Origin of the sequence: Thermoactinospora rubra (genome assembly GCF_002093975.1) — a bacterium.
In the GTDB taxonomy this organism is placed as follows: Bacteria; Actinomycetota; Actinomycetes; order Streptosporangiales; family Streptosporangiaceae; genus Nonomuraea; species Nonomuraea rubra_A.
In genome coordinates this window covers 1-55,169 of record NZ_MSZZ01000062.1, presented here as the reverse complement: position 1 = coordinate 55,169, position 55,169 = coordinate 1, and the positions used below count along the sequence as shown (strand labels likewise).

55 protein-coding genes and 1 riboswitch (1 of these 56 running past the window's edge) are annotated in these 55,169 nt (G+C 71.1%); of the genes, 30 read left to right on the top strand and 25 right to left on the bottom strand.

Annotated features, from left to right (window positions below):
• Positions 1-771 carry the 3' portion of an L-glyceraldehyde 3-phosphate reductase gene (gene mgrA / locus BSB02_RS34405; protein WP_084965177.1) on the top strand. Its footprint begins 228 nt before the window's first position, so 771 of the gene's 999 nt are visible here — the last part of the coding sequence; its start codon lies beyond the left edge, outside the window; the stop codon is at positions 769-771.
• On the opposite strand, the gene BSB02_RS34400 is transcribed toward mgrA, so the two are convergent.
• Entirely contained in the window at positions 740-3,121 is a 2,382-nt protein-coding gene (locus BSB02_RS34400; RefSeq protein WP_143591541.1) for a lysylphosphatidylglycerol synthase transmembrane domain-containing protein, read from the bottom strand. The two genes, mgrA and BSB02_RS34400, sit on opposite strands and share 32 nt — an antisense overlap.
• Before the next feature lie 238 nt (positions 3,122-3,359).
• On the opposite strand from BSB02_RS34400, the gene BSB02_RS34395 reads away from it, so the two are divergent.
• The 3 genes from BSB02_RS34395 (at position 3,360) to BSB02_RS34385 (ending at position 8,403) form a co-directional block, all read left to right on the top strand.
• Positions 3,360-4,685: a M28 family metallopeptidase gene (locus BSB02_RS34395; RefSeq protein WP_084965175.1), complete on the top strand. Its 1,326-nt coding sequence runs from the start codon at positions 3,360-3,362 to the stop codon at positions 4,683-4,685.
• 108 nt (positions 4,686-4,793) lie between these two features.
• Complete coding sequence (locus BSB02_RS34390) at positions 4,794-6,350, top strand: M28 family metallopeptidase (protein ID WP_206185039.1); 1,557 nt, start codon at positions 4,794-4,796, stop codon at positions 6,348-6,350.
• 52 nt (positions 6,351-6,402) lie between these two features.
• A complete protein-coding gene (locus BSB02_RS34385) occupies positions 6,403-8,403 on the top strand; it encodes a molybdopterin-containing oxidoreductase family protein (RefSeq protein WP_084965173.1) in 2,001 nt (666 codons plus the stop codon).
• Here BSB02_RS34385 and BSB02_RS43340 read toward each other — a convergent pair.
• Positions 8,384-9,283, bottom strand: a complete 900-nt coding sequence (locus tag BSB02_RS43340) for a GNAT family N-acetyltransferase (RefSeq protein ID WP_084965172.1) — start codon at positions 9,281-9,283, stop codon at positions 8,384-8,386. The genes BSB02_RS34385 and BSB02_RS43340 overlap by 20 nt on opposite strands.
• Positions 9,284-9,358: 75 nt before the next feature.
• Between BSB02_RS43340 and BSB02_RS34375 the strand changes: the two genes are divergently transcribed.
• Positions 9,359-9,811 (top strand): hypothetical protein, encoded by a 453-nt coding sequence (locus BSB02_RS34375; protein ID WP_169729465.1) that lies wholly within the window; start codon positions 9,359-9,361, stop codon positions 9,809-9,811.
• A gap of 54 nt (positions 9,812-9,865) precedes the next feature.
• Here the strand turns inward: BSB02_RS34375 and BSB02_RS34370 are convergent, their stop codons facing one another.
• The 3 genes from BSB02_RS34370 to BSB02_RS34360 all read right to left on the bottom strand — a co-directional run bounded on the left by BSB02_RS34370 (position 9,866) and on the right by BSB02_RS34360 (position 11,542).
• On the bottom strand, positions 9,866-10,249 hold the full coding sequence (locus BSB02_RS34370; RefSeq protein ID WP_084965171.1) for a VOC family protein: 384 nt from the start codon (positions 10,247-10,249) through the stop codon (positions 9,866-9,868).
• 73 nt (positions 10,250-10,322) lie between these two features.
• Entirely contained in the window at positions 10,323-10,643 is a 321-nt protein-coding gene (locus BSB02_RS34365; protein ID WP_084965170.1) for a DMT family transporter, read from the bottom strand.
• A gap of 16 nt (positions 10,644-10,659) precedes the next feature.
• Positions 10,660-10,730, bottom strand: a riboswitch (guanidine-III (ykkC-III) riboswitch).
• Positions 10,731-10,744: 14 nt separating this feature from the next.
• Positions 10,745-11,542: a class I SAM-dependent methyltransferase gene (locus BSB02_RS34360; RefSeq protein ID WP_240506920.1), complete on the bottom strand. Its 798-nt coding sequence runs from the start codon at positions 11,540-11,542 to the stop codon at positions 10,745-10,747.
• 105 nt (positions 11,543-11,647) lie between these two features.
• Between BSB02_RS34360 and BSB02_RS34355 the strand changes: the two genes are divergently transcribed.
• The 3 genes from BSB02_RS34355 (at position 11,648) to BSB02_RS34345 (ending at position 14,772) form a co-directional block, all read left to right on the top strand.
• A complete protein-coding gene (locus BSB02_RS34355) occupies positions 11,648-13,453 on the top strand; it encodes an acyl-CoA dehydrogenase (RefSeq protein ID WP_084965168.1) in 1,806 nt (601 codons plus the stop codon).
• Between the two features lie 177 nt (positions 13,454-13,630).
• A complete protein-coding gene (locus BSB02_RS34350; protein ID WP_084965167.1) occupies positions 13,631-13,855 on the top strand; it encodes a hypothetical protein in 225 nt (74 codons plus the stop codon).
• Positions 13,856-13,857: 2 nt separating this feature from the next.
• Positions 13,858-14,772 (top strand): MBL fold metallo-hydrolase, encoded by a 915-nt coding sequence (locus tag BSB02_RS34345; protein ID WP_240506918.1) that lies wholly within the window; start codon positions 13,858-13,860, stop codon positions 14,770-14,772.
• On the opposite strand, the gene BSB02_RS34340 is transcribed toward BSB02_RS34345, so the two are convergent.
• The 4 genes from BSB02_RS34340 to pdhA form a co-directional block, all read right to left on the bottom strand.
• Complete coding sequence (locus BSB02_RS34340; RefSeq protein WP_084965165.1) at positions 14,756-15,064, bottom strand: Dabb family protein; 309 nt, start codon at positions 15,062-15,064, stop codon at positions 14,756-14,758. The two genes, BSB02_RS34345 and BSB02_RS34340, sit on opposite strands and share 17 nt — an antisense overlap.
• A 70-nt stretch (positions 15,065-15,134) precedes the next feature.
• Positions 15,135-16,499 (bottom strand): dihydrolipoamide acetyltransferase family protein, encoded by a 1,365-nt coding sequence (locus tag BSB02_RS34335; RefSeq protein ID WP_084965164.1) that lies wholly within the window; start codon positions 16,497-16,499, stop codon positions 15,135-15,137.
• Between the two features lie 10 nt (positions 16,500-16,509).
• Positions 16,510-17,490 (bottom strand): alpha-ketoacid dehydrogenase subunit beta, encoded by a 981-nt coding sequence (locus BSB02_RS34330; protein WP_084965163.1) that lies wholly within the window; start codon positions 17,488-17,490, stop codon positions 16,510-16,512.
• Positions 17,487-18,575 (bottom strand): pyruvate dehydrogenase (acetyl-transferring) E1 component subunit alpha, encoded by a 1,089-nt coding sequence (pdhA, locus tag BSB02_RS34325; protein ID WP_206185038.1) that lies wholly within the window; start codon positions 18,573-18,575, stop codon positions 17,487-17,489. Before pdhA ends, BSB02_RS34330 begins: the two co-directional genes overlap by 4 nt.
• A 1,531-nt stretch (positions 18,576-20,106) precedes the next feature.
• On the opposite strand from pdhA, the gene purS reads away from it, so the two are divergent.
• The 8 genes from purS (at position 20,107) to BSB02_RS34285 (ending at position 28,662) form a co-directional block, all read left to right on the top strand.
• Positions 20,107-20,349: a phosphoribosylformylglycinamidine synthase subunit PurS gene (gene purS, locus BSB02_RS34320; RefSeq protein ID WP_084965161.1), complete on the top strand. Its 243-nt coding sequence runs from the start codon at positions 20,107-20,109 to the stop codon at positions 20,347-20,349.
• Positions 20,350-20,554: 205 nt separating this feature from the next.
• A complete protein-coding gene (locus tag BSB02_RS34315) occupies positions 20,555-20,971 on the top strand; it encodes an ATP-binding protein (protein ID WP_240506916.1) in 417 nt (138 codons plus the stop codon).
• A 117-nt stretch (positions 20,972-21,088) separates the two neighbouring features.
• Complete coding sequence (gene purQ, locus BSB02_RS34310) at positions 21,089-21,772, top strand: phosphoribosylformylglycinamidine synthase subunit PurQ (protein ID WP_084965160.1); 684 nt, start codon at positions 21,089-21,091, stop codon at positions 21,770-21,772.
• A complete protein-coding gene (purL, locus tag BSB02_RS34305) occupies positions 21,769-24,015 on the top strand; it encodes a phosphoribosylformylglycinamidine synthase subunit PurL (protein WP_084965159.1) in 2,247 nt (748 codons plus the stop codon). Before purQ ends, purL begins: the two co-directional genes overlap by 4 nt.
• A gap of 100 nt (positions 24,016-24,115) precedes the next feature.
• Entirely contained in the window at positions 24,116-26,137 is a 2,022-nt protein-coding gene (locus BSB02_RS34300) for an adenylate/guanylate cyclase domain-containing protein (RefSeq protein WP_206185037.1), read from the top strand.
• Positions 26,134-26,796 carry a Crp/Fnr family transcriptional regulator gene (locus BSB02_RS34295; RefSeq protein WP_084965158.1) on the top strand — a complete coding sequence of 221 codons (663 nt, stop codon included), beginning with the start codon at positions 26,134-26,136 and terminating at the stop codon, positions 26,794-26,796. The genes BSB02_RS34300 and BSB02_RS34295 overlap by 4 nt, the downstream gene beginning before the upstream one ends.
• 20 nt (positions 26,797-26,816) lie before the next feature.
• Positions 26,817-28,271, top strand: coding sequence for an MFS transporter (locus BSB02_RS34290; RefSeq protein ID WP_084965157.1), 1,455 nt, complete (start codon positions 26,817-26,819; stop codon positions 28,269-28,271).
• 7 nt (positions 28,272-28,278) lie between these two features.
• On the top strand, positions 28,279-28,662 hold the full coding sequence (locus tag BSB02_RS34285; RefSeq protein ID WP_084965156.1) for a VOC family protein: 384 nt from the start codon (positions 28,279-28,281) through the stop codon (positions 28,660-28,662).
• Here BSB02_RS34285 and BSB02_RS34280 read toward each other — a convergent pair.
• Together BSB02_RS34280 and BSB02_RS34275 are read right to left on the bottom strand one after the other, a co-directional pair.
• On the bottom strand, positions 28,659-29,405 hold the full coding sequence (locus BSB02_RS34280) for a methylenetetrahydrofolate reductase (RefSeq protein ID WP_084965155.1): 747 nt from the start codon (positions 29,403-29,405) through the stop codon (positions 28,659-28,661). The two genes, BSB02_RS34285 and BSB02_RS34280, sit on opposite strands and share 4 nt — an antisense overlap.
• Positions 29,402-30,058, bottom strand: coding sequence for a TetR/AcrR family transcriptional regulator (locus BSB02_RS34275; RefSeq protein WP_084965154.1), 657 nt, complete (start codon positions 30,056-30,058; stop codon positions 29,402-29,404). Before BSB02_RS34275 ends, BSB02_RS34280 begins: the two co-directional genes overlap by 4 nt.
• 71 nt (positions 30,059-30,129) lie before the next feature.
• On the opposite strand from BSB02_RS34275, the gene BSB02_RS34270 reads away from it, so the two are divergent.
• Positions 30,130-31,551 carry an MFS transporter gene (locus BSB02_RS34270; protein WP_084965153.1) on the top strand — a complete coding sequence of 474 codons (1,422 nt, stop codon included), beginning with the start codon at positions 30,130-30,132 and terminating at the stop codon, positions 31,549-31,551.
• On the opposite strand, the gene BSB02_RS34265 is transcribed toward BSB02_RS34270, so the two are convergent.
• Both BSB02_RS34265 and BSB02_RS34260 read right to left on the bottom strand, forming a co-directional pair.
• Positions 31,506-33,392: an ABC transporter ATP-binding protein gene (locus BSB02_RS34265; RefSeq protein ID WP_084965152.1), complete on the bottom strand. Its 1,887-nt coding sequence runs from the start codon at positions 33,390-33,392 to the stop codon at positions 31,506-31,508. The two genes, BSB02_RS34270 and BSB02_RS34265, sit on opposite strands and share 46 nt — an antisense overlap.
• Before the next feature lie 34 nt (positions 33,393-33,426).
• The gene (locus BSB02_RS34260) at positions 33,427-35,466 is read right to left on the bottom strand and encodes a PhoX family protein (RefSeq protein ID WP_084965151.1); all 2,040 of its coding nucleotides are present in this window, start codon (positions 35,464-35,466) and stop codon (positions 33,427-33,429) included.
• A gap of 83 nt (positions 35,467-35,549) precedes the next feature.
• Between BSB02_RS34260 and BSB02_RS34255 the strand changes: the two genes are divergently transcribed.
• A complete protein-coding gene (locus BSB02_RS34255) occupies positions 35,550-36,020 on the top strand; it encodes a sterol carrier family protein (protein WP_143591535.1) in 471 nt (156 codons plus the stop codon).
• A gap of 33 nt (positions 36,021-36,053) precedes the next feature.
• Here the strand turns inward: BSB02_RS34255 and BSB02_RS34250 are convergent, their stop codons facing one another.
• Positions 36,054-36,959 carry a DUF4190 domain-containing protein gene (locus BSB02_RS34250; RefSeq protein WP_084965149.1) on the bottom strand — a complete coding sequence of 302 codons (906 nt, stop codon included), beginning with the start codon at positions 36,957-36,959 and terminating at the stop codon, positions 36,054-36,056.
• A 141-nt stretch (positions 36,960-37,100) separates the two neighbouring features.
• On the opposite strand from BSB02_RS34250, the gene BSB02_RS34245 reads away from it, so the two are divergent.
• Genes BSB02_RS34245 through purM form a run of 4 tightly spaced genes read left to right on the top strand, consistent with a single transcriptional unit; the run spans position 37,101 to position 40,849 of the window.
• Complete coding sequence (locus tag BSB02_RS34245; RefSeq protein WP_084965148.1) at positions 37,101-37,553, top strand: MarR family winged helix-turn-helix transcriptional regulator; 453 nt, start codon at positions 37,101-37,103, stop codon at positions 37,551-37,553.
• 43 nt (positions 37,554-37,596) lie between these two features.
• Positions 37,597-38,340, top strand: coding sequence for an SDR family NAD(P)-dependent oxidoreductase (locus tag BSB02_RS34240; protein WP_084965147.1), 744 nt, complete (start codon positions 37,597-37,599; stop codon positions 38,338-38,340).
• A gap of 50 nt (positions 38,341-38,390) precedes the next feature.
• Positions 38,391-39,827 carry an amidophosphoribosyltransferase gene (purF, locus tag BSB02_RS34235; protein ID WP_084965146.1) on the top strand — a complete coding sequence of 479 codons (1,437 nt, stop codon included), beginning with the start codon at positions 38,391-38,393 and terminating at the stop codon, positions 39,825-39,827.
• Positions 39,824-40,849 (top strand): phosphoribosylformylglycinamidine cyclo-ligase, encoded by a 1,026-nt coding sequence (gene purM / locus BSB02_RS34230; RefSeq protein WP_084965145.1) that lies wholly within the window; start codon positions 39,824-39,826, stop codon positions 40,847-40,849. Before purF ends, purM begins: the two co-directional genes overlap by 4 nt.
• 185 nt (positions 40,850-41,034) lie before the next feature.
• Here the strand turns inward: purM and BSB02_RS34225 are convergent, their stop codons facing one another.
• Positions 41,035-41,259, bottom strand: coding sequence for a DUF3073 domain-containing protein (locus BSB02_RS34225; protein WP_084965144.1), 225 nt, complete (start codon positions 41,257-41,259; stop codon positions 41,035-41,037).
• 150 nt (positions 41,260-41,409) lie between these two features.
• Positions 41,410-42,471: a Glu/Leu/Phe/Val family dehydrogenase gene (locus BSB02_RS34220; protein WP_084965143.1), complete on the bottom strand. Its 1,062-nt coding sequence runs from the start codon at positions 42,469-42,471 to the stop codon at positions 41,410-41,412.
• 84 nt (positions 42,472-42,555) lie between these two features.
• Here BSB02_RS34220 and BSB02_RS34215 point away from each other — a divergent pair, with 84 nt between their 5' ends.
• Positions 42,556-43,413 carry a DUF8083 family protein gene (locus BSB02_RS34215; RefSeq protein WP_084965142.1) on the top strand — a complete coding sequence of 286 codons (858 nt, stop codon included), beginning with the start codon at positions 42,556-42,558 and terminating at the stop codon, positions 43,411-43,413.
• Positions 43,414-43,723: 310 nt separating this feature from the next.
• The gene (gene bldC, locus BSB02_RS34210) at positions 43,724-43,927 is read left to right on the top strand and encodes a developmental transcriptional regulator BldC (protein ID WP_013133571.1); all 204 of its coding nucleotides are present in this window, start codon (positions 43,724-43,726) and stop codon (positions 43,925-43,927) included.
• A 158-nt stretch (positions 43,928-44,085) separates the two neighbouring features.
• Here the strand turns inward: bldC and BSB02_RS34205 are convergent, their stop codons facing one another.
• Positions 44,086-44,751 (bottom strand): TetR/AcrR family transcriptional regulator, encoded by a 666-nt coding sequence (locus BSB02_RS34205; protein WP_240506915.1) that lies wholly within the window; start codon positions 44,749-44,751, stop codon positions 44,086-44,088.
• Between the two features lie 161 nt (positions 44,752-44,912).
• On the opposite strand from BSB02_RS34205, the gene BSB02_RS34200 reads away from it, so the two are divergent.
• From BSB02_RS34200 to BSB02_RS34185, 4 genes are all read left to right on the top strand, one after another.
• A complete protein-coding gene (locus tag BSB02_RS34200; RefSeq protein WP_084965140.1) occupies positions 44,913-45,938 on the top strand; it encodes a LacI family DNA-binding transcriptional regulator in 1,026 nt (341 codons plus the stop codon).
• 126 nt (positions 45,939-46,064) lie between these two features.
• Entirely contained in the window at positions 46,065-46,334 is a 270-nt protein-coding gene (locus tag BSB02_RS34195; protein WP_084965139.1) for a hypothetical protein, read from the top strand.
• Between the two features lie 31 nt (positions 46,335-46,365).
• Positions 46,366-47,163: an N-acetylmuramoyl-L-alanine amidase gene (locus BSB02_RS34190; protein ID WP_084965138.1), complete on the top strand. Its 798-nt coding sequence runs from the start codon at positions 46,366-46,368 to the stop codon at positions 47,161-47,163.
• Between the two features lie 12 nt (positions 47,164-47,175).
• Positions 47,176-48,783: a beta-N-acetylhexosaminidase gene (locus tag BSB02_RS34185; RefSeq protein ID WP_084965137.1), complete on the top strand. Its 1,608-nt coding sequence runs from the start codon at positions 47,176-47,178 to the stop codon at positions 48,781-48,783.
• A gap of 24 nt (positions 48,784-48,807) precedes the next feature.
• Here the strand turns inward: BSB02_RS34185 and BSB02_RS34180 are convergent, their stop codons facing one another.
• Complete coding sequence (locus tag BSB02_RS34180; RefSeq protein WP_084965136.1) at positions 48,808-49,863, bottom strand: quinone-dependent dihydroorotate dehydrogenase; 1,056 nt, start codon at positions 49,861-49,863, stop codon at positions 48,808-48,810.
• Positions 49,864-49,952: 89 nt separating this feature from the next.
• Here BSB02_RS34180 and BSB02_RS34175 point away from each other — a divergent pair, with 89 nt between their 5' ends.
• Both BSB02_RS34175 and lpdA read left to right on the top strand, forming a co-directional pair.
• Complete coding sequence (locus BSB02_RS34175; protein ID WP_084965135.1) at positions 49,953-50,315, top strand: tautomerase family protein; 363 nt, start codon at positions 49,953-49,955, stop codon at positions 50,313-50,315.
• Positions 50,316-50,334: 19 nt separating this feature from the next.
• A complete protein-coding gene (gene lpdA / locus BSB02_RS34170; RefSeq protein ID WP_084965134.1) occupies positions 50,335-51,714 on the top strand; it encodes a dihydrolipoyl dehydrogenase in 1,380 nt (459 codons plus the stop codon).
• Positions 51,715-51,900: 186 nt separating this feature from the next.
• On the opposite strand, the gene BSB02_RS34165 is transcribed toward lpdA, so the two are convergent.
• The 7 genes from BSB02_RS34165 to BSB02_RS34135 all read right to left on the bottom strand — a co-directional run bounded on the left by BSB02_RS34165 (position 51,901) and on the right by BSB02_RS34135 (position 54,926).
• A complete protein-coding gene (locus BSB02_RS34165) occupies positions 51,901-52,290 on the bottom strand; it encodes a hypothetical protein (RefSeq protein ID WP_084965133.1) in 390 nt (129 codons plus the stop codon).
• Between the two features lie 41 nt (positions 52,291-52,331).
• Positions 52,332-52,544, bottom strand: coding sequence for a DUF397 domain-containing protein (locus BSB02_RS34160; protein WP_084965132.1), 213 nt, complete (start codon positions 52,542-52,544; stop codon positions 52,332-52,334).
• A 111-nt stretch (positions 52,545-52,655) separates the two neighbouring features.
• Positions 52,656-52,850: a hypothetical protein gene (locus tag BSB02_RS34155; RefSeq protein WP_084965131.1), complete on the bottom strand. Its 195-nt coding sequence runs from the start codon at positions 52,848-52,850 to the stop codon at positions 52,656-52,658.
• The gene (locus tag BSB02_RS34150; RefSeq protein ID WP_084965130.1) at positions 52,847-53,230 is read right to left on the bottom strand and encodes a hypothetical protein; all 384 of its coding nucleotides are present in this window, start codon (positions 53,228-53,230) and stop codon (positions 52,847-52,849) included. The genes BSB02_RS34155 and BSB02_RS34150 overlap by 4 nt, the downstream gene beginning before the upstream one ends.
• A gap of 100 nt (positions 53,231-53,330) precedes the next feature.
• Positions 53,331-54,167: a helix-turn-helix domain-containing protein gene (locus BSB02_RS34145; protein ID WP_206185035.1), complete on the bottom strand. Its 837-nt coding sequence runs from the start codon at positions 54,165-54,167 to the stop codon at positions 53,331-53,333.
• Complete coding sequence (locus tag BSB02_RS34140) at positions 54,160-54,687, bottom strand: DUF6879 family protein (protein WP_338064369.1); 528 nt, start codon at positions 54,685-54,687, stop codon at positions 54,160-54,162. The genes BSB02_RS34145 and BSB02_RS34140 overlap by 8 nt, the downstream gene beginning before the upstream one ends.
• A 5-nt stretch (positions 54,688-54,692) precedes the next feature.
• Positions 54,693-54,926 carry a hypothetical protein gene (locus tag BSB02_RS34135; protein WP_240506914.1) on the bottom strand — a complete coding sequence of 78 codons (234 nt, stop codon included), beginning with the start codon at positions 54,924-54,926 and terminating at the stop codon, positions 54,693-54,695.
• Positions 54,927-55,169: the final 243 nt, after the last annotated feature.

Sequence of the window (55,169 nt, the reverse complement as noted above, 5' to 3'; positions counted from 1 at the left end):
TTCGGTCGCATCTTCAGCGAAGATTTCGCGAAATACCGGGACGAGATCATCGTCAGCACCAAGGCCGGCTACGACATGTGGCCGGGGCCGTACGGCGAGTGGGGCAGCCGCAAGTACCTGCTGGCCAGCCTCGACCAGTCGCTCAGGCGGATGCGGCTGGACTACGTCGACATCTTCTACAGCCACCGCCCCGACCCCGACACGCCGCTCGAGGAGACGATGGGCGCGCTGGACCACGCGGTGCGCTCAGGGAAGGCGCTGTACGCGGGCATCTCCAACTACGGCGCCGAGCAGACGGCCCAGGCGGCGCGGATCATGCGGGAGCTGGGCACGCCGCTGCTGATCCACCAGCCGTCCTACTCGATGATCAACCGGTGGATCGAGGACGGCCTGCTCGACACGCTGGAGCGGGAGGGCATGGGCTGCATCGTCTACTCGCCGCTGGCGCAGGGGCTGCTGACCGACCGCTACCTCAGGGGCGTCCCGGCCGACTCCCGGGCGGCCACCAGCAGGTTCCTGAGCGAGAAGGACGTGGACGCGGAGCTGGCCGCGAGCCTGAACGAGATCGCCCGGCAGCGTGGCCAGTCGCTCGCCCAGATGGCGCTGAGCTGGGCGCTGCGCGACCCGCGGGTGACCAGCGTGCTGATCGGCGCCAGCAGCGTGGCCCAGCTGGAGGCCAACGTGGCGTGCGTGGACGGCCCGCCGTTCACCGACGACGAGCTGGCCGAGATCGACCGGCTCACAGAGCGGCGTGCCGCTGCAGGTAGGTGAAGGACGCCCAGCCGGGCAGCACCGGCAGCCAGAACGTGAGCAGCCGGTAGAGCAGCACCGCCGACGTGGCCAGCTCGGGCCGCAGCCCCGCGACGGTCAGGCCGACGGTGAGCGCGCCCTCGACCGCGCCCAGGCCGCCAGGTGTGGGCGCGGCCGAGCCGATGGCGTTGGCGGCCAGGAACACCACGGCCACGGCGGCGAAGCTCATCTCGCCGCCGAAGGCCCGCACGCATGCGTCCAGGCAGGTCACGAACGCCAGGGTGAGCATCAGCGTGCCGCCGAAGCCCTCCAGCATCTTGCGCGGCGACTGGATCACGTCCAGCAGGCGCGGCAGCACGTTGGTGAACAGCGAGCGCGTGCGCTTGGTCACCAGGCGGCGCAGCGGCGGCACGCCCAGCGCGAGGACGATGAGGACCGCGACGGCGAGCAGCGCCACGACGAGCCCGCGCGACGGGGTGAAGGACGTGGCCGTGGTGGAGCCGGTCACGTAGGCGAACACCAACAGCAGCAGCACGTGGAAGCCCAGCCCGATGAGCTGGGAGGCGCTGACGCTGGCCAGCGCGAGCGCCGGGGGTACGCCCGACTTCTGCAGGTAGCGCGTGTTGATCGCCACGCCGCCCACGGCCGCGGGCGCGACCAGCTTGACGAACGACGCGGCGAACTGGGCCAGCACGGTCCGCCACAGCGGCAGCCGGGCGGGCACGAAGCCGCGGATCATGAACGCGGCGGCCACGTAGGAGGCGAAGGCGCCGCCCAGTGCGACGATCGACCAGGCCCAGTTCGCCTGCGTGACCACGGCGACGAGGTTGACCTGGCTGAGCTGGTAGAGCAGGAAGTAGGCGGCCAGCGCGCTGGCGATGATCGTGACGAGGGTGCGCGGGCGGAACCGCTCCAGCCGCACCTCCTCGGACTCCGCCTGCGGCCGCAGCGCGACGATCTGCTCGCGCAGGTTGGCCAGCAACTGCTTGTTCCGCGACAGGGCGGCCCTGGTCTCCCTCGGCAGCGCGATCTTCTGCAGCAGCGGGAGCGCGGCGGCCAGGCTGGAGGCGCCCATGACGGCCGCCGCGGCCGTGACCGAGCGTTCGGGCCCCACGCGCAGCGCGAGGTAGGTCAGCAGCTGGGCCACGTCGATGCGCAGCAGCAGGTCACCGGCGGCGATCTCGCCGCTGCGGGCGTCGACGAGCACGACCCTGCCGTCCTTGGCCACCTGGATGCTGTCGCCGGTGAGCCTGCGGTGCGCCAGGCGGCGCAGCTGCAGCAGCAGGACCTGCTCCCAGATCTGGGCGAGCAGGTCGTCGGTGATCTCCTCGTCGCGCAGGTCCGCCAGCGGCCTGGTCTCGACGTGCTCGTAGGCCAGCAGCGCCGCCTCGGTGCCGATCTCGCTGGTGCCCAGCAGCCGCGGCGTCGAGACGCCGGCGGCCTGCGCCGCGTAGGCCATGAGCGCCTCGCGTTCCAGCTCGGCCCGCAGCGACCGGATGGCGCGGCGGCGCGTCTCGGTGCTGAGCCAGATCCTCCGCCACAGCCGGTACGGCAGGCCGACGACCTGCTGGTCGCGGTCGAGCACGGTGACGTCGAGGCTGGTGCCGTCCTTCAGCCCGACGGCGTAGCGGCGGCTGCCCTGGTGGTCGTCCTCGATGCGGCGGGCGGAGACGGGCGAGAACGACAGCCGGCGCAGGGCGGCGACCACGGCGTTGCCGGGCGGGCGGGTGTTGGGGCTGCCGATGCTGTACAGGGTGGCGTAGCCGATGGCCATGCCGAACAGGACCGTCGCGAGGGCGCTGGGGATGGTGATCTGGCCGCCGCTGAACAGCGACAGCAGGAACAGCGCGATCACGGTCCACATGACGGCCCGCCACGTGGGCCGCCGGGACATGCGCACGGCGGTGGTGTAGGCGATCACCGAGGTCAGCAGCGAGTTCAGCGGGTCCAGGCCGCGCCCGCCGGTCAGCAGGACGGCCAGGTCCTCCGGCCCGTGCGGCGCCACCACCCACTCGCTGACCAGGTAGGACCCGGCCATGCCGATGATGGCGGCGATCAGCCCCTCGGCCACGCGCAGCCCGTCGCGGTGGAAGACCCGCTCGACGGCGAACGCGGCCGGCACGGCCAGCACCGCGGCGCCGCCCAGGAACGTCGCGATCCTGTTGAGCAGCGCGGGCAGGAACCGCGTGCCGGTCGTGACGTCGGCCTCCAGGCCGTAGAAGGTCTGCTTGGCCACCAGCGACAGCAGGATGACCGCGGTCAGCGCGACGACCGTGGCGAGGAAGCGCAGCGCGTCGGACGGCCGGCGCAGGCGCTGCGGGAACAGCGGCTCGACGACGAACACGGCCGATTCGTCGCGTGCTTCAGCCACGGCGGGACCCTCCCTGTCGAGACCCTCCGTGTCGTCACGTTCCCTGATTTTCGCCACCGACGCGATTCTGCACCTTCGCTGCCCGACCGTGCGATCTTTCTTCTCCAGTGTCCCGAATCGCCACCTCAGCGGCGGGACCGGGTGCCTCTGGGACGAGTTTGGCCGAGATTGGTAAAGACTGAGCCAGGCCGCACGTGCCGCCCGTCCGCCCGGGATCTCTTCTGGCCAAGCTCTTGGCATGATCACTCATGCGATGCTGGCTCTGGCGCTCGCCGCACCCGCACCCGCCCCCTCCCCGCTGGAGGTGTCGCTCGACGACATCCTGGGCCATCTCCAGGCGTTCCAGGCGATCGCGCAGGCGCACGGCGGCAACAGAGCGGCCGGGGAGCCCGGCTACGACGCCTCGGCCGACTACGTCGCCGCCCGGCTCCAGGAGGCCGGCTACGAGGTGGAGCGGCAACCGTTCACCTTTCCGTTCTACCGGGAACTGGCCCCTGCCCAGGTGGTGGGGGACCAACCGTTCGCCGGCGTCACCACGCTGCGCATGTCCGGCTCCGGGCAGGTGACCGCCCGTCCGCAGCGGGTGGGCCAGGGGTGCACGCCGCGCGCCTACGCGGGATTCGAGCGCGGGCGGGTCGCGGTGGCCGACAGGGGCGGCTGCACCTTCCAGGTGAAGGCCGTCAACGCGGCCCGGTCGGGCGCGGCGGCGCTCGTGGTGGTGAACCAGAAGGACGAGCCCTTCAGCGGCGGCATGACGACGCCGCAGTCCATCCCGGTGGTGGGGGTCGGCTCGGGCGTGGGCGCCGCAATCGCGGACCTGACGCGGGTCACGGTGTCGACCACGACGCTGAGCGAGGAGCGCGTGACGCACAACGTGATCGCCCAGACCCGGACCGGCGACCCGGACCAGGTCATCATGGTGGGCGCGCACCTGGACTCGGTCGAGGACGGGCCGGGCATGAACGACAACGCCTCGGGCGCGGCGACGGTGCTGGAGCTCGCGCTCAACCTGGCCCGCAGCAAGCCGATCCCCCTCGTCCGCTTCGCCTGGTGGGGAGCCGAGGAGGAGGGCCTGGTGGGGTCCACCCGCTACGTGGCGCAGCTCACGAAGGAGGAGCGGGGCAAGATCAAGGCGTACCTCAACCTCGACATGATCGCCTCGCCGAACGGCATCTACGGGATCTTCGACGGCGACGACTCCGAGAAGCTCGGCGGAGGGCCGGGGCCGGTGGGATCGGCCGCCATCGAGCGTGCCTTCGAGGCGTTCTTCAAGCGGCACCGCCTGCCGTACCTGGAGACGGACCTGTCCGGACGGTCGGACTACGCCCCGTTCGTCGCGATCGGCGTCCCGTCGGGCGGGCTGTTCACCGGCGCCGAGGCGACCAAGACGGCCCGGCAGGCGGAGCTGTTCGGCGGTACGGCCGGCAGCCCGTTCGACCCCTGCTACCACAAGGCGTGCGACACGCTGGACAACATCAACCAGGAGGCGCTGAAGGTGACCTCGGGCGCGGTGGGCTTCGTCCTGCGGAAACTCGCCTTCGAGCTGGGCGATGCCGCTTCGTGATCCAACGGAGACGGCCGACGGGCTTCCTCAACGGGGGATTCCTCAATAGTTTCCGCCATAAGTGAGCGGAAACGACCCGGGTTTCCCCCACCGGCCCGAGGAGTGCCCTTGAACATCCGCTGGAAGCTCGGCGCGGTGTTAGCAGCGGCGGCGGTCATCGCCCCCCTGGCCGCCACCGGCACGGCCCACGCCGACCGCGGTGGCGCCGGCGACGTACGCAAGCTCGTCAAGGAGGTGCGGGGTCACAACGTCAAGCTGCACCTGCACGCGCTCAACCTGATCGCCAGGCTGAACGGCAACACGCGGGTCGACGGCTCCCGAGGCTTCGAGCTCTCCCGCGACTACGTCGCCAAGCTGCTGCGCCTGGCCGGATACCGGGTCACCGTCCAGCCCTTCGAGTTCGAGAGCGAGGACTACAAGGTCAAGCCGACCTTCGAGCGCGTCTCGCCCGATCCCAAGCAGTACGTCCTGCCGCTGGACTTCTACCCCGCCTTCGGCTCGGCGGAGGGCACCTTCACCGGTAAGCTCCAGCCGGTCGACCTGGTGATCCCGCCGGGCGCCGCTCCCAACACCTCCACCTCCGGCTGCGAGCCGGCCGACTTCGCGGGCTTCACCGCCGGCAACTGGGCGCTGCTCCAGCGCGGCAGCTGCAACTTCAGCGTGAAGGTCGCCAACGCCGTGGCCGCCGGCGCCGCCGGCGCGGTGATCTTCAACGAGGGCCAGCCCGGGCGCGACGGCATCGTCATCCCCGACCTCGGCGGCCCGGCGAGCATCCCCGTGGTCGGCGCGGAGTACCTGGTGGGCGAGGAGCTCGCCAAGGCGCCCGGCGGGGCGACCGTCAGGTTCTCCTTCGACAGCGAGACCGAGGTCAAGCAGTACAAGTCCGTCAACGTCCTGGCCGAGACCAGGGGCGGGCGCAAGGACAACGTGGTCATGGTCGGCGGCCACCTGGACTCGGTCGCGGACGGGCCCGGCATCAACGACAACGGCTCCGGCGTGGGCGCCGTGCTGGAGACCGCGCTGCGGCTGGCCAAGTACAAGCCGGCCAACGCGGTGCGGTTCGCCTTCTGGGGCGGCGAGGAGTTCGGCCTGCTCGGCGCCGAGCACTACGTCGCCTCGCTGAGCGAGCAGGAGAAGGCCGGCATCGGCCTGTACCTCAACTTCGACATGGTCGCCTCGCCGAACTACATCTACGCCGTCTACGACGGCGACGACTCCGACGGCGTGGGCGCCGGGCCGGGGCCGACGGGCTCGGCGCAGATCGAGAAGGACTTCGAGGCCTTCTACCGCTCGCGCGGCCTGCCCTTCCGCGGCACCGACTTCGACGGGCGCTCCGACTACGGGCCGTTCATCGCCAGCGGCATCGCCTCGGGCGGGCTGTTCACCGGCGCGGAGGGCCGCAAGACCGCGCAGGAGGCGGCGCTGTTCGGCGGCACGGCCGGCGGGCGCTACGACCCGTGCTACCACCAGGCCTGCGACGACATCCGCAACGTCAACGACACGGCGCTCGACGTCAACGCCGACGCCATCGCCACGCTGACCGGGACCTACGCCTTCGACGCGGCCAAGCTCGACGCGATCCACGAGCCGGGCAAGCCGCACGAGGCGCCGGTCACGCTCATGACCCGGGCCTCCCTCCACCGGCCGCAGCCCGTGATGAGCTGATCGCCCGATCCGGCGGTACGGCGTGCCGTACCGCCGGATTAGCCTGGTTCCCATGCTGAAGGTCCTTGGCGCCTGCCCGCTCGACTGCCCCGACACCTGCTCGTGGATCGTCACCGTCGAGGACGGCAGGGCCGTCAAGATGCGGGGCAACCCCGAGCACCCCTACACGCGCGGCGCCCTGTGCGTGAAGGTCAACCGCTACCTGGAGCACGCCGCCGCGCCGGACCGCATCCTGTATCCGCTGCGCCGTACCGGGCCCAAGGGCTCGGGGCGGTTCGAGCGCATCACCTGGGACGAGGCGCTGGAGGAGATCTCGGTACGGCTGCGCCGCATCGTCGAGGAGCACGGCGGCGAGGCCATCTGGCCCTACCAGGGCACCGGCTCGCTGGGCTACCTCCAAGGGTGCGAGGGGCAGGCCGGGCGCCGGTTCTGGAACGCGCTGGGCGCCTCCAAGCACTGGCTGAACATCTGCTCCTCGGCCGGCAACGCGGGGCTGACGCTGACCAACGGCTCGCCGGGCGGCATGGACCCGGAGGACTTCGCCCACGCCAGGCTGATCCTGCTGTGGGGCACCAACACGCTGACCTCGGGCCACCACCTGTGGAAGTTCGTCCAGGACGCCAAGGCCGAGGGCGCCCACGTGGTGGCCATCGACCCGATCAGGACCAGGACCGCCGACCAGGCCGACGAGCACCTGGCGATCCGGCCGGGCACCGACGCGGCGCTGGCGCTGGGGCTGCTCAACGTCGTGCTGGAGGAGGGCGCGCAGGACGAGGAGTTCCTGGCCGCGCACACCGAGGGCTGGGAGGACTTTTCCGAGGAAATCCGGAAATATCCGGTGGCCAGGGTCGCGGAGATCACCGGGATCCCGGCCGAGGCCGTCCACAGGCTGGGGATGAGGCTGGCCCGCACCCGGCCCACGGCCATCCGGGCCACGATGGGCATCCAGCGCCACGCGGGAGGAGGCACCGCGCTGCGGACGATCGCCGCCATCCCCGGCGTCACGGGCGACTGGCGCTACCAGGGCGGCGGCGTGTCCTACTCCACCAGCGGCCACGTCCACCTCAACATCGACACGCGCGAGGACCTGCTGCCCGGGCCGGTGCGCACGCTGGCCATGACGCGGCTGGCCTCCGAGCTGGAGAACGGCGAGTCGGTGAAGTGCCTGTGGGTCTACGGCGCCAACCCGCTCGGCTCGACCTCCGACACCACCAGGATCCGCGCCGGGCTGGCGCGCGAGGACCTGTTCACCGTGGTCATGGAGCACTTCCCCACCGACACCGTCGACTACGCCGACATCGTGCTCCCGGCCACCATGCAGATCGAGCACATGGACCTGCACGCCGGCTACGGCCACATGTACCTGCTGTGGAACGAGCCCGCCGTCGCCCCGCCGGGCGAGTGCCTGTCCACCACCGAGACCTTCCGCCGCCTGGCCAGGCACATGGGGCTCACCGAGCCGTCTCTGTACGACTCCGACCTGGAGCTGGCCGAGCAGCTGCTGGACAGCGGGCACCCCTCGCTGGAGGGCGTCACGCTCGACCGGCTGCGCAAGGAGGGCTGGGTGCGGATGAACTACCCCAGGCCCTTCCTCCCGTACGCCGAGGGCTTCCCCACGCCGTCCGGGCGGCTGCGCTTCCCGCCGAAGGGCAAGGCGTACGTGCCGCCGGGGTCGGCCTCGCCGAGCCGGTATCCGCTGGTGCTCATCACGCCGGCGGCGCACACCTTCCTCAACACGACCTTCGCCAACAACCCCGAGCTGCTGCGCCGGGCCAAGGAGCCGAGGGTGCTGGTCAACGCGGCCGACGCCGCCGCGCGGGGCATCGCCGACGGCGACCGGGTGCGGGTGCACAACGACCACGGCTCGTTCGAGGCCGTCGCGGATGTCGGCGACCGCGTGGCGCCCGGGGTGGTGGCCTCGCCGAAGGGCCGCTGGCCCAAGCTCAGCGGCGGCGCGAACCCCAACGCGGTCGTCGAGGAGCGCGACGCCGACTTCGGCCGGGGCGCGGTCTACCACGACAACCGCGTCGAGCTCACACCAGCGGGAGCTTGAAGCCCTCGTGGGACTGGGCGAAGCCCATCGAGCGGTAGAAGCGGTGGGCGTCGGCGCGCGACTTGTCGGAGGTGAGCTGAACCATCACGCAGCCGCGCGCCCGGCCCCTGGCGATGCACCAGTCCATCATCTTGCGGCCCAGACCGCGGCCCCGCAGGTGCGCCGCGACGCGCACGGCCTCGATCTGCAGCCGGGTGGCGCCGTTGCGTGAGATGCCGGGGATGTAGGTCAGCTGGGCGGTGCCGACGACCTCGCCGCCGATCTCGGCGACGATCAGCTCGTTGTTGGGGTCGGCGGCGATCGCCTCGAAGGCGGCCTGGTGGCGCGGGCCGTACTCGCCGGTGCGGGCGGCGGCGACGGCGTCGTCGGCGATCAGCGCGACGATGGCCGGGACGTCCTCGGCGCGGGCGTCGCGGAAGATCAGGGACAGCACGTAGTGGGACTCCATGAGGGCCGGGTTGGAGGGCAGGGCCATCACCTTGCCGCTGGGCAGGAAGCCCTTGCGCCGGTAGAGGGCGCGTGCGGCCTCGTTGGCGTCGACCGCCCACAGCTCCACGTGCTCGGCCCCGCGGTCGCGAGCCCAGCCGATCACGCGGTCCATCAGCTCGGAGGCCACGCCCCTGCCCCGGGCCTCGGGGGCGACCCACAGGGACTGGAGGTGGACGCCGTCGCCCTCCTGGCGGCCCCGGACGAGGCCCACGTCCTGGCCGTCCCGGGTCGCCACAAACCACACCTGGTCCTGATTTTTCAGTCTTTCCGACCATACTTCCGGCGCAAGGGCTACTTCCTCGGCATAGGTGGAACCGAAAGCGTCGGGGGCGTCCTGCAGCGCGCGCAGCCGAAGCGCCCGCAACCGGCCGGTCTCGTGGGGCTGAAGCATGCCAGCATCATGTCAGGGACGGTTCAGGGTCCGTCCCCGATGCCCTTGGGGTGGCCGGAAAGGCACTCTGGGGACATGAACGAAATCTCGCGTAGCGAGGAATTCTCGCTCTCCGGCGCCGCCCTGCGCGGCGCTCCCTGGAAGACCGCCGCGATCGCCGGCGGCGCGACCGCGGCCGCGGCCTGGGCCATCGGCTTGGTCCCCTTCCTGCCGGGCTTCGGCCTGACCGGGGCGCTCGGCGTGGGCATCAGCCTGTTCGCGCTCATCGCCGCCATCGGCGCGGTGAGCAAGCCGGAGGCGGGCGACCGCACGACCCGGCAGGCGCGGCTGTGGGCGCTGCAGCATCCGTGGAAGTTCTCGCTGCTGCCCGCCGGCATCACCGCGGTGCTGGAGTACCCGGTCCAGCTCATCGTCGACCAGGAGGGCATCTTCCACTCCGCCTGGGACTCGATGTGGCGGGGCGCCCTGGTCTACCTCATCGCGGGCATCCTGACGATGTCGATGCGGGGCCGCGCGCACTCCCGGTGAGGGGCGGCGCGGCTCCGCCGTACGTGATCGAAAGGCCCGGCCGCGGCGGGACGATCACTTCGACGAGGCCCGCTCGGCCTCGCTGCGGCACACGCAGAACTCGTTGCCCGCCGGGTCCAGCATCGTGACCCAGCCGGTGCCGTCCGGCTTGCGATGGTCCTCGTGGATCGTCGCGCCCAGCTCCAGCAGCCGCTCGACCTCCTCATCCCGCGTGCGGCCGTCGCGGCTGACGACGTCGAGGTGCAGGCGGTTCTTGACGGACTTGCCCTCGGGGACGCGGATGAACAGCAGGTACGGCTCGCGCTCGGTCTGCACGGCGACCTCCTCGTCCTCCGGCCCTGCGCCCTCCTCCACCGGGTAGCCGGTGGCCTTGCTCCACCAGGAGGCCAGCTCGTACGGCTGGGCGCAGTCGATCGTCACCGAGTAGAGGTCAATCATGCCGGTAGCCAATCGCGACACCACCTATCGCGTCAAACCGGTTATTCCGGACAGGCCCGTCAGTGCCGCCCTCTCAGTGGCCGCCGGCCAGGTTGAGGCCGACGACGCCGGCGAGGATGAGCACGATCGAGGCGATCTTGACGAGGGAGACGTCGTCGCCGAGCACCAGCATGCCGACCGCGGCCGTGCCCACGGCGCCGATGCCGGTCCACACGGCGTAGGCCGTACCGACCTCCAGCGACTTCAGCGACACGGCGAGCAGGCCGAAGCTCAGGACGGCGCAGGCGAGGAAGGACACGGTCCACCACAGGTGCGACAGGCCCGCGCTCTGCTTGAGCGACAGGGCCATGGCGACCTCGGACAGACCGGCGAGAACGAGCAGGATCCAGGCCATGAGACGACTCCTTCGCGAGGCGTCGTCTTTTCCTGCCGGGTACGGCGCGTCTCGTCCGGGAGCCCCTGTGCTCACCGGAGGCAACGGGGGGACCGCGGCGCCTATTCCACGTCCCACCAGATGGTGACCCACCGGTCGCGGGGCACCGGCCACATGCCCAGTTGCTGGGCCGTCTCGGCGATCTCGGCCGCCCGGGAGGGGTCCAGGCAGAGCCGGTGGCACGCGGAGGCGGCCAGCTCCTCGATGGTCCCGAAGCGCTCCAGAGGCGCCTCGCGCTCCTCGACCCGCACGTCGAAGCCGAGCGCGTCGGCGAGCGAGACCGCGTCCTCGGCGATCGGCCGGACGGGTCGCCTGACGCCGTGCACCTGCTCCCAGAGCGGGTTGAGCCAGCTCATCGGATGGCGGTGGGTGAGCTCGATCACCACGCGCCGGCGGGCGTGCCCGTTCAGCGCGCGCAGGAACGCCGCCAGGTCGGGGACGTTGTAGACGACGTGCGCCGCGACGGCCGCGTCCGCCCGGCCGACCGAGCCGGCGACGTCCGGCCAGCGGCCCTCGACCACGGTCGTGGGGATGCCGAGCTTGTCGGCCCGCACCAGCAGCTCGGCCAGCATCGCGGGCGAGCTGTCCACGGCGGTCAGCGAGGTGACGCGGTCGCGGAGCGGCAGCGACGCCGCGCCGGTCCCCGCCCCGACGTCCAGGACGGAGCCCGGCAGGACCTCGGCGAGACGGGCCGTCGTCGGGCCGGAGTCGGCCTCGACCATGGCGCGGTCGGTTCGCGCGCCGAAACGGGCGGGACTGTGGCCCCAGGGATCGGCGGGCGCCTTGGCCAGGATCTCCGGCGGGATGGCCCACGACTCGAGGTACGCACGCCAGCGGGCGTCCAGTTCGTCGGCGTTCATGGAGTCGAGCATGCCACGCATACCGGTGGTTACCCGCGGGTAGCATTGAGAGTAAGGTTACTGGCCAGTACGACTCAGCCCCCTCGGGTTCCAAGGAGCACAGCCATGGGCCACTACAAGAGCAACGTGCGAGACCTGGAGTTCAACCTCTTCGAGGTGTTCGGCCGGCGTGAGATCCTCGGCACCGGCCCGTTCGCGGACGTGGACGAGGACACCGCCCGCAGCATCCTCGAGGAGGTCGCACGCCTCTCCGAGGATGTGCTCGCCGCCTCGTTCGAGGAGGGCGACAGGAACCCGCCCGTCTTCGACCCCGCCACGAGCACGGTGAAGGTGCCCGAGGGCGTCAAGAAGTCCTTCAAGGCATTGGTGGACGGCGGGTGGGCGCACCTGGACCTGCCCGTCGAGCTGGGCGGCCCCGGCATCCCGCGCAGCCTGGCCTGGGCCGCGGCCGAGATGGTGCTCGGCTCCAACCCGGCCCTCTACATGTACGCCGCGGGCCCCAACTTCGCCTACACGCTGTGGAAGCTGGGCACCCCCGAGCAGAAGCGCTTCGCCGAGCTGGCCATCGAGCGCAACTGGGGCGCCACCATGGTGCTCACCGAGCCCGACGCGGGCTCCGACGTCGGCGCCGGTCGCGCCAAGGCCGTCCAGCAGCCCGACGGCAGCTGGCACATCACGGGCGTCAAGCGCTTCATCACCAGCGCCGAGCACGACATGGCCGAGAACATCTTCCACCTCGTGCTGGCCCGCCCCGAGGGCCACGGCCCCGGCACCAAGGGCCTGTCGATGTTCCTGGTGCCCAAGTACCACGTGAACCTCGAGACCGGCGAGCTGGGCGAGCGCAACGGCGTCTACGTCACCAACGTCGAGAAGAAGATGGGCCTGAAGGTCTCCACGACCTGCGAGCTCACCTTCGGCGACAAGCACCCGGCCGTCGGCTGGCTGGTGGGCGGCGTCCACGAGGGCATCAAGCAGATGTTCATGGTCATCGAGCACGCCCGCATGATGGTCGGCACCAAGGCCATCGCCACGCTGTCGACCGGCTACCTGAACGCCCTGGAGTACGCCAAGTCCCGCGTGCAGGGCGCCGACATGACCCGGATGGCCGACAAGACCGCCCCGCGCGTCACCATCACGCACCACCCGGACGTGCGGCGCGAGCTCATGCTCCAGAAGGCGTACGCCGAAGGCATGCGGGCGCTGGTGCTCTACACGGCGACCTTCCAGGACGCCATCATGATCAACCCCGGCGACGAGGACGCCGAGGCCATGAACGACCTGCTGCTGCCGGTCGTCAAGGGCGTCGGCTCCGAGCGCTCCTACGAGCTGCTCGCCCGCTCGCTCCAGACGCTCGGCGGCTCCGGCTACCTGCAGGACTACCCGATCGAGCAGTACATCCGCGACTCCAAGATCGACTCCCTCTACGAGGGCACCACCGCGATCCAGGGCCTGGACCTGTTCTTCCGCAAGATCCTGCGCAACCAGGGCAAGGCCATCGGCACTCTGCTGGCGGAGATCAACGCCTTCGCCTCCTCCGAGGCCGGCAACGGCCGCCTGAAGGAGGAGCGCAAGCTGCTCGCCGACGCCGCCGCCCACGTCAAGGCCATGGGCGACACGATGGCCGGGTGGGCGCTGGCCTCGCTGGAGGCGCCGAAGGAGGTCTACAAGGTCGGCCTCAACACCACCCGGCTCCTCATGGCGCTGGGCGACCTGGTCATCGGCTGGCTGCTGCTGCGCCAGGCCGAGATCGCGCTGGCCCGGCTGGCCGAGGGCGAGGACCCCTTCTACCAGGGCAAGGTGGCCGCGGCTTCGTTCTTCGCGCACACCGTGCTGCCGCGCCTGGCCGCCGAGCGCCGGACGCTGGAGGCGACCGACCTGAGCCTCATGGAGCTGCCCGAGGCGGCTTTCTAAGCGGTTTCCGGCTGGTTCCAGCCGGACAGGCCACCTGCACCCGCGGCAGGTCGGCGGAGGACCGGCGCCCCGCCCGGGGGCCGGTCCTTCCGTCTTTCCGGCTCCCGTTCCGATGGTGTGATCAACCACAGCCGGGTATGACGGTGTGCGTACCGGTTCTTTACCTCGGAGGCTGTCATGGGTGTCGGGGTCAGCATCTTCTTCGCAACGCTCGGCGCCATCCTCTACTTCGCGATCGAGCCCGACGTCTTCGGCGAGGCCGTCCACATGGACAGGATCGGGCTGATCTTCATGATCGTCGGTGGGGTGGGCATCGTGCTGAGCGTCCTGCTGGCCCCCAGGCGCGGCCGTACCTCCGACGACCGGCTGATGCGCCGAGAGAACAACCCGCCCGAGGTGTGACCGTGAACCTGGAGCCGCGCGTCGAGGAGGTCTCCCCCGGCGTGTTCGCCTACGTCCAGCCCGACGGCAGCTGGTGGATCAACAACACCGGCTTCCTGGCCGGGCGGCGCGGCGTGATCGGCATCGACGCCTGCGCCACCGAGCGCAGGACGCGCGCCTACCGCGAGGCCATCGCGAGCGTCACCGACCGGCCGGTCACCACGCTGATCAACACCCACCAGCACGGCGACCACACCTTCGGCAACTACCTGTTCCCCGAGGCCACGATCGTCGGCCACCAGGGCGTGCGCGACCACATCCTCGCCGAGGGCATCCCCGGCTACCTCGGGGTGTGGTCGGCCGACGTGGAGTGGGGCGACCTGGAGGCCGTCCCGCCCTTCCTGACCTACACCGACCAGATCACCGTCTACTCCGACGACCTGCGCTGCGAGGTGCGCCACTTCGGCAGGCCCGCCCACACGGCCTACGACTCCGTCGTGTGGATCCCCTCGCGCGAGGTGCTCTTCTCCGGCGACCTGGTGTTCAACGGCGGCACGCCGTTCGTGCTCATGGGGTCGGTCTCCGGCGCTCTCGAGACGCTGGAGACGCTCAAGGAGCTGGGGGCGCGGACCATCGTGCCCGGCCACGGCGACGTGTGCGGGCCCGAGGTGATCGACCGGGTCCAGGACTACCTGCGCTTCGTGCTGGCCGCCGCCGAGCGGGGCAGGGCCGCCGGCCTGGCGCCGCTGGAGCTGGCGCGCGAGCTGGATCTCGGCGAGTACGGCGAGCTGACCGACCCCGAGCGGATCGTCGGCAACCTCCACCGCGCCTACGCCGACCTCAGCGGCGGCTCCGACGGTGGCGAGGTGGATCTGGCGGCGGCCGTGCTGGACATGGTCGCCTACAACGGCGGGCGGCCGCTCAGGTGCCTGGCGTGAGCTCGTGCTGGACCGCCGCCCTGGCGGCCAGGATCGGCTTGATGTGCCGCGCGATGACGTCCTGGTGCGTGGGGTGGTCGCGGTAGACCAGGTAGTCGTCGACGGAGTCGAAGTCGGCCACGATGGCCAGGTCGTGGTTGCCCTGGTTCACCCCGGCGTCGGCGCCGATGTCGTAGCGGCGGATCTGGGGGATGACGGCGGGCAGCTTGGCCAGCTCCTCCCGCACGGTGGCCTTCTGCTCCTCGGTGGCCTCGTCGGTCCACTTCAGCAGCACGATGTGACGCAAGCTCATGCGTCCCAGGGTGGCAGATCGGCCCGGGAGCCGGGTGTGGAGGGCGTGCCGGACGCCCTCCACACCCGGGTCACGCCCAGGCGAGCATGCGGAGCGGGTCCTCCAGCATGGCGCCGACGTCCCGCAGGAACAGGGAGCCGAGCTCGCCATCGATGAGGCGGTGGTCGAACGACAGCGCCAGCGTGGTGACCTTGCGGACGGCCAGCTCGCCGTCGACCACCCACGGCATGTCGCGCACCTGGCCGAAGGCCAGGATGGCGGACTCGCCGGGGTTGATGATCGGGGTGCCGGTGTCGACGCCGAAGACGCCGACGTTGGTAATGGTGAACGTGCCGCCGGACATCTCGGCCGGCTGCGTCTTGCCCGCCCTGGCGGTCTCCGTGAGCTCGTTGAGCGCCCTCGCCAGCTCCGGGAGGGACAGGGCGTGGGCGTCCTTGATGTTCGGGACGATCAGCCCTCTGGGGGTCGCGGCGGCGATGCCCAGGTTCACGTAGTGCTTGACGACGATCTCCTGGGCCTGCTCGTCCCACACCGAGTTGATCATCGGGTGGCGGCGGGCGGCCACCAGCACGGCCTTGGCGACCAGGAGCAGCGGGGAGACCTTCAGGCCGGCGAAGTCGGGCATCTCCCTCAGGCGCCTGACCGCGTCCATCGTGGCCGTCGCATCGACCTGCAGGAACTCGGTCACGTGGGGCGCGGTGAAGGCGCTGGCCACCATCGCCTGGGCGGTCATCTTGCGCACGCCCTTGACGGGGATGCGCTCCTCCCGCACGCCGGGCGCCGCCTGCCGTACCGCTTCCACAGGCTCGGGTACGGCTTGCGCGGCCCGTACGGCCCCCGCGGCGGCGTGGACGTCGTCGCGGGTGATGGAGCCCTGGGGGCCCGTGCCCTTGATCATGGTGAGGTCGACGCCCAGGTCCTTGGCCAGCTTGCGCACCGGGGGCTTGGCCAGGACCGCGAGACGCGCCGGGCCGGCCGCCGTGCCTGGGGAGGTCGGCGGGTGCTTGCGCGGGCGGCGCTTGGCCGCGCCGGTCTTGACGCCGTAGCCCACCAGCACCGCCTGGCGTTCCTCCTTGGGCGCCGGGCTGCCGTGGACGCCCGGCTCGACGGCGCCCTCGGCCGGTGGCGCGGGCACCATGTCGTCCGCCAGCGCCGCACCGCGGGGCGCGCTCGCCGTACCGCCGGAAGGGGCCGCCTCGTCGGTGTCCACGGCGATGATCGGGACGCCGACGTCGACCGTCTGCCCCTCCTCGGCCATCAGGTCGGCCACGACGCCGGTCCACGGGATGGGCAGCTCGACGATCGACTTGGCCGTCTCGATCTCCACGACGATCTGGTTGACCTTGACGGCGTCGCCCGGCTTCACGTGCCAGCGGACGATCTCCGCCTCGGTCAGCCCCTCGCCAACGTCGGGCAGCTTGAATTCACGTCGCATGCCTGGCCTCTCAGTACGCGAAGGTGCGGTCGACTGCGTCGAGGATCCTGTCCAGGTCGGGCAGGTAGTGCTCTTCGAGCTTCGACGGCGGGTAGGGGGTGGAGAACCCGCCGACCCGCAGCACCGGCGATTCGAGGTGGTAGAAGCAGTTCTCGGTGATGCGCGCGGCCAGCTCGGCGCCGTAGCCGCCGAAGACGGGCGCCTCGTGGACGATCACCACGCGCCCGGTCCTGCGCACCGAGTCGAACAGCCGCCCGGTGTCGAGCGGGTTGAGCGAGCGCAGGTCGACGACCTCCAGCGATCGGCCGTCCTCCTCCGCGGCGGTGGCCGCCTCCAGGCACGTCTTGACCATGGGCCCGTAGGCGACGAGCGTCGCGTCGGCGCCCGGCCGGACGACCCTGGCCTCGTGCAGCGGCGTCCACCAGTCGGTGGAGGAGGTGTCGACGTCGGCCTTCTCCCAGTAGCGCCGCTTGGGCTCGAAGAAGATGACCGGGTCGTCGGACTGGATGGCCTGCTGGATCATGCTGTAGGCGTCGGCCGGGTTGGAGCAGGCCACCACGCGCAGGCCGGCGGTGTGGGTGAAGTACGCCTCGGGCGACTCGCTGTGGTGCTCGACCGCGCCGATGCCGCCGCCGCAGGGGATGCGCACGACGACGGGCAGCTTGATGGCGCCCAGCGACCGCATGTGCATCTTGGCCAGCTGGGAGATGATCTGGTCGGCCGCGGGGAAGACGAAGCCGTCGAACTGGATCTCGCAGACGGGCCGGTAGCCGCGCAGCGCCAGGCCGATCGCGGTGCCGACGATCCCGGACTCGGCCAGCGGCGTGTCGATGACCCGGTCCTCGCCGAAGTCCTTCTGCAGCCCGTCGGTCACGCGGAAGACGCCGCCGAGCTTGCCGACGTCCTCGCCCATGATGAGGACCTTGGGGTCGGCCTCCATGGCCTTGCGCATGCCCTCGTTCAGCGCCTTCGAGAGGGTCAGGATTGTCATGACTGGAACCCCTCCAGGTAGGCGGCGAAAGCCTTGCGCTCCTCCTCGATCAGCGAGTGCGGCAGCGCGTAGACGTGCTCGAAGATCTCCATCGGGTCGGGGTCGGGCATCTCGGTGCAGCGCTTGCGCAGGTCGGCGCCCAGGTCCTCGGCCTCGGCGTCGATGGAGTCGAAGAACGCCTGGTCGGCCAGCTCGTTCTTGAACAGGTAGGACTTGACGCGCTCGATCGGGTCCTTGAGCTTCCACGCCTCCAGCTCGCTGGCCACGCGGTAGCGGGTGGGGTCGTCGGTGGTGGTGTGGGCGCCCATGCGGTAGGTGAACGCCTCGATCAGCGTCGGCCCCTGGCCGCTGCGCGCGTCCTCCAGCGCCTTCCTCGTCACCGCGAGGCAGGCGAAGACGTCGTTGCCGTCGACGCGGATGCCGGGGAAGCCGAAGCCGGCGGCCCTGCGGTACAGCGGGATGCGGCTCTGCTTCTCGATGGGCTCGGAGATGGCCCACTGGTTGTTCTGGCAGAAGAACACGATGGGGGCGTTGAACACGCTGGCCCAGACGAAGGACTCGTTGACGTCGCCCTGGGAGGAGGCGCCGTCGCCGAAGTAGACGATCGCCGCCGAGTTGGTCCCGTCGCGCTGGATGCCCATGGCGTATCCGACGGCGTGCAGGTTCTGGCTGCCGATGACGATCGTGTAGAGGTGGAAGTTGTGCTCGGCCGGGTCCCAGCCGCCGTGGTTCACACCGCGGAAGAGCCCCAGCAGCTTCACCGGGTCGACGCCGCGGCACCAGGCCACGCCGTGCTCACGGTAGGTGGGGAAGGCCATGTCCGCGTCGGTCAGGGCGCGCCCTGAGCCGATCTGCGCGGCCTCCTGGCCCAGCAGGGAGGCCCAGATGCCCAGCTCGCCGTGGCGCTGGAGGGCGACGGCCTCCAGGTCGACGCGGCGCACGAGGACCAGGTCGCGGTAGAGCGACCGGACCTCCTCCGGCGTCAGGTCGATGTCGTAGTCGGGGTGCTCGACCCGCTCCCCCTCGGGGGTCAGCAACTGGACGAGCTCAGGAGGTGCGTCAGCACCACGAGAGGCGTCGGTCACGTGCCACTCCTGTGCGGTCGGGGCCGGTTTGGATGGGGTCGCCACCTTAGTCCGGCACGCGGGGGCGTCGTCCCCCTGGTGTGGGTTTCGACGCTTTTGAGGACATCGTGGCAGAGCTCACACGCAGGCGCGCAAGCCCCTTCTTTCCCCCGTTCCCTCTGCGGCGGCGGTGAACCCTGGGACGGGTCCGGTGCCGGGGCGCACTACCCTGAACGCCACACGCGCGAGGAAGGGAGCGCCATCCCCATGCGGGCCGTCACCGCCCACCGCGCGCTGATCGTCGCCATGGTCCCGGCGGTCGCGCTGCGCCTGCTGGCCGTCCTCGGTTTCCCCCCGGCGCTGCTGTTCTACGGGGACTCCTTCGCCTTCCTGCGCGAGGAGCTGGCCCCGGGGACGACCCGGCCGTCCGGCTACTCCCTGCTGCTGGCGCTGCTCCGCCCGGCGCACAGCCTCATGCTGGTCACGGTCCTGCAGCACCTGCTGGGCCTGGCGCTGGCCGTGGCGGTCTACGCGCTGCTGCGGCGCCGCGGCCTGCCCGGCTGGGGCGCCACGCTCCTGGTCACGCCGCTGCTGCTGGACGAGTTCGTCGTCCTGCTGGAGCACATGATCATGGCCGACGCCGTGTTCATCGTGCTGACCAGCGGCGCCGTCGTGGCGCTGCTGTGGCGCGTCCACCCGGCGGTGGCCGGGGCCATGCTGGGCCTGGCCGGGATCACCCGCACCATCGGCCTGCCCCTGCTGCTGCTCGCGGCGGCCTACCTGGTCCTCAAGAGGTACGGCTGGCGCACGATCGCGGCCTTCCTGCTCGCGGGGGCGATCCCGCTGGCCGCCTACGCCACGTGGATGAAGGTCGAGAAGGGCAGGTTCGGCCTGACCCAGGCCGACGGCACCTTCCTGTGGTCCAGGACCATGAGCTTCGCCGACTGCTCGGTGATCAAGCCGCCCGAGCGGCTGAGGGTGCTGTGCCCCACCATGCCGGTCGAGCAGCGCCCGTATCCGCCGCACTGGCTGTGGGAGGACTTCTCCCCGCTGCTGAAGATCAAGGGCGCGGCCACGCGCAACGAGATGGCCGGCGAGTTCGGCAGGATGGCCGTCCTGGCCCAGCCCGGCGGCTACCTCGGCGCGGTCGCGACCGACCTGGCGCAGCTGCTGCGCTGGGAGCGCACGGCCGTCGACGAGAAGACGCCCTACAAGTTCCCCGCGGCCGAGCGTCCCCTGCAGGAGTCGGTGCGCGGCGTGGCCGAGGCCTACGAGGGCGGCCCGGCGGCCACGCGGGTGGTCGAGCCGTACGCCGGATGGCTGCGCGCCTACCAGCGTTTCGGCTACCTGCCCTTCCCGGTGCTGACGCTGGGGCTGCTCGCCGCCCTGGTGGCCGCGGTGGCGCTGCGGCGCTGGGAGGCGCTGCTGCCCGGCTTGGCGGCGCTCGCGCTCCTCGTCGCGCCGCCGTTCCTGGCCGCCTACGACCTGCGGTACGTCATCCCTGCCATCCCGCTGACCTGCCTCGCGGTCGGCCTGACTACGATGGGTGGCCATGAAGGTCATCGTCGACGTCATGCTCAAGCCGGAGATCCTCGACCCGCAGGGGCAGGCGATCGCCCGCGCGCTGCCCAGGCTGGGCTTCTCCGGGGTCTCCGGGGTACGGCAGGGCAAGCGGTTCGAGATCGAGCTCGCCGGGCCCGCTGACGAGGCGGCACTTGCGGACGTCCGAAAGATGGCCGAAACACTGCTGGCCAACACGGTGATCGAGGACTACGCCGTCCGGGTCGAGGAGTAGGCCCGACCGGCCGGTAAAACGCCACACACGACACACGTAAAACACCTGTCGGGGTAATGCCGGATTTCGTCGGGTCGCAATCCCACGAGCTCGCCAACACTAAATAACAACACCGCGATTTTGCGGTTAGCCCGGATTTCACGGGGAAACCTACTCCAGGTGACATTCAGGCGCCGGGAGGGGTCCGGTGGACATTGAGTTCTCGTTGGCACTGCCTCGGGACGCGATCGGCATCCCGATGGTCAGGCGAGTGCTCGGCGACGCCATGCGCTCGCTGGACGCGAGCGAGAGCTGCATCGCCGACATGCTGCTCGCCGTGTCCGAGGCCTGCTCCAACGCCGTCCGTCACGGAGGTCCGGCCAACCGGTACGAGGTGAGCGCCTCCATCGGCTACGGGCACTGCGAGGTGCGCGTGTCCGACCACGGCACCGGGCTGCCGACCATGCCGCCGCACTTCCCGCCGCCGGACATCGAGAACGGCAGGGGCCTGCTCATCATGCGCTCGGTCGTCGACGAGGTGTCCTTCGGCGTCACCCCCGGCCTGGGCACTACGGTCCGCCTGCGCAAGGAGCTGTGCCGGGAGGGCCGGGAAAGCCGCCACCGCCAGCTGGCCGCCGTCTAGCGAGACCGGGTCCTGAGCTCTGGACAGCACCGGATAGCCTGGTACCACCGCCGCAGACCCCCGTCCGACCGATGAGACGGCGGCGCGGCGTGCGCATGCCATGGAGGGGAAACTGTCATGAGCTCTGCCCGCGTGGGCGTGGTCACGTTCCCGGGAACACTCGACGACCAGGACGCGGCGCGAGCCGTACGGCTGGTGGGCGCGGAGGCGGTGCCGCTGTGGCACGCCGACCGCGACCTGAAGGGCGTGGACGCCGTCTTCCTCCCCGGTGGGTTCTCCTACGGGGACTACCTGCGGTGCGGGGCCATCTCGCGGTTCGCGCCGCTGATGGAGGAGCTCATCCCCGCGGCCCGTGCCGGGCTGCCCGTGCTGGGCACCTGCAACGGCTTCCAGATCCTGTGCGAGGCGCACCTGCTGCCGGGCGCGCTGACCCGCAACGCCTCGCTCCACTACGTGTGCCGCGACCAGCGGATCAGGGTGGAAAACGTCAGCACGCCGTGGACCTGCGACTTCACCGAGGGCCAGGAGATCGTGCTGCCGGTCAAGCACGGCGAGGGCCGCTACGTCGCCGACGCCCGGACGCTCGAGGAGCTGGAGGCGCGCGGCCAGGTGGTCTTCCGCTACGCCGGCGGCAACCCCAACGGCTCGCTGAACGACATCGCGGGCATCCGCAACGAGGCGGGCAACATCGTCGGCCTCATGCCGCACCCCGAGCACGCCGTCGAGGAGCTGGTGGGCGCGCCGAGCACCGACGGCCTGGGCTTCTTCACCTCGATCCTCAAGCGGATGGTGAACGCATGACACTCGACACGGTCAAGCGCGCGGCGGAGACGCCCGAGGAGGCCATGCCGTACTCCGAGCTGGGCATGAAGCAGGACGAGTACGACCGGGTCCGCCAGATCCTGGGCCGCCGGCCGACCTCCTCCGAGCTGGCCATCTACTCGGTCATGTGGTCCGAGCACTGCTCCTACAAGTCCTCCAAGGTGCACCTGCGGCAGTTCGCCACCAAGGCGCCGAAGTCCGACGCGCTGCTGGTGGGCATGGGCGAGAACGCCGGCGTGGTCGACATCGGCGACGGCTGGGCCGCCACCTTCAAGATCGAGTCGCACAACCACCCCTCCTATGTCGAGCCGCACCAGGGCGCCGCGACCGGCGTCGGCGGCATCGTGCGCGACATCATGTCCATGGGCGCGCGGCCCGTCGCCGTCATGGACGCGCTGCGCTTCGGCGGCGCGCACCAGGAGGACACCCGCCGCGTGCTGCCGGGCGTGGTGGAGGGCATCAGCCACTACGGCAACTGCCTGGGCCTGCCCAATATCGGCGGCGAGGTCGTCTTCGACCCCTGCTACATCGGCAACCCGCTGGTCAACGCGCTGTGCGTCGGCCTGCTGCGCAAGGACCAGATCAAGCTGGCCACCGCGCCGGGGCCGGGCAACAAGGTCGTGCTCTTCGGCGCCTCCACCGGTCCCGACGGCATCGGCGGGGCTAGCGTCCTGGCCAGCGCGACCTTCGACGAGGAGTCGCACGCCAAGCGCCCGGCCGTCCAGGTCGGCGACCCGTTCATGGAGAAGCTGCTCATCGAGTGCTGCCTGGAGCTGTACGCTGCCGACGTGGTCGTCGGCATCCAGGACCTCGGCGCGGCGGGCGTCTCCTGCGCCACCACCGAGCTGGCCGCCAAGGGCACCGGCGGCATGCACGTCGACCTCGACCTGGTCCCGCTCCGCGACCCCTCGCTCCGGCCCGAGGAGATCCTCATGAGCGAGTCGCAGGAGCGCATGATGGCGATCGTCCGGCCGGACGACATCCCCGCCTTCATGGCGATCTGCGAGAAGTGGGACGTGCCCGCGACCGTCATCGGCGAGGTCACCGACACCGGCCGCCTGGTCATGACGTGGCGTGGCGAGACGATCGTCGACATCCCGCCGGGCACCGCCGCCGACGAGGGGCCGGTCTACGAGCGCCCCTTCCACGAGCCCGCCGGGCAGGCCGAGCTCAACGCCGACACCCCGGACAAGCTGCCCCGGCCCGCCGACCTGCGCGCGACGCTGCTGGAGCTGCTGGGCTCGCCCAACCTGGCCTCCAAGGAGTGGGTGACCTCCCAGTACGACCGCTACGTGCGCTCCAACACCGTGCTGGCCCAGCCGGCCGACGCGGGCGTGCTGCGCGTCGCCGAGGACGACGAGCACCCCACCAAGCGCGGGATCGCCCTGGCCACCGACGGCAACGGCCGCTACACCAAGCTCGACCCCTACACCGGGGCGCAGCTGGCGCTCGCCGAGGCCTACCGCAACGTGGCCACCACCGGCGCCCGGCCGCTGGCGGTCACCAACTGCCTCAACTTCGGCTCCCCCGAGGACCCCGAGGTCATGTGGCAGTTCGCCGAGGCGGTGCGCGGCCTGGCCGACGCCTGCCGCACGCTCGGCGTCCCCGTCACGGGCGGCAACGTCTCCTTCTACAACCAGACCGGGTCGCAGGCCATCCACCCGACGCCGATCGTCGGCGTGCTGGGCGTGCTCGACGACGTCTCCAAGCGGATCCGGCCGGGCTTCGCCGCCCCCGGGCTGAAGGTGGCGCTGCTCGGCGAGACCGGCGAGGAGTTCGGCGGCTCGGAGTGGGCCCACGTGGTCCACGGCCACCTCGGCGGGCTGCCGCCGCAGGCAAACCTGGAGGCCCACAAGGCGCTGGCCGAGGTCATGGTCGAGGCCGCCCGCCGCGGGCTGGTCGAGGGCTCGCACGACCTGTCCGACGGCGGCCTGGCCATAGCGCTCGCCGAGTCGTGCCTCGCGCACGGCGTCGGCGCCCGCGTGACGGTCAGCGGCGAGCCGTTCGCCGACCTGTTCAGCGAGTCCTCCGGCCGGGTGCTCGTCGCGGTACGGCCCGAGGCCTTCGAGGAGTTCGCGGCCCTGTGCGCCGAGCACGAGGTGCCGTGCTACGGGCTGGGCGTCACCGGCGGCGACTCGCTCGTCGTCGAGGGCGTGCTGGGGATCCCGGTCGCCGAGCTGCGCGAGACCCACGAGCGCACCCTGCCCGCGATCTTCGGCTGAGCCGTACCGGTCGGACATTTCGTCAATTCCCGGTTAAGGCCCGCGGCAAGCGGTAAAACGACACGTTCCCTTCGCCGGGCGGCCAGAGATAATCGGGGGCGTGTCCATTCCCTACCTGCCACCCGCCACGCAGCCCGTGCGCGCGGTGGTGTGGGCGATCCACCTGGCCCTGCCGATGCTGGGGCTGTGGCTGCTGCTGGCTCAGCCCCACATCAACGGCAAATGGCAGCACGAGCCCAGCCACTTCGCGCTGATCGTCGGCGTGGCCGGGGTCAACGTGGTGCTCGCCGTGCTCATCAGCGAGGCCTCGCGCAGGCGCAGGGACGCCCGGCTGTTCCTGGTGTCGATGGTGTTCGTCAGCAGCGCGGGCTTCTTCTTCCTGCACGGCCTGGCGACTCCCAAGGTGCTGCTGGAGGGGCGGACCCTGGGGTTCGACATCGGGCAGCAGGTCGGCCTCACGATCGCCAGCGGGTGGGCGTTCGTCTCGGCGTTGCCGCTCGGGCCCAAGGCGGCCGACGCGGTGCTGACGGCGCAGCACCTCCTGCGCGGCGCGCTCATCGGCTTCACGGTCCTGTGGGGCGTGGCGTCGCTGGTCCCCGGCCTCACGCCGCTCGCCGAGCCGCCCAGCGACTCGCCCGTCGACTGGCTGGTGTGGTTCTCCGTCCCGGGCGTGCTGCTGTACGGCGCGGCGAGCGTGATGATGTTCACGCAGCACCGCAGGCGCCCCTCGGCCATGCTGATCAGCCTCATCACCGCCTACGCGCTGCTGGCCGAGGCGATGGTGGCCGGGATGTCGCAGCTGAACTGGCGCATGTCGTGGTGGGAGTGGCACATCCTGCTGACGCTGGCCTTCCTCTTCGTGGCCTACAGCGCCTACCTGCAGTTCCGGCGCGAGGGTTCCAGCGCGGGGCTGTTCGACTCCGTCGCGCTGCCGAGGACGGTGGCCAGGATCCAGCGCGGCTACGAGGAGGCGCTGGAGGAGCTGGTCGACCACATCCGGCGCGGGGAGCCGCTGGCGGCGACGCGGCTGGCGGGCAAGTTCGGCCTGACGGAGGCGCAGTCGGCGGTGATCGACCGGGCCGGGGAGGCGCTGGCCAGGGAGCGCGAGCTGTCGGAACGGCTGGCGGCGCTGGTCGACATCGGCACCCGCGCCCGCGTCGGGCTGGGCGAGCACGAGATGCTGACCACCGCGCTGGACCGGGTCCGCGAGGCCTACGGCGACGTGCGCATCGGACTGGTGTCGGAGGGCAGGGTCGCCATCGGGTCCAGACAGTACACCTTCCCCGACCAGCGGCCGCGCCGCTCCGACGGCCGGGTCGCCTACCCGCTGACGGTCAAGGGCGTCCTGGCCGGGGCGATCGAGCTGCCCGTGGCGAGCCGGCCGCAGGACGAGGCGCTGGCCGCCACGCTGGCCAGCCAGCTGTCCATCAGCCTGGAGAACTCGCGGCTGTACGCCGAGCTGGAGACGCTCTTCCGGCAGTACATGTCCCCCGACGTGGCCGCCGCCCTGCTCGCCGACCCCGACCAGGCCGCGCTCGGCGGCGAGCTCAAGGAGATCACCGCGCTGTTCGCCGACCTGCAGGGCTTCACCACCTTCTCCGAGAAGGTCTCCCCCGGTGAGATCGTCGAGATGCTCAACCGCTACCACACGGCCGCGGTCCCCTGCGTCCTGGCCAACCAGGGAACGATCGTGCAGTTCGTCGGGGACGCCCTGCTGGCCCTGTTCAACGCGCCCGCGACGCTGAAGAACCACGCCGTCGCGGCCTGCCGGGCGGCGCTGGCCATGCAGGAGGCCGCCGCGGCCGTGTCCGAGCAGGTGGCCTGGGAGCAGGCCGCCGGCAAGCTGGGCGGCGTCGAGTGGCCGACCTTCCGCGTGGGCGTCAACACGGGCCTGGCGCTGGTCGGCAACATCGGCAGCCCGGAGCTGCGCGGCTTCAACGCGATGGGCGACGCGGTCAACGTGGCCGCCCGCCTGCAGTCGCTGGCCGAGCCGGGCACCGTCGTGATCGGCCAGACGACGCTGGACCAGCTCGGCGCCGATGCGAAGGTGATGCCACTGGGCGATCTCGCCCTGAAAGGGAAGGCGGAACCGGTGCGTGCCTACGTATTGTCGGAACTATGACACCAGAACCCGGTGAGTTCCTGTCGATGCTCACGCCGGAGGAGGTCGCGGCGCTGCAGGCCGCGGGCCGTCCCCGCAAGTGGGAGCGTGGCGCGACCGTCATGACCGAGGGCGACACCGCCGACTGGGTGCTCGTGCTGACCAAGGGCAGGGTGAAGGTGTCCTCGCACACCGCCGGCGGGACCGAGGTGGTGCTGGCCGTCCGCGGGCCGGGCGGGCTGCTGGGCGAGATGTCGGCCATCGACGGGTCGCCGAGGTCGGCCACGGTGACCGCGCTGGAGCCGATCGCGGGCATCGTGGTGCGGGACTTCCTGGGCTTCCTGCGGGAGCACGGGCGCGTGGCCGTGCTGCTCATGCAGCTGATCGTCGGCAGGCTCCGCGACGCCGACCGCAAGCGGATCGAGTACGGCGCGTTCGACACCACGGGGCGGGTGGCGACGCGCCTGGTGGAGCTGGCCGAGCGCTACGGCGAGAAGACGAACGGCGGGGTGCGCGTGGCCCTGCCGCTCTCCCAGGACGAGCTGGCCGGGTGGACGGGATCCTCGCGCGAGGCCGTCAGCAAGGCGCTGCGCGCGCTGCGGGACCGCGGGCTGATCGAGACGGGCCGGCGGCGGGTGGTCATCCACGACATGGAAGGGCTGAAGCGGCGGGCCCGATAGGGGCGGCTAGGTTGTGACCCATGGTCGCCGTCCCCCACCCCGGCACGCCCGAGTACGCCAGCATGCTCCGCTACGCCTGGCGGGTGTGCGCGGTGGCCAGCCTCGGGCTGATCCTCATCGGCGTGGCGGGCAGCACGCTGAACGTGGCGCTGCCCGTGGTGGTCAGGCACTTCCGGGCCGGGCCGCTGGAGTCGGGCTGGATCCTGCTGTCGTACCTGCTGGTCATGACGGCCAGCATGGTGTTCTTCGGCCGGGTGGCGGACCTGCTGGGCAGGCGCGAGACCTACCTGGTGGGCTTCGCGCTGTTCACCGCGGCCTCGCTGCTGGCCGGGTTCGCGCCGGGCGTGTGGTTCCTGGTGGCCATGCGGGTGCTGCAGGCCGCCGCGGCGGCGATGATCCTGGCCAACGGGGCGGTCATCATCACCGACGCCTTCCCGCCCGACCGGCTGAGCCAGGGCATGGGCGTCTACATCGGCACCCTGTCGGTCGCGCAGCTCGCCGGGCCGACGCTGGGCGGGTTCATCGCGGAGGCGGCCGGCTGGCAGTGGATCTTCTGGGTGAACGTCCCGGCCGGGATCGTCGCCGTCGTCTGGGGGGCGCTCACGCTGCGCAAGGTGCCGCGCGGCCCGCGCCGGCCCGTGGACGCGCTGGGCAACGCGCTCATCTTCGCCGCCCTGTGCGCGGCGCTGCTCGCCCTGTCCGAGGCGGGCTCGCGCGGCCTGTCCAGCCCGGTCGTGTACGGCGGAGCCGCGCTGTTCGCGGCGCTCGTCCCGCTGATCGTGCTGGTGGAGCGCAGGGCGGCGCATCCGGTGCTGGACCTGCGGCTGTTCGCGGGGCGCGTGCTGGTGTTCGGCAACCTGTCGTCGTTCTGCAACGCGCTGGCCAGGGCCGCGCTCGTGCTGCTGGCGGCGCTCTACTTCCAGGCGGCGCGGGGCGTGGACGCCTTCACCGCCGGGGTGAGCGTGCTGCCCGTGGCCGTGGGCATGGCCGTGGCCTCGCCGGTCGCCGGGGTGCTGCGAGCCTCGCCGTACCTCATCACGGTGGGCGGGTCGCTGCTCAGCTCCCTCGGGCTGGGGCTGCTCGCGCTGTTCGCCGATCCGGCGACGCCGTACTGGATCATCGGGGTGGCGCTGTTCCTGGCCGGGTGCGGCAGTGGCACATTCCTGACCGGGAACACCACGCTGATGATGCGCGCGCTGCCGTCCGACAGCCTGGGCGTGGTCAACGGGCTGCGGGTGATGATCATGAATGTCGGCATCGTGCTCAGCGTCGGGCTGTCGCTGAGCCTGCTGACCAGCTCGGTGTCGGCGGGCGTGCGGGACCAGGTGTACGCGGGGACGCTGGCGAAGCTGTCACCGGTGGCCGTCGATCACCTTATGTCCGGCTTTCGTGCGACATATGTGGTCTTGTTTGCCGTCGCGGTCCTCGGCACGCTCTGCGCCATGCTGGCCAAGGCGCCCGCCAGGCCACGATGATCGGGGAATGACCCACTACAGCAGACTCGACAAGATCGTGATCGATCTGTCTCCCGACGCCCACGAGCAGGGCGTCGCCTTCTGGGCGGGCGCGTTGGGCCGGAGGATGACGCAGGCCACGGCGTATCCCGAGTACCACTGGGCCGACCTGCCCGGCTCGGAGCTCGGCCTGCTCACCCAGCGCCTGGAGGACGGCGCGAGCCGCGTGCACCTCGACATCCACACCGACGACCTGGAGGCCGAGGTGGCGCGGCTGGAGAAGCTCGGCGCCACCAGGGAACGCAAGTCGCACAAGTGGTGGATCATGCGCGATCCGGCGGGCCTGCCGTTCTGCGTCATCGAGGACCCGCCCGGGCGGCTCAACGACGGCAACGCCACCCGCTGGGACTAAAGGCGGCCCGACAGGCGTGCCTCCACCTCCCGGTAACGGGCGACGGGGATGAGGTGGACGCCGTCGAACGCGCCGGAGTCGCGGACGGCCAGCACGTGCTCGCAGGCGGCCTCGACCCCGGCCATGCGGTCGGTTGCGAGCCGCTCGGCGAGCGCGGGCGGGATGTCGATGTCGGGGATGGCCGCGGCGAGCCGTTCGGCGTGGGTACGGCTGGCCAGCACCAGCACCCCGGCGTACACCGGCACGTCGACGGGGTTGGCGTCGCGCCAGCGCAGCAGCGCCTCCAGCGAGAAGCCGACCTGGAGGAACAGGAAGTCGGCCGTGCGCTTCCAGGCGGGCAGCGGCCGCAGCGCCGCGGCGGCGCCCACGCGGAGGGACCGCGAGAAGGCCCGCGCCTCCTCCATCATCGACCGGACCGTGAGGTCGCTCGTGCGGTTGCCGCTGGAGGGCTTGTCGCCGTACACGAACAGGAACTGGTCGACGCCGTAGGCGGCGGCGGTGAGCAGGTCGCGACGGAACCCCAGCAGGTTGCGGTCGCGCGAGTTGAGGCAGGCGATGCTGCGCCCGCCCATGGCCTGCACCTCGTGCGCGACGGCGACGCTGGAGACGGTCGCCCGGCCGAGGTGGTTGTCGGGGATCAGGAAGGAGTGCGCGATCGTGCTCAGCGTGCCGATCTGGTGACGCACGCGCCTCAGGTCGGGCTTGACGGGGGGTTCGATCTCGCAGACCAGCTCGAAGCTCATGATCTGGATCCTGCCAGCGCCTCGATGCCGGCGAGCACCAGATCGACGCCGAAGGTGTCGTAGAAGCCCTCGTCGAAGGTCCGCGACATCGGGTCGGCCAGCTCCACCAGGTTGGGGTAGCGCGCCGGCGGCAGCGACTGCAGGGCCAGCCGCTTCCTGCGGTGCAGCTCCTCGATCTCCTCGGGGCTGCGGCCGGAGCGCAGGTGGACCGGCGCGTCGGCGATGGCGATCGCGCTCTGCAGCAGGTACCTGCCGATCAGGCAGCACTCCTCCACGCCGAAGCCCGCCTGGCGAGCCAGGCCCAGCGCGTGATCCCACACCAGCAGGAAGCCCGGCACCTCCGCGGGGTCGATCTGCTCCAGCACACCGCGGGCGCACGGATGGCGGCGCAGGGTCCTGATGAGCCCGGTCGTCAGGTCGCGCAGCTGCTCTTTCCACGGCCGGTCGTCGGCGGGTTTGGGAGCGAAGGACGAGACCAGGTGCTCGGCCATGCCCGCCGTCAGCTGGTCCTTGTTCTTGAAGTGCCAGTACAGCGCCATCGGCGTGACGCCCAGGTCGGTGGCCAGGCGGCGGATGGTCACCGCCTCCAGCCCCTCGGTGTCGCCGATCTCCAGCGCCCGCTCGACGATCGCCTCCGCGGTCAGTTTCCCCATCACGGTTGACAACTATACGCCGTACAAGTTCAACTATACGACGTACATGTACGGCGTAGAAGAGGGTGGGCATGAGGAAGTGGTGGGCACTGGGCGCGGTCACCTTGGGGACCTTCGCGACATACCTCAACAACAACATCGTCAACGTGGCGCTCCCGACGATCGCCAGGGATCTCGGCCTGACCATCGCGGGCCTGGAGTGGATCGTCAGCGCCTACGTCCTGGTCTTCGCCGGGCTGATGCTGGCCGGGGGCAGGCTCGCCGACGTCTTCGGCAGGCGGCGCGTGTTCCTGCTCGGCACCGCCCTGTTCACGCTGGCCTCGTTCGGGGCCAGCCTGGCCGCCGACGGCTCGGTGCTGATCGCCATGCGCGCCTCCCAAGGGCTGGGCGCCGCGCTGCTGACGCCGGTGACCCTCACCCTCATCTCGGCGATCTTCACCGACGCCCGCGAGCGCGCCACGGCCGTCGGCGTCTGGACCGCCGCGGGGGCGCTGTCCATGGCCATCGGGCCCGTCACCGGCGGGTTCATCAGCGAACGGCTGGGCTGGAGCTGGGTGTTCCTCGGCAACGTGCCCATCGGCGTGGCGGCCCTGGCGCTGGGCGCGTGGGCCATCCGCCCCGACGAGCAGACCGTACGGCGCAGCCTCGACCTGCCGGGCCTGGCCACCTCGGCCCTCGCCCTCGCGGCGCTCACCTACGCCCTCATCGAGGGCGAGCGCGCCGGGTGGACCTCGCCCGAGATCCTCACCGCCTTCGGGGTCGCCGTGGCCGCCGCGATCGCCTTCGGCGTCGTGGAGTCCACGCGGCGGGAGCCGATGATCGACCTGACGCTGTTCCGCTCCCGCGTGTTCAGCGGCGGCACGACCGCGATGGGGCTGTGGTCGTTCGGCGTCTTCGGCATCTACTTCTTCAGCGCCCTGTGGCTGCAGAACGTCCTGGGCTTCTCCCCCACCGAGGCGGGCGCGTCGTTCATCCCCATGGCCCTGCTGATGGCGGCCGTCTCGATGCTGGCCGGGCGGGTGACGGGCCTCATCGGCGACGGCCCCACCGTGGCGCTGGGCATGGCGTTGATGGCGGGCGGCGTGTTCGGCCTCTCGATGGTCGGCGCCGACGGCGGGTACCTGGACGTGCTGCCGTGGTTCCTGCTGTACGGCCTGGGCGCGGGGCTGCTCGTGCCGCTGACCACGATGATCCTCGGCGCGATGCCCCGCCGTACCGCCGGGGTGGCCTCCGGGGTGCTGAACGTCTCGCGGGAGGTCTTCGGCCTGCTCGGCATCACCGTGCTGGGCGCGATCCTCGCCTCGCGGCAGGCCGCCAGCGACCTGCCCGAGCTGCCCGCCTTCCTGGAGGCCTACCAGGTGACGCTGGTCATCGCCGCGGCGATCGTGCTCGTCGGCGTGCCGGTCAGCCTGTGGGCCCTGCGCCCGGCCGCGCGGCGGGAGGAGCCTCAGGCCGCCGCCGAGATGGAGCTGTCGTCCTCCTCGGCGAACTGAGTGCGGTACAGCTCGGCGTAACGCCCGCCCTGGGCCAGCAGCTCGGCGTGCCCGCCGCGCTCGACGATCCGGCCGTCCTCGACGACCAGGATCAGGTCGGCCGCCCGGATCGTCGACAGCCGGTGCGCGATCACCACGGCGGTCCGCCCCTCCAGCGCCTCGGCCAGCGCCGCCTGCACGGCCGCCTCATTGGTGGAGTCCAGCGAGGCGGTCGCCTCGTCCAGGATCACCACCCGCGGCCGGGCCAGCAGCAGCCGGGCGATGGTCAGCCGCTGCCGCTCGCCGCCCGACAGCCGGTAGCCGCGCTCGCCGACGACCGTGTCGAGCCCGTCGGGCAGCGACTCGACGAGCGGGGCGAGCCTGGCCCGGCGCAGGGCGTCCCAGATCTCCTCCTCCGAGGCGTCCGGGCGGGCGAAGAGCAGGTTGGCCCGGATCGTGTCGTGGAACAGGTGGCCGTCCTGGGTGACCATGCCGAGGGTCTCGCGGATGGAGTCGGCCGACAGGTCGCGCACGTCCACGCCGCCGAGCCGTACCGCGCCGGAGTCCACGTCGTAGAGCCTGGGGATCAGCTGGGCGATCGTCGACTTGCCCGCCCCCGAGGAGCCGACGAGCGCCACCATCTGGCCGGGCTCGGCGGTGAAGGACACGTCGTGCAGCACCTCCACCCCGCCCCGGCTGTCGAGCGCCGCGACCTCCTCCAGCGAGGCCAGCGAGACCTTGTCGGCCGAGGGGTAGCCGAAGCTCACGTGGTCGAACTCCACCGACACCGGCCCGTCGGGTACGGCACGCGCGCCCGGCCTGTCGGCGATGAGCGGCTTGAGGTCCAGCACCTCGAAGACCCGCTCGAAGCTCACCAGCGCGCCCATGACGTCCACCCGGGCGCTGGCCAGGGCGGTCAGCGGAGAGTAGAGCCGCGTCAGCAGCAGCGCCAGCGCCACGACCGAGCCGGCGTCCAGCTGCCCGCGCAGCGCGTAGAAGCCGCCCAGGCCGTACACCAGGGCCAGGGCGAGCGCGGAGACGGTCGTCAGGGCGGTGACGAACGCCGTCTGGGCCATGGCCGTGCGCACCCCGATGTCGCGGACCCGGCGTGCCCGCGCGGCGAACTCCGCCGACTCGCGCGCCGGCCTGCCGTACAGCTTGACCAGGGTCGCGCCGGGCGCGGAGAAGCGCTCGACCATCTGGTTGCCCATGGCGGCGTTGTGGTCGGCGGCCTCGCGGCGCAGCCGGGCGATGCGCACGCCCATCCGGCGGGCGGGCAGCACGAACACCGGCAGCAGCACCAGGGCCAGCAGCGTGATCTGCCACGACAGCGAGACCATCACGCTCAGCGTCAGCACCAGCGTCACCAGGTTGCCCACGACGCTGGACAGCACGTCGGTGAAGGCCCGCTGGGCGCCGATCACGTCGTTGTTCAGCCTGCTCACCAGCGCGCCGGTGCGCGTGCGCGTGAAGAACGCGATCGGCATGCGCTGCACGTGGTCGAACACCGCGGTGCGCAGGTCGAGGATCAGCCCCTCGCCGATGCCCGCCGACAGCCACCTGCCCACCAGCCCCAGCCCGGCCTCGGCCAGCGCCAGCGCCGCGATGAGCGCGGCGATCCCCACGACCACCCCGACGGGACCGCCGCGCACGATCGTGTCCACCACCCGCCCGGCCAGCACGGGCGACACCACGGCCAGGCCCGCCATGACCACGCTGACCGCGAGGAACGCGGCCAGCCTGGCGCGGTGCGGCCGGGCGAAGGCGGCGATACGGCGGAGCGTCGCCCTGGTGAGAGGACGACGCTCCTGCCGGTCCGTCATGCGGTAAAGCTGGTTCCACGCGATCACTTCCATGCTCATGGAAGAGACCGTAGAAGCTCAACCAAGCTTGAGGTCAAGCCCCGATCTCGCGGCCCTCGGTGTGCCAGACGACCGCGACGGAGGGCCGGGGCTGGGAGTCGCCGCCGTCGGGCCAGTGGCTCGCGGGGTTGTCGGGCGTGGCGCCGTCGACCTCGCCGGGGTGCTGCACGGCCACGAAGACGCTGCGCCGGTCCTGGGTGATCAGCGGGCCGCAGGTCTCCGCCCCGCGGGGCACGGTGAGGAACTGGCGCAGGTGGCCGCGTTCCCTGCCGCGCACCGGCATGGCGAACAGGCCGTCGTTGGCGCCCAGGGCGTTGCCGTCGGTGGAGATCCACAGGTTGCCGTCGCGGTCGAAGGCCAGGTTGTCCGGGCAGGAGATCGGCGAGACCTTGGTCTTGTCGAACCCGGCGAAGTAGGTGCCCGGGTCGCCCGGGTCGCCGCACACCAGCGGGATCGACCACGCGAAGGTCGTGGCGGCCGCGTCGTTGCCCTTCTCCACCAGCTCCAGCACGTGGCCGTGCTTGTTGTTCACGCGCGGGTTGGCCTCGTCGGCCGTGACGCGGCGGGTGTTGTTGGTCAGGGCGATGTAGACCGCGCCGGTGACGGGGTTGCGCTCCACGTCCTCGGGCCGGTCCATTTTGGTGGCGCCCACCTTGTCGGCCGCCGTCCGGGTGAAGACCAGGACCTGCTCGGCGGTCATCCCCGGCACGTGCGACTCCTTGCCCGTGACCAGCGGGATCCACTCGCCCGTGCCGTCGAAGGCGCCGTCGGCGGGCGGCTTGCCGGTCCCGTCGATCTCCGCCGCCGGGCTGTCGCCGGCGAACCTGGCCACGTAAAGCGTGCCCTCGTCGAGGAGCGTGCGGTTGTGCCGGTCGAAGCCGGGGATGTAGCGCTCCTTGGAGACGAACTTGTAGACGTACTCGAAGCGCGAGTCGTCGCCCATGTAGGCGACCAGGCGGCCGTCGCGGGCGAGCGTCGTGGTGGCGCCCTCGTGGGCGAAGCGGCCCAGCGCGGTGCGCTTGACCGGCGTGGAGTCGGGGTCGAACGGGTCGATCTCCACGATCCAGCCGAAGCGGTTGACCTCGTTGGGGTGCCTGGACAGGTCGAACCGCTCCTCCAGCCGCTCCCAGCCGCGGCTGGAGGGGCCCGTGGGGATGCCGTAGCGGGTGTTCTCCGGCGTGGCGGGGCCCTTGGCGAAGTACTGGTTGAAGTTCTCCTCCGCGGTCAGCACCGTGCCCCACGGGGTGGTGCCGCCGGCGCAGTTGTTCAGCATGCCGATCGGCGTGGTGCCCTGGGGGTCGGCGGCCGTCTTGAGCAGGTCGCTCCCGGCGGCCGGGCCGCTGAAGCGCATCGGCGTCGTGGCGGTGATCCGCCGGTTGTAGCGGCGGCGGCCCCTGGTCACCAGCTGCCACTGCCCGGTGTCGCGCACCCGCCGGATCTCCACCACCGAGCCGCCGTGCGCCGCCATGCCGATCCTGATCTGCTCGTCCGTGGCGGAGGCGCCGCCGGCGTACCCGCGGAACATCATCGCCTCGTCGGTGTACTCGTGGTTGACCCACAGCAGCGCGCGGTCGCGGCCGACGGGGAAGATCGTCACGAAGTCGCAGTTGTAGCCGAACTGCATGGCCTGGGCCTCTGCCGTCTGGTTGGCGAAGTCGAAGGCGGGCGCGCCGGGCAGCACGGGGTCGCCCCAGCGGACCACCGGTGCCGTGGAGTACCCGGGCGGCACGGTCAGCGCGTCGGCGGTGTTCGGCGCCACGGGCGTGAACCTCAGCCCGCCACGGCCCCACCCGCCCGCCGCCGCCGTCTCCGGGTCCGGCTCGGCCGCGGCCGGTACGGCTCCCGCCGCGGCCCCTGCCAGGCCTCCCGCCACCCCCGCGCTGACAACGACCGCGCCCAGCGCACCGGCACGCAGCACGCCGCGACGCGACAGCGCCCGGGCGGCGATGTCGCCGAAGTAGGGGTTGCCGCTGGTGTTGGCGACTTCGTGGGAGCAGGCGTCGCCGCAGCGGAACCGGCAGGTGAGCGCGCTCCTGCCGCCCTTGTGCGACAGCAGCGGCAACAATTTCGTCACGGATCCTCCAGGATTGCGCGGTAGCTGCGCCGGGACGCTACGGCTCCTGGTGGAACCGGTGGTGAACGGCGGCCGCCCCGCCGATGAACCCTTCCTGGGTGGACAATGGTCGGGTGCCGGCACGCAAACCGGATCAGGAGAAGGTCAGGGCCGCCCTCGACGCCCAGCTGGTCGCGCTGGACTCACCGCCCTACGACGGGCCGGAGGCGCGGCTGGCGGACGCGCTCGTCGAGGCGGTGGCGGCCGCCTACGACCGGGGGCTGGAGCCCGAGCGGGCGGCGGCGCGCTACGCCGTGCGCCACCTGCTCGACCGGCTGGCCGCCGCCGCGCCCGGCCGCAGCGTCGAGGTCCGCGTGCCGCCGTACGCGGCGGTGCAGGCCGTCGAGGGGCCGCGCCACACCCGCGGCACGCCGCCCAACGTGGTCGAGATGGACGCCCGCACCTGGCTGGAGCTGGCGCTGGGGCGGCTGACCTGGGCCGAGGCCATGGCGAAGGGCGCCGTCTCGGCGAGCGGCGCCCGTGCCGACCTGTCGGCTCACCTGCCGCTTCGCTGACGCGCTCCCCGGACGGCGCTCAGTAGGCGGCGCTCAGTAGGCGGCGCCGCTCCAGCGCTGCTCGATGCAGCGCTGGACGAGCTCCTGCGGCACGTTGAAGCAGGGGCCGAAGCGGCCGACGAACCACACGATGCCGGCCACGGCCAGCGCCAGGGCCAGCAGGCTGACGATGATGCCGGCCCACGCCATGCCGGGCCTGGCGCCCTTGACCAGGGCGACGATGCCCAGCACGATGCCGACGATCGCGGTCAGCGTGCCCAGGCCGCACAAGACGAGCAGGAAGACGCTGGCCACGCCGAGGATCAGCGAGGCGAGCGCCAGGCCGCCGCCGGGCTTGGCGGGCTGCCGGCCGGGCTGCGGCGCGCCGTACGGGACACCCGGTCCCGGCGCGGGCGGCACCTGGCCGCCGGGGACGCCGCTGGGGACGCCGCTGGGGACGCCGCTGGGGACGCCGCTGGGGGCACCGCCGTAGGGCGGCGGCTGCTGCGGTCCGCCCGGCGTGCCGCCGTACGGAGGCTGCTGGGGCTCGCCCGGGGTTCCCTGGGTTCCCGGGGCGTCGCCCTGTCCGGGCTGGTCGCCCCGGTCGTGCTGGTCGCCGGGCGTGCCCGCGGAGGACGCCGCCGCGCCGTACGGGGTGCTCCCCGCCTGGCCGCCGTACGGCGAGCCGCCCGAGAACGACGACCCCGGGGAAGGGGAGCCCAACGGCGAGAACCCCGGCGGCGAGGCGGGCGCGGACGGCGTGGGCGGCTCGTAGCGGGACGTCGACGGGTTCCAGCTCAGGTATGACGAGGCCGGCGTGGCGTTCTCGCCGCTCCCGGCGTGCCGCGGCGCGTACCCGTGGTGCTCCTGCGGCGCCTCCCGGGAGGACAGGTCGGGCGCACGCCACTCGGACTCGTCCTGAGGCGGGCGAGGCTGGTTCGGCTCTCCTGGTGTGGTCACGGCTCCGTCTCCCGACGTCTCGGCATACCGGATACCTCACCTTCGCCGGGCTGCCCGCCCATGACCAGAACGACACGGTAAGCGCTGGTCGATCCTTGTGTCAGCGTGCGCCCAAGACGGGGACCGAGGCAGGATGAAGGCATGCTCGACGAGACCCTGACCTACGCGCTGATCAAGATCGCCAAGATGCACCGCTACCGGGTCGCCGCCGAGCTCACCGGCCTCGGCCTGCACGTCGGCCAGGAGATGCTGCTCAACCAGCTGTGGCGGGAGGACGGGCTGCCGCAGAGCGAGCTCATCGCCCGGCTGGGGGTCGAGCCGCCGACGGTGACGAAGGCGCTGCAGCGCCTGGAGCGCGCCGGGTTCGTGCGCCGCACGCCGGACCCGCACCGGCCCCGGATGATCCGCGTGCACCTGACGGAGGAGGGCAGGCGGCTGCGGGAGCCGGTGGAGGACATCTGGCGGCGCGCGGACGAGGAGCTGCTGTCCCGCCTGGACCCGGCCGACCGGCAGACGCTGGTCCACCTGATCTTCTCCCTGTGGACGTGCCCTTCCGCCGAGGGCGAACGATCGTTGCACGCGGACACCGAGTGAGGTTAGCTGGCTAATTAGACGGCTAACTGACTTGGGAGTCATCATGCGTGTTCTCGTCACCGGAGGATCGTCCGGCATCGGCGCCGCCACCGCCGTCGCGTACGGCAGGCGCGGCCACGACGTCACCCTGACCTACAACTCGGGACGCGACCGCGCCGGGCAGGTGGTCAAGCAGGTCGAGCAGGCCGGGGGGACGGCGCGGGCCGTCCACCTGAGCCTGGACGACCACGAGACCATCCGCGCGGCGGTGGCCGAGACCGGCCCCTTCGACGCCCTGGTGGCCAACGCGGTGCGCTGGCCCAGCATGGCGACCTTCACCGCGGAGTTCGAGGACTACCCCGCCGCCGACTGGGCGGCCTCCTTGCACGCCAACGTCCTGGGCAACGTGGTGCTCGTCCAGTCGGTGCTGCCCGGCATGCGCGCCAGGAAGTGGGGCAGGATCGTGCTGATCTCCTCCGGCATCGCCGAGGAGGGCACCCCGGGCTCCGGCCCGTACGGCACGGCCAAGGCCGCGCTGCACGGCCTGGCGCGGACCCTGGCCTGGCAGGGCGGCAAGGACGGCATCCTCACCAACGTGGTGGCCGCCGGGCTGACGGCGACCGAGAACCAGCCCACGCCGCAGGAGATGCGCGACGCGATCGCCGCCCGGACCCCCAGCCGCCGCCTGTCCACCGCCGAGGACGTGGCCGAGCTCGTCTACTTCTTCGGCTCCGCCGCCAACCGCAACGTGACCGGCGAGATCGTCCGCGACGGGTCCAACGCGGCCAGGAGCGCCCACGTCATGTGACTTCCGACCCCGGGTGCGAGCATTTTGCCGCCCAACCTAAACTGAAGCACGTGCTGAAAGGCGACGGCCGGCTCGGCCATGACCTGGACCCCCAAGACCGCGCGCCGAAGGATGCCTGTGGCGTGTTCGGCGTGTGGGCGCCGGGCGAAGAAGTCTCCAAACTCACCTACTTCGGGCTGTACGCGCTGCAGCACCGCGGGCAGGAGTCCGCGGGCATCGCGGTCAGCGAGGGCAGCCGCATCCTCGTCTACAAGGACATGGGCCTGGTCGCCCAGGTCTTCGACGAGTCGATCCTCGGCACCCTCCGCGGCCACGTGGCGATCGGCCACTGCCGCTACTCCACCACCGGTTCGAGCGTATGGGAGAACGCCCAGCCCACGCTCAGCTCCACGGAGGTCGGGGGGCTGGCCCTGGCCCACAACGGCAACCTGATCAACACCCCGGAGCTGGCCCAGCGGCTGGCTCCGGGGGCCACCCGCGCCACCACCGACACCGAGGTGCTGACCACGCTGCTGGCGCAGGACCGCAGCAAGTCGGTCGAGGACGCGGCCGCCGACCTGCTCCCCCAGGTCAAGGGCGCCTACTCGCTGGTCTTCATGGACGAGAAGACCCTCTACGCCGCCCGCGACCCGCAGGGTATCCGCCCGCTGGTGCTGGGCCGCCTGTCCGGCGGCTGGGTCGTCGCCTCCGAGACCGCCGCCCTCGACATCGTCGGCGCCACCTTCACCCGCGAGATCGAGCCCGGCGAGCTCATCACCATCGACGAGCGCGGCGTCCGGTCGCGCCGGTTCGCGCTGGCCGACCCCAAGGGCTGCCTGTTCGAGTACGTCTACCTCGCCCGCCCCGACACCACCATCGCCGGACGCGGCGTCCAGGTCACCCGCGTCGAGGTCGGGCGCATCCTGGCCCGCGAGCACCCCGTCGAGGCCGATCTGGTCATCCCCACGCCCGAGTCGGGCACCCCGGCCGCCGTCGGCTACGCGCAGGAGAGCGGCATCCCGTACGGCCAGGGCCTGGTGAAGAACTCCTACGTCGGCCGGACCTTCATCCAGCCCTCCGAGACGCTGCGCCAGCTCGGCATCCGGCTCAAGCTCAACCCGCTGCGCGAGGTCGTCGAGGGCAAGCGGCTGGTCGTCGTGGACGACTCGATCGTGCGCGGCAACACCCAGCGGGCCATCGTCCGCATGCTCCGCGAGGCGGGGGCGCGCGAGGTGCACGTGCGCATCTCCTCCCCGCCCGTCGCCTGGCCGTGCTTCTACGGCATCGACTTCGCCACCCGCGCCGAGCTCATCGCCGGATCGCTGTCGGTGGAGGAGATCCGGGCGTCGCTGGGCGCCGACTCGCTCGGGTACATCTCCCTGGAGGGCCTCACCCGGGCCACCACGCTGCCCGCCGACCGGCTGTGCCGCGCGTGCTTCGACGGCTCCTACCCGATCCCGATCGACGAGTCCCACGTCGGCAAGTACGTCCTGGAGACGACGAAGTGAGTACGTACGAGGCCGCGGGCGTCGACATCGCGGCGGGCGAGCGCGCCGTCGAGCTGATGAAGTCCAAGGTCGCGCGCTCGCGCCGGCCCGAGGTCGTCGACGACGCCAGCGGCTTCGCCGGGCTGTTCGACGTGTCGTTCCTGCTGAAGTACGAGCGGCCCATCCTGGCCACCTCCACCGACGGGGTGGGGACGAAGGTCATGATCGCCCAGCAGTACGGCAAGCACGACACGATCGGGATCGACCTGGTCGGCATGGTGCTGGACGACCTCGTGGTGTGCGGGGCGGAGCCGCTGTTCATGACCGACTACATCGCGTGCGGGAAGGTGGTGCCGGAGCGCATCGCCGAGATCGTCGGCGGTGTCGCGGAGGGCTGCCGCCTGGCCGGTGCGGCCCTCGTCGGCGGTGAGACGGCCGAGCATCCGGGGGCGATGGGGCCCGGCGAGTACGACCTCGCGGGCGCCGGCACCGGCGTCGTGGAGGCCGCGGCGATGCTGGGTCCCTCGCGGGTGCGGGAGGGCGACGTCGTGCTCGGGCTCGCCTCGTCGGGAGTCCACTCCAACGGGTACTCGCTCGTCCGGCACGTGCTGCGGGAGGCGAAGCTGTCGCTCGACGCGGTGCTGCCCGAGCTGGGCCGGCCGCTCGGGGAGGAACTGCTGGAGCCGACGCGGATCTACTCGCGGGACTGCCTGGAGCTGGCCCGGTCGGTGGAGGTGCACGCCTTCGCGCACATCACCGGCGGGGGGCTGTGCGGCAACCTGGCCCGGTCGCTTCCACCCACGCTGGACGCTCTGCTTGACCGGTCGTCGTGGACGCCTCCGCCGATCTTCCCGGTGCTGGCGGAGATCGGGAAGATCCCGCAGGACTCGATGGACCGCACGTTCAACCTGGGTGTCGGCATGGCGGCGATCGTCACGCCCGAGGCGGCCGACCCGGCGTTGCGGCTGCTGGCCGCCCGGGGGCTGGACGCCTGGGTGCTGGGCGAGGTCGTGGCGGGCTCCGGCGAGGCTCGCTACCGCTGAGCATGGCGGCGGCCCCTCGCCGCAACCACCACCCCACCGTCGCCGAAGCTCACGTGGTCACCGATGCAGGCCCAAGGGGATGGAAGTGGCCAAGCTCGCGTGATTACCCGTGCGGGTACGACAGACAGGCACCCGGCGTGATAGGTCCACACCGGGTGCGCCCTGACCGTCAGCCGTGGGATCGCCTAGCGGCGGCCCGACGGACGGTCGTCATCGTCGTCGCCGTAGTCATCGGCGTAATCGGCGTACCGATCCGCCAGCTCGTCGGTGTACTCGTCGGCGTCGTGGTTGGCGTTGGAGTCTCCGATTCCAAGTTCGTCGCGAAGACGGTCAAGATCGGTGCCCCCGCTGTTGTACTTCAGCTGGCGAGCAACCTTGACCTGCTTGGCCTTTGCCCGGCCGCGCCCCATTGGCTCGACCCCCTCGTGTGGGGCCGTCCCCGACCCCTCGTCGCTAACGCACCGCAATACTGACGCCTGACCTTGCGACGCCAGTCTCTTGTTCGCCTCTTACCGTACCTGTTTTGTGCCCAGCTCGGTACGCCGTATGGGCGTGGGCCATCAGCGGCCTAGCCAAATGGCCCTAAGTCGCCCGACTTCCGACATTCTGCGCTCTGCCAGCCTATCCGCTGCGACGGCCGGAGGGACGCCCTCCTCCGCCGCGATTCCAAAGATCTTGAGGGTCGTGTCGAAGATCTGGGCGGCCTTGGCGCGCGCCCGCTCCATGGAGAACCCCTGGATCTCGTCGGCCACCTGGATGACGCCGCCGGAGTTGACCACGTAGTCGGGCGCGTAGAGGATGCCGCGCTCCTCCAGCTGCTTCTCCACGCCCGCGTGGGCCAGCTGGTTGTTGGCCGCGCCGCAGACGATCCGCGCCCGCAGCCGGGCCACGGTGTCGTCGTCGAGCGAGCCGCCCAGCGCGCAGGGAGCGTAGACGTCGATGTCGGCCGAGGTGAGCTCCGTGACGGAGTCCACCACGTCGACGGAGGGGTGCTTGCGCCGTACCCGCTCGACGGCCTGCTCGCTCACGTCGCAGACCACCACGGAGGCGCCGTCCTCGATCAGCAGGTCGACGAGGCGGTGGCCGACCTTGCCGACCCCCTCCACGCCCACACGCCTGCCGCGCAGCGACGGCGTGCCGTACACCTGCTGGGCCGAGGCCCGCATGCCCTGGAAGACACCGAAGGAGGTCAGGACCGAGGAGTCGCCCGCGCCGCCGTGCGCGACGGTGCGGCCGGTCACGAAGCGCGACTCCCGCGCCACGATGTCCATGTCCTCGCTGTAGGTGCCCACGTCGCAGGCGGTGATGTACCGCCCGCCGAGCGACTCGACGAAGCGTCCGTAGGCGCGCAGCAGCGCCTCGGTCTTGTCCTTGGCCGGGTCGCCGATGATGACGGCCTTGCCGCCACCGAGGTCGAGGCCCGCGAGGGCGTTCTTGTAGGCCATCCCCTTGGAGAGGTTGAGCACGTCGGCCAGCGCGGCCTCCTCGCTCTCGTAGGGATAGAACCTGGTCCCTCCCAGTGCCGGTCCTAGTGCGGTGTTGTAGACGGCGATGATGGCGCGCAGCCCGCTCTGCCGGTCGGCGCAGAAGACGACCTGCTCATGCCCGAAGACGTCGGTCACGGTAGTGACTCCCTGTCCAGGTCCGCCGCCCCTTCGCGGCGGAGATCCCTTCAAGCGTAGGAGACTTCATGACACGATGCCTCCGTGCTGCCCTTTGCCGCGTATCTCCGCGTGTACGAACCCCTGACCGCGTTCGGCGCCTCCGAGCAGAAGGCCTGGGCCGAGTACGCCGCCTCGACGGACCGCCCGCGCCGGGCCACCGCGCTGGAGGCCGAGCACGGCGAGTCGTTGATGCGCCTGCTCGGCCGGCCGCCCCACCCGGCGCCCGGCCAGGAGAGCCGCAACGCCTATCTGAGGCGCGTGGAGGACCGCCTGTACGTCTGCCCCTGGCAGACCCGCCTGCGGTCGTGGCTGGCCTTCTCACGGCTGCGGGGGAACACGCCCGTGAAGCTGATGGACAAGTTCTACCCCAAGGCGATCGCCGACCAGACGGCCGACGACTTCGACCGCTACAAGCGCGCCAAGGGCTCGGCGGGGTTGCGCACCCACATCCGCACCAGCACGTGGCACGTTCCGCTGTCGTGGTTCGTGCCGTTCGACGGCACCGAGCGCTGGCTGGTGCTGGGCACGGCCGGCAAGGACGTGACGACCACGACGGGGCGCAACCTCATCTACGTCACCTCGATGGCCCAGGCCCGCAGGCGTACGGCCCGCGCCCTCCAGGTGCTGCGCAGGCACGTCGGCGAGGTCGCCACCAGCATGGAGGTGGAGGACGTGGCCAGGTGGCTGGAGGAGTTCCATCCGCACTCGCTGGTCGAGCTCGACTACGGTGGCCTGGTTCACCTGATGGACGACGAGGCGCTCAAGGCGGACCACTCCGTCGCCGAGGTGGCGGCCGCGCTGACGGGTCTGGACACCGGTCAGGAGGAGCTCGCCTTCGCCATGTACCAGCGGGTGACTCTTCGCTGGAAGTCAATGCAACTTCTGGAATCTGCCAACTGAGCCCGCTCGCGACACTCTGACCTGCATAAGTAGGTGACGCGGCAGGGCGGCGCCGTTCTGCGAACTGAGTAGTTTGCCGTTTTCACTGCGATACCACGAAACGTGTCGCTAGAATCACCGAGCGTGACATCGCCATGGGGGCGGATAGATGGGTCAAAAGGGCTCGCCAATCGCTCTGCGTGGCGGTATGGTCACTTCGGGTGATGCCGCATATGGCTCAGGAAAGCCGCACGCGCTGGGCCGTAGGGGACATCCGAGACAGGCGAAAAGGGACCGGTAGAGCCGTCCACACGGAGGAGAGGCCGCACAAATGTCAGCTCGTACACCCGAGGCCGAGCCGCTGCTCACGCCCGCCGAGGTCGCGACCATGTTCAGGGTCGACCCCAAGACCGTCACTCGGTGGGCGAAGGCAGGCAAGTTGACGTCGATCCGCACCCTCGGAGGTCACCGGCGTTACCGGGAGACCGAGGTCCGCGCGCTGCTGGCGGGCATTCCGCAGCAGCGCTCGGAGTAGTCGGGCCGGGGGACAGGAGTCATCCGGGGGCTGCCCCGGCGTCGCCCCGGTCACGGGGAGACGTTAAACGCTCGTGAACTCGTCCGCCGGGACGACGTCACGCTTCAAGGGAGCGGGGGAATGGCGCCGCCCGCCCGGCGCCATCCTTCCACCGGCCCCTACGGCTCCGGCGAGAGCTGCTCGTGCACGAGGGTGTCGAGCAACCGCCCGACCTTCTCGTCGTGCCGCGCCGCCACGCCCAGCAAGGCGACCATCTGGTCGACGAGCATGCGCTCCAGCGTGGGACGCTCGATGTCGCGGTGCTCCAGCCAGTCCAGGCCCGCCGTCTCGACCGAGGCGATCCAGGACCGCAGGGTGGCGCGCAGCACCGGGCTCGGCTCCTCCACGCGCATCTGCGCCATGATCATTCGGAACAGGCGCTGCCGTACGCCGTCGACGATCTCGCCGACCTCGCCCGCGCGGTTGGCCGGGCCGCCGCGCAGCAGCGCCGCGAAGCCGGCGGCGTGCTCCTCGACGAAGTCGAAGTAGCGGCTCAGGCCGGAGGCCAGCTCGTCGAGCGGGCGGCCGTCCCCGTGCGGCCGCAGGCGCGCCTCCAGCTGCTCGGCCGCGCTGCGCAAGGCCGCGACGTAGAGCTCCTGCTTGCCGCCGAAGTAGTGGTAGACCAGCGCGCGGGACGCGCCGGCGGCCGAGGCCACGTCGTCGATGGAGACCTCTTCGGCGTCGTGCTTGCTGAACAGCTCCAGGGCGGCCGCCATGAGCTCCTCGCGACGGCGGTCGACGCTGAGCCTGCGCCGAGCAGGGCGGGCGGTCTTGCCGGGTGTCACACCTGCACAGTATCCGACCGCGCGCCCGGGGACCGACGCTCCGCGGCCCGGCCCCGTCGCGATCCTTTCTCTGAAACCTTCCTGTGAAGTCGGCCGTACCCTGCGGCGAACTCGATCGTTTGGTGAGACAGGTGCCCATCCACGCATCGCGGGGGAGACACATGTCAGGACCGCCCGTCAACTCAACCATCACCCGGCCCACCATCCGCAACGTCGCAGAACGCGCCGGCGTCTCCAAATCGCTGGTCTCGCTGGTGCTGCGCGGATCCCCGCACGTGAGCGAGCACAGGCGGCAGGCCGTGCTCCAGGCGGCGCGGGAGCTCGGCTACCGCCCCAACGCGGTCGCCCGCAGCCTCGTCGAGGGCCGGACCCACCTGGTCGGCGCGCTCGTCGCCGACCTGCACAACCCCTTCTACGCCGAGTTCCTGGACGGCCTGCAGGAGAGCCTGCACGGCGACGGACTGCGCATGCTCATCGGCAACAGCCAGTGGGATCCCGCCTTCGAGGACGAGGCCGTCGAGGCCTTCCTGGAGCTGCGGGTCGACGGGCTGGTACTGCTGGGCATCGCCCCCACCAGCGAGACCCTCATCGAGGCCACCTCCTACACCCCGACCGTGGTCGTGGGCGAGCGCGACGTCGACCTGCCGAACGTCGACATCGTGGTCGACGACGACCAGCTCGGCGCCCGCCTGGCCGTCGACCATCTCGTGGAGCTCGGCCACAAGCGCATCGCCCACATCGAGGGCAGCCGCTCCAGCCGCTGCGAGGGCTACCTGATGGCCATGCGCCGCCAGGGGCTCGCGCCGTACATCATGGTCGAGCACGGCGACTGCTCCGAGGAGGGCGGCAGGCGCGCCGCCATGTCGCTGCTCACCCGCGAGCCGCGTCCCACCGCTGTCTTCGCCTCCAACGACATGGTCGCCCTCGGCGTGCTGTCGGCGGCCGGCGAGCTCGGCCTGCGGGTGCCGGAGGACCTGTCGGTCGTCGGCTACGACAACACCCAGCTGTCGGCGGCCCACCAGATCTCGCTCACCACGGTGGACCAGCCGCGGCGCACCATGGGACGGTCGGCCGCCGCCCTGCTGAGCGACCGCATCTCCGACCCGGCCAAGGCCGCCCGGGTCCGCCAGGTCACGCCGCAGCTCGTCGTACGGCGCAGCACGGGACCGGAGGCCCTCACGAGCTGACAGGGACGAGCCGACGTGCACGCGGCCCGGCCAAGGTCCCGCCAAGGCTGGGTCAACCCCTCCGAGCGCCTGCCGCGCCCCGTGATAACTCCGAAGCGTCATGGAGTCTGATCCGGGGGGACAGTCATGCGTGATCCGGAACTGGTGTCCTGCGCCCAGCGCGCCGCCGCGGAGCTCGAGCGCGCGTGGGCGCAATGGCGAGCGGGCATGGACCGCGACGCCGAGGCCGGCGCCGACCCGGCGGCCGGCTCGGCGGCGAGCTCGGTGGCCAGCTATGTGGCCCACTCCCTCGACCACCCCTGGGGACGGCCGCGCGTGGTCCTGGGCCTGGACGCCGACGAGGCACGCGAGCTGGCCGCCCTCCTGCACCGCCAGGAAATGGGCGAACACGTCTGACCAGTCCCGGCGGTGACGTAAGTTGGAGCCCATGCGTGCACTACCAGCCTCCGTCGCCGCCATCCTCGCCCTGGCCGCCTCCGCCTGCGCGGGCACGGCCGGCGGCACCGCGGCACGCGCCGAGCTGCCCGCTCCGCCGGCCGCCAAGCCGGCGGCCAAGCCCGCCGTCAAGCCGCTGCAGGGCAAGGTCGTCGTCGTCGACCCGGGCCACAACGGCGGCAACTACCGCTACCCCAAGCAGATCAACCGCAAGGTCAACGTGCTGACCAAGTGGAAGGCGTGCGAGACGACCGGCACGGCCGACGCCACCGGCTACAAGGAGGCCACCTTCGCCTGGGACGTCTCCAACCGCCTGGCGAAGATCCTGCGCGAGCAGGGCGCCACGGTGAAGCTCACCAGGAACAACGACAACAGCTGGGGGCCGTGCATCACCGAGAGGGCCGCCATCGGCAACAAGGCCGGGGCCGACGCGGCGATCTCCGTGCACGCCGACGGGTCCGCGCCCGCCAACCACGGCTTCCACGTCATCATGCCCAAGAAGATCGGCGGCCCCGTCGACCCGGTCGTGGACGACTCGCGCGAGCTCGGCATCGCGATCCGCGACGCCTACCGGAAGATCACCGGCCTGCCGTACTCCACCTACATCGGCTCCAAAGCGCTCGACTTCCGCGACGACCTGGGCGGGCTGAACCTGTCGTCCGTGCCGAAGGTCTTCATCGAGTGCGGCAACATGCGCAACGCTCAGGAAGCGGCCAAGTTCCGCGACCCCGAGTTCCGCCAGCGGATCGCGCAGGCGCTGGCCACCGGGCTGGAGAACTACCTCAAATGACATGATCGGGGCATGACTTCGCTGCTTCCCCGCCCCGATCTCCTCAGCCCGCTCTCCGGCTCCTTCGAGCTGCCCGCCGGCGCGACCGTGTCCGGCCCCGCCGTTCTGGCCGACGCCGTACGGCGCGCGCTCGTCTTCCTCGACCTGCGGCCGGGCGACTCCGGTGAGATCGACGTGCGTGAGGACCCCGCGCTGGGCCCGGAGGCGTACCGGCTGACAACCGGCTCGCGCGGCGTGGAGATCGTCGCAGGGGGCCGCGCCGGCGCCTTCTACGCCGCCCAGACGCTGCACCAGCTGCTGCCCGCCGCCGCCTACCGGTTCTGCGAGGGCGGGTCCTGGCCTGTGCCGGGCGTGCGGGTGGAGGACTCTCCCGCGTACGGCTGGCGCGGGCTCCACCTCGACGTGGCACGGCACTTCTTCCCCAAGCGGGAGGTGCTGCGGCTGGTGGACCTCATGGCTGTGCACAAGCTCAACCGGCTGCACCTGCACCTGGTGGACGACCAGGGCTGGCGGGTGGAGAGCAGGGCCTACCCGCGGCTGCACGAGGTCGGCTCCCACCGGCCGCGCACGGCGGTGCACGCCTGGGGCGAGCCGGAGGAGTACGAGGAGGTGCCGCACGGCGGCTACTACACGCTGGAGGACCTGAGGGAGATCGCGGCGTACGCGCGGTCGCGGGAGGTCGTGATCGTGCCGGAGATCGACGTCCCCGGGCACGCGACGGCCATCCTGGCGGCCTACCCCGAGTTCGGGCCCACGGGCGAGCCGTACCAGGTCCTGGACAAGTGGGGCATCTCCTCGGCCATCCTGTCGCCGCTGCCGCGGACGGTGGAGTTCCTGACCGCGATCTTCGACGAGATCCTGGCGGCGCTGGGGCCCACGCCGTACTTCCACATCGGCGGCGACGAGGTCGTGCTCGACCACTGGGCGGAGTCGGCGCAGATCGTGGCCTACCAGAAGTCGCTGGGGCTGGCGTCGGTCGCGGAACTGCACGCCTGGTTCCTGCGGCGGCTGGCCGACGTGCTGGCCGAGCGCGGGTCGCGGGCGGTGGTGTGGGACGAGGCGTTCGTCAGCGGGGAGCTGCGTGCCGACACGATCGTGATGCCGTGGCGCGGCATGGGCGTCGGGCGGCGGGCCGCCGCGGCCGGGCACGACGTCATCGCCTGCCCGGTGTTCCCGCTGTACTTCGACTACGCGGAGGCCGGGTCGCCGGAGGAGCCGCGGGCGATCGGGGACGCGATCACGGTGGCCGACGTCGCCGCCTTCGCCCCGGCGCCGGAGTCGTGGAGCGCGGAGGAGGCCGCCCGCGTCCTGGGGGTGCAGGCGCAGCTGTGGAGCGAGCGGATCGGCGACGGGCGGCTGCTGGACTACCGGGCCTGGCCCCGGGCGTGCGCGCTGGCGGAGGTGGGCTGGGCGGGGTCCGGGGGTGAGGACTTCGCCTCCCGCCTGACGGCTCACCTGGAGCGGCTGGACGCGCTGGGGGTGGAGTACCGCCCGCTGGCCGGGCCCCGGCCGTGGCAGCGCCGCCGTCCCCACCGGCCCAGCACGGTGCCGGTGGCCGAGGCGACGGCGCGGTGGGAGGAGCGGACGCTTTCGGCGGAGTCGACCCGGCCGAGCGTGTGACTCGCGGGGGGCGGCTTGGGGCGCTCAGGCGGCGGTGCGGCCGATGATGTCGCGCACCGACGAAGCCCCGTGGCGCAGGAGGCGGCGGGACAGGGCCCGGTGGATGCGGTAGGCCCAAAGCGGCCCGCCGTAGATCATCCCCGTGTAGCCCTGCACCAGGGTCGCCCCCGCGAGCAGCCGCTGCCACACGTCGTCGACGTCCTCGACTCCCCCGACCGACACCAGGGCCAGCCGGTCGCCGACCCGGGCGCGCAGGCGGCGCAGCACCTCCAGCGACCGCTTCTTCAGCGGCCGGCCCGACAGCCCCCCGCTCTCCCCCGAGTGCCTGATCGTGGTGTTCGTCGCGATGATGCCGTCCAGCCCCATCTCGAGCGCCAGGTCCGCGACGGCGTCGACGTCCTCGTCCGCCAGGTCCGGGGCGATCTTCACCAGCAGCGGCGTCCGCCGCGGCGTGGCGTCGGTGACCTCCTTCACCGCGGCCAGCAGCGGCCGCAGCCGCTCCACGGCCTGCAGGTCGCGCAGGCCCGGCGTGTTGGGCGAGCTGACGTTCACGACCAGGTAGTCCGCCAGCGGCGCCAGCTCCTTGGCGCTGGTGACGTAGTCGTCGATCGCCCCCGACTCCGGCACCACCTTGGTCTTGCCGATGTTCACCCCGACGACCACCGGCACTCCCCTGGTACGGCGCAGCCGCCGGGCCGCGGCGTGGGCGCCGGAGTTGTTGAACCCCATCCGGTTGACGATCGCCCGCTCCCGCACCAGCCGGAACAGCCGCGGCCGGGGGTTGCCCGGCTGCGCGTGGGCCGTGATCGTGCCCACCTCCACGTGCCCGAACCCCAGCGCCGACAGCGCCTCCACGCAGGCCGCGTCCTTGTCGAACCCCGCCGCCAGCCCGAAGGGCGAGGGGAAGTGGACGCCGAAGGCCGACACGCGCAGCGCGGGGTCGTGCGGGGCCAGGACCCGGTGCATCGCCTTGCGGACGACGGGCAGCCGCGAGAGCACGGCCAGCAGCCGGACGGTCGCGTGGTGCACGGCCTCGGCGTCGAAGCGGCACAGGACCAGCGAGAACAGGAGTCGGTACATCAGGGCTCAGGCTACCAACCCGGCCGCGCAGGCGATGATCGCGCGGGGCCGCGCCGGGTGCGGCCGGACTGTGCCCCTATAGTGCCGGGATGGCCCATGTGAAGCTGTATGGACGCCGGGACGTGTGGGCGGAGCGCCGCCGGGAGGCGTCCGACGCCGTCCACGAATGCCTGGTCCAGGAGTGGGGGCTGCCGGAGGACAAGCGCTTCCACCGGTTCTTCCTCATGGACGCCGAGGACTTCCTCTGCCCGCAGCGCGGCGAGAGCTACCTGATCGTCGAGATCCTGTGCTTCGCCGGCAGGAGCGAGGAGGCCAAGCGGCGGCTGCACCGCGCGATCTCCGCGAGGTTCGACGAGGTGGAGATCATCATCGTGGAGTCGCCCAAGGTGAACTGGGGCATTCGGGGTGTCCCCGCCGACGAGTTGGCCCTGCCGTACAGGGTGGAGGTCTGACCCGGCTAATGTCCGGGGTATGAGCAACCACTATGACGTAGTCGTCCTCGGCGCCGGGCCGGGGGGTTACACTGCCGCGGTCCGCGCCGCCCAGCTCGGTCTCGAGACCGCCGTGGTCGAGGAGAAGTACTGGGGCGGCGTCTGCCTCAACGTGGGCTGCATTCCCTCCAAGGCGCTGCTGCGCAACGCGGAGCTGGCGCACATCTTCACGCAGGAGGCCAAGACCTTCGGCATCAACGGCGAGGTGACCTTCGACTACGGCGCCGCCTTCCAGCGCAGCCGCAAGGTCGCCGAGGGCCGCGTCAAGGGCGTGCACTACCTGATGAAGAAGAACGGCATCACCGAGTACAACGGCCGCGGCACGTTCCTCGACGCCAACACCATCCAGGTGAACGGCGAGCAGATCACCTTCGACCACTGCATCATCGCGGCCGGCACCACCACCCGGCTGATCCCCGGCACGCAGCTGTCGGAGCGGGTGGTGACCTACGAGGAGCAGATCATGACCGATCAGCTCCCGGGCAGCATCATCATCGCGGGCGCGGGCGCGATCGGCGTGGAGTTCGCCTACGTGCTGCACAACTACGGCGTCAAGGTGACGCTCGTGGAGTTCCTCGACCGCGTGGTGCCGCTGGAGGACGAGGAGGTCTCCGCCGAGCTCGCCAAGCGCTACAAGCGGATGGGCATCGAGATCCACACCTCGACCAAGGTCGAGAACATCGAGGACACCGGCTCCTCGGTCCGCGTCACCGTGTCCAAGAACGGCCAGCAGCAGGTGCTGGAGGCCGACAAGGTGCTCCAGGCGATCGGCTTCCAGCCGCGCGTGGAGGGCTACGGCCTGGACAAGACCGGCGTGCAGCTGACCGACCGCGGCGCGATCGCCGTCGACGGCCGCGGCCGGACGAACGTGCCGCACATCTTCGCCATCGGCGACGTGACGGCCAAGCTCATGCTCGCGCACGCCGCCGAGGCGATGGGCATCGTGGCCGCCGAGACGATCGCGGACCACGAGACCATGGAGATCGACTTCGTCATGGTGCCGCGTGCGACGTACTGCCAGCCGCAGATCGCCAGCTTCGGCTACACCGAGGCGCAGGCGCGGGAGCTGGGGTACGACGTCAAGGTGCAGAAGTTCCCGTTCACGGCGAACGGCAAGGCCCACGGCCTGGGCGACGCGAACGGCTTCGTCAAGATCATCGCAGACGAGAAGTACGGCGAGATCCTCGGCGCCCACCTGATCGGCCCGGAGGTCACCGAGCTGCTGCCCGAGCTGACCCTGGCCCAGCAGTGGGACCTGACCGTGCACGAGGTGGGCAGGAACATCCACGCCCACCCCACGCTCGGCGAGGCGGTCAAGGAGGCGATCCACGGCCTGGCCGGGCACATGATCAACATGTGAGGGCGGCTGCTTGCCGAAGGGCCAAGGGCGTGGGCCTGCGCCTGGCGGGCTCGGGGCTGTGCTCAGTGGGGGGCCTGCGGCCCACCCCCACGCCCCCGGTGCGAGGGGACTGCCGTCCCCTCGCGCTCCCCGGACGCGAACCCGCTTCGGAAGACGTTCATCCATGGCCGCCTCCCGTTGGTCGCACTACCTGGCCATGGGACAGGGATGGTTCACGTGCCGGTTTGGGCAGCAGATCATGCCGAGGGTGATGAAGCGGCCACCATGGAGCCATTCGCCCCACTGCACGTCCACCCCGCGCGGCAGCAGATCGGCAGCCACAGTCCGGCGATGTTCCAGCGGGACCGTGTCGCTTCCCGGACGGACAGGCTCATACTCCCCGGCCATCCATTCCACCGCCTTGTCTGCGTCGTCGAAGGTCTCCACGATTCTCGCGGGCGGTTTGGCCAGCCAGTCGCCCGTCCGCATGGGCGGCAGCGGCGAGGTGGCGAAGTCCGGTGAGTCCGGGCGGCGTTCGGCCTCGCGCTTGAGCTCGGCGCCGTGGCCGGTCCAGGTGTAGGCGTGCCAGTGCATCATGCCCCCATACAGTCCCTACCGTCGAGGAGGGGACGGCGCTTCTAGATGGTCCTCCCTCCGGCGGCGCGCAGCTCGGCACCGGTGAACCGGAGCGTCCCGGCATCGGGGTTCTTCGAGTCCCGCAGGGCGAAGGCGTCGATCGCACCGGGAACCGGCGCGATCTCCACACAGGACTCTCCCTCCTCTTCCTGCTGGTTGCCGCCGCACAGGCGACGGAAGGCCGGCGGGCCGAGGTCCCTGGCGTACAGGTCCATCTGGGTGTGCCCTCCTTTCCGCTCGGGCCGGGTGGCCCGAAGTGATGGCACGGCCGACGGCCGGGCTGGTCTGCCAACCGCCGGCCGTGCGCCTGGGGAGCGGCCGAGCGCTCACAGGCGCGCCTGCCGCTCCAACTGCGGAACCAGACCAGCCAGATCACCGGCCACCAGCACCAGGAGCATCCCTCGCCGATACTCCTCATCCGTCAGGGACCGCTGCCGTCGCACGGCGGCCACCCCGATGGCCATGCGCGGGAAGAACTCCCAGACCCGCCCGTACCGGTCCTGAAGCTCGGCCGGTGTCATCGCCCGTCTGCCATCGACAGATGAGACAGCAGCTTCACGACCAGGTCGGGCTGGTCGGCGGGCACCGGGTGGGCGCCCGCAGCGTTGCCCGCCACCGACACCAGATAGGCGCCCGATTGGGCTCCGACCGTCACCTCGGCCACCTTCGGCCCCCGAGGCGCGTACACGACAAGCTCGGGAGCCTTACGCCGGACGACGCCGAAACCACCGCGCCGGCCGTCGAGACACAGGCCAATCCGCGACACCCGACACGTCAGGAACCCGCGAGATCTCAGCAGCTCTCGCACCACGTCTAATGCCGCCTCGACCTGGTCGGCCACGCGGTCGGAGAGGGGCTCGTCGCTGTCTACCTGCTGTGATGCCGTCTGTCCGGTAGCCATGCGTCGACGGTACGAAGCACCTAGGATAGGGACAAGCAAGTTGCTCGCAATTTCTCCAACTAGTGGGCTCCCGCACTGGAGAAACGAAACGCCAGGCAACCTAGGCAGTGAGATCTTCCATCACGCCCGTAATGATCTGTCGTGCTTGCGACCCGTACTGCGCGGCCTTGGCAAACCAGGTGAACAGGCGTGCGTATTGCTCGATTTCCTCCGGAAGGGTCAGTGTCAGCTCTGCGGCGACGGTTTCGACGTGAACCGCCCGATCGTCGAAGATCCAGAAGCCATGCTGGGGAGCGAACGGCAAGGGCGTGTTCATGGCGATGACGCCCAGTCGGATACGCGGCATCATCGACAGTCCAATCAAGCGATCCAACTGGCCGAGCATCACATCGACGGGGGCCATGCCCAGCCGGAGGGCGCTCTCCAGAAGCACGAAGTGGAAGGACTTGGCCGGGTTGTACAGCACCTCCTGACGCCGCATCCGCATCGCCACCCCCTCCTCCAGGTCATCGGGTATCCGGTGGAAGGCGATCACCTGGGACAGGCGCAGCCGTGCGTACTCACTGGTCTGAAGAAGGCCGGGGATGAGCACGGACTCGAACACGCGAAGGTGAGAGGTCTCCGCTTCCAGCTCCGCCCAGCTTTGCTGCCGTGTCCTGGTGCCGAGCCGGAGTTGCCGCCGCCATTCGGCGTACAGGGTTTCCATCGCGCGGAGCGCCGCGACGAGATCGGCGGCTTCCTCCGGCTTGCCCACGGCTGCACACCAGGCGTGGATGTCGGCTTCCGAGGGCGTTTGGCGGCCGTTCTCCAGCTTGCTGACCTTGGACGGCTGCCAGGAGTACCGCGCGGCCAGCTGCCGCCCAGTCATCCCGGCTGCGAGCCTGAGTTCCTTGAGTCTTGCTCCCATCTGCTGACGGGCGCGGGCGATGTCACGCACGGAGCTTCACGAACTCCTCAAGCGGAGTCGAGTGTTCCCAGGCGATGTCGCGCCACACCCGATGCCGGCCGACCACGGCGGGGTCGGTGATGATCTCCGCCCCGTGCAGGACGTCGTCATCGTCCAGATGCAGCAAGGCCAGCCGTTCGTCGTCGAACAGCCACCAGTCCGTCTGAGGCAGGCCCAGCCGTTCGGCCTCACGACGGTCCAGGTAGTGGATCAGGTCTCCGGCGCGGATGCTGTGGCGGGCCACGTGCATGCTGAACCGGGTGTAGTCGGAGAACGGGTACGACACCACTCTGACGCGACGCACCGTGCGGCCATGCTTGGCATGCGCGCGCATCAGGTCAAACCATCCCTGCATCCAGGCCAGGTCGTCGGGCTCCCCTGCAAGGAACCGGCGAAGCGGCTCTTCTTCGTCCTTGGCCAGGTGGTACCGCTCGCGTGTCTCCAGGCGGAAGGCCGAAGCGGTGAAGGAGGAGAACAAGGCGTCGAACTCGTCTCCGGTGACTAGAGGCATGCCGATCACCCTAGGAACTTGAACAATTCCTTGGGAACCTCCACGAACGCCTCGCCGTCGAGGATGTCTCGGGCATCGGCCAGCGTCGCGGGATCGGTCACCTGCATGCCCTGGATGACCAGGGTTCCCCGGTCTGTTTCGTAGATGGTGGGACATCCGCCTTGGTTCGACGTGCTGCCTACGAACCGCAGCCGCATGTGCTTGATTTCTGGGGAAGTTGCTTGATGTTTCTCAGCCATAGCCGCGATGTTCCGTCTCATGTCTCAAGCTGTCAACCAGCTCAGCGCCAGATGGCCTCGGTCGGGGTCAGGACGACGTCGGCACACGTGCTGACAACGCGAATCAACCACAACCAACGAGAAGCCTCAGACTCACGGCATGGCCCTGTTGAGTGGGGTGCGCCTACGCGCCATCCCACACCCCGGTGCGGGCGTTCCCTCAGAGCCTGCTGACAAAGGCTTAAGTCCTGGTGGGGATGGGCC

What these genes read in the sequence shown, in the direction of transcription:
- BSB02_RS34365 (WP_084965170.1), bottom strand. Translation starts at nt 10,643, where the DNA reads ATGGCCTGGATCCTGCTCGTTCTCGCCGGTCTGTCCGAGGTCGCCATG.
- bldC (WP_013133571.1), top strand. Translation starts at nt 43,724, where the DNA reads ATGTCAGCTCGTACACCCGAGGCCGAGCCGCTGCTCACGCCCGCCGAG.
- BSB02_RS34395 (WP_084965175.1), top strand. Translation starts at nt 3,360, where the DNA reads ATGATCACTCATGCGATGCTGGCTCTGGCGCTCGCCGCACCCGCACCC.
- BSB02_RS34350 (WP_084965167.1), top strand. Translation starts at nt 13,631, where the DNA reads ATGGGTGTCGGGGTCAGCATCTTCTTCGCAACGCTCGGCGCCATCCTC.
- BSB02_RS34385 (WP_084965173.1), top strand. Translation starts at nt 6,403, where the DNA reads ATGCTGAAGGTCCTTGGCGCCTGCCCGCTCGACTGCCCCGACACCTGC.
- BSB02_RS34180 (WP_084965136.1), bottom strand. Translation starts at nt 49,863, where the DNA reads ATGTACCGACTCCTGTTCTCGCTGGTCCTGTGCCGCTTCGACGCCGAG.
- BSB02_RS34285 (WP_084965156.1), top strand. Translation starts at nt 28,279, where the DNA reads ATGACCCACTACAGCAGACTCGACAAGATCGTGATCGATCTGTCTCCC.
- BSB02_RS34355 (WP_084965168.1), top strand. Translation starts at nt 11,648, where the DNA reads ATGGGCCACTACAAGAGCAACGTGCGAGACCTGGAGTTCAACCTCTTC.
- purQ (WP_084965160.1), top strand. Translation starts at nt 21,089, where the DNA reads ATGAGCTCTGCCCGCGTGGGCGTGGTCACGTTCCCGGGAACACTCGAC.
- BSB02_RS34165 (WP_084965133.1), bottom strand. Translation starts at nt 52,290, where the DNA reads ATGATGCACTGGCACGCCTACACCTGGACCGGCCACGGCGCCGAGCTC.
- BSB02_RS34370 (WP_084965171.1), bottom strand. Translation starts at nt 10,249, where the DNA reads ATGATTGACCTCTACTCGGTGACGATCGACTGCGCCCAGCCGTACGAG.
- BSB02_RS34195 (WP_084965139.1), top strand. Translation starts at nt 46,065, where the DNA reads ATGCGTGATCCGGAACTGGTGTCCTGCGCCCAGCGCGCCGCCGCGGAG.
- BSB02_RS34185 (WP_084965137.1), top strand. Translation starts at nt 47,176, where the DNA reads ATGACTTCGCTGCTTCCCCGCCCCGATCTCCTCAGCCCGCTCTCCGGC.
- BSB02_RS34330 (WP_084965163.1), bottom strand. Translation starts at nt 17,490, where the DNA reads ATGACAATCCTGACCCTCTCGAAGGCGCTGAACGAGGGCATGCGCAAG.
- BSB02_RS34275 (WP_084965154.1), bottom strand. Translation starts at nt 30,058, where the DNA reads ATGGGGAAACTGACCGCGGAGGCGATCGTCGAGCGGGCGCTGGAGATC.
- BSB02_RS34360 (WP_240506920.1), bottom strand. Translation starts at nt 11,542, where the DNA reads ATGAACGCCGACGAACTGGACGCCCGCTGGCGTGCGTACCTCGAGTCG.
- BSB02_RS34245 (WP_084965148.1), top strand. Translation starts at nt 37,101, where the DNA reads ATGCTCGACGAGACCCTGACCTACGCGCTGATCAAGATCGCCAAGATG.
- BSB02_RS43340 (WP_084965172.1), bottom strand. Translation starts at nt 9,283, where the DNA reads ATGCTTCAGCCCCACGAGACCGGCCGGTTGCGGGCGCTTCGGCTGCGC.
- BSB02_RS34340 (WP_084965165.1), bottom strand. Translation starts at nt 15,064, where the DNA reads ATGAGCTTGCGTCACATCGTGCTGCTGAAGTGGACCGACGAGGCCACC.
- BSB02_RS34200 (WP_084965140.1), top strand. Translation starts at nt 44,913, where the DNA reads ATGTCAGGACCGCCCGTCAACTCAACCATCACCCGGCCCACCATCCGC.
- BSB02_RS34175 (WP_084965135.1), top strand. Translation starts at nt 49,953, where the DNA reads ATGGCCCATGTGAAGCTGTATGGACGCCGGGACGTGTGGGCGGAGCGC.
- BSB02_RS34150 (WP_084965130.1), bottom strand. Translation starts at nt 53,230, where the DNA reads ATGGCTACCGGACAGACGGCATCACAGCAGGTAGACAGCGACGAGCCC.
- BSB02_RS34135 (WP_240506914.1), bottom strand. Translation starts at nt 54,926, where the DNA reads ATGGCTGAGAAACATCAAGCAACTTCCCCAGAAATCAAGCACATGCGG.
- purS (WP_084965161.1), top strand. Translation starts at nt 20,107, where the DNA reads ATGAAGGTCATCGTCGACGTCATGCTCAAGCCGGAGATCCTCGACCCG.
- BSB02_RS34375 (WP_169729465.1), top strand. Translation starts at nt 9,359, where the DNA reads ATGAACGAAATCTCGCGTAGCGAGGAATTCTCGCTCTCCGGCGCCGCC.
- BSB02_RS34255 (WP_143591535.1), top strand. Translation starts at nt 35,550, where the DNA reads ATGAACCCTTCCTGGGTGGACAATGGTCGGGTGCCGGCACGCAAACCG.
- BSB02_RS34290 (WP_084965157.1), top strand. Translation starts at nt 26,817, where the DNA reads ATGGTCGCCGTCCCCCACCCCGGCACGCCCGAGTACGCCAGCATGCTC.
- BSB02_RS34155 (WP_084965131.1), bottom strand. Translation starts at nt 52,850, where the DNA reads ATGACACCGGCCGAGCTTCAGGACCGGTACGGGCGGGTCTGGGAGTTC.
- lpdA (WP_084965134.1), top strand. Translation starts at nt 50,335, where the DNA reads ATGAGCAACCACTATGACGTAGTCGTCCTCGGCGCCGGGCCGGGGGGT.
- BSB02_RS34140 (WP_338064369.1), bottom strand. Translation starts at nt 54,687, where the DNA reads ATGCCTCTAGTCACCGGAGACGAGTTCGACGCCTTGTTCTCCTCCTTC.
- BSB02_RS34160 (WP_084965132.1), bottom strand. Translation starts at nt 52,544, where the DNA reads ATGGACCTGTACGCCAGGGACCTCGGCCCGCCGGCCTTCCGTCGCCTG.
- BSB02_RS34225 (WP_084965144.1), bottom strand. Translation starts at nt 41,259, where the DNA reads ATGGGGCGCGGCCGGGCAAAGGCCAAGCAGGTCAAGGTTGCTCGCCAG.
- BSB02_RS34295 (WP_084965158.1), top strand. Translation starts at nt 26,134, where the DNA reads ATGACACCAGAACCCGGTGAGTTCCTGTCGATGCTCACGCCGGAGGAG.
- purL (WP_084965159.1), top strand. Translation starts at nt 21,769, where the DNA reads ATGACACTCGACACGGTCAAGCGCGCGGCGGAGACGCCCGAGGAGGCC.
- BSB02_RS34240 (WP_084965147.1), top strand. Translation starts at nt 37,597, where the DNA reads ATGCGTGTTCTCGTCACCGGAGGATCGTCCGGCATCGGCGCCGCCACC.
- BSB02_RS34280 (WP_084965155.1), bottom strand. Translation starts at nt 29,405, where the DNA reads ATGAGCTTCGAGCTGGTCTGCGAGATCGAACCCCCCGTCAAGCCCGAC.
- BSB02_RS34270 (WP_084965153.1), top strand. Translation starts at nt 30,130, where the DNA reads ATGAGGAAGTGGTGGGCACTGGGCGCGGTCACCTTGGGGACCTTCGCG.
- BSB02_RS34335 (WP_084965164.1), bottom strand. Translation starts at nt 16,499, where the DNA reads ATGCGACGTGAATTCAAGCTGCCCGACGTTGGCGAGGGGCTGACCGAG.
- BSB02_RS34190 (WP_084965138.1), top strand. Translation starts at nt 46,366, where the DNA reads ATGCGTGCACTACCAGCCTCCGTCGCCGCCATCCTCGCCCTGGCCGCC.
- BSB02_RS34265 (WP_084965152.1), bottom strand. Translation starts at nt 33,392, where the DNA reads ATGAGCATGGAAGTGATCGCGTGGAACCAGCTTTACCGCATGACGGAC.